The organism is Saccharicrinis carchari (assembly GCF_900182605.1).
GTDB classification, from domain to species: domain Bacteria; phylum Bacteroidota; class Bacteroidia; order Bacteroidales; family Marinilabiliaceae; genus Saccharicrinis; species Saccharicrinis carchari.
On sequence record NZ_FXTB01000015.1, the window covers coordinates 1 to 49,241 of the forward strand.

The 49,241-nt window shown below is 38.4% G+C and carries 35 protein-coding genes and 3 pseudogenes; 21 read left to right on the plus strand and 17 right to left on the minus strand.

Translation table 11 applies throughout. The features are described 5' to 3' along the window. The 13 genes and pseudogenes from FN809_RS16980 to FN809_RS17040 all read right to left on the minus strand — a co-directional run. Positions 1-338, minus strand: a pseudogene (locus FN809_RS16980) (SGNH/GDSL hydrolase family protein); the annotation flags it as partial. 373 nt (positions 339-711) lie between these two features. Next, positions 712-2,634, minus strand: coding sequence for an FAD-dependent oxidoreductase (locus FN809_RS16985; RefSeq protein WP_142534733.1), 1,923 nt, complete (start codon positions 2,632-2,634; stop codon positions 712-714). 147 nt (positions 2,635-2,781) lie between these two features. Beyond that, entirely contained in the window at positions 2,782-3,978 is a 1,197-nt protein-coding gene (locus FN809_RS16990) for an AGE family epimerase/isomerase (protein ID WP_142534734.1), read from the minus strand. Between the two features lie 93 nt (positions 3,979-4,071). Further along, positions 4,072-5,040 carry a DUF4434 domain-containing protein gene (locus FN809_RS16995; protein WP_142534735.1) on the minus strand — a complete coding sequence of 323 codons (969 nt, stop codon included), beginning with the start codon at positions 5,038-5,040 and terminating at the stop codon, positions 4,072-4,074. A gap of 20 nt (positions 5,041-5,060) precedes the next feature. Further along, complete coding sequence (locus tag FN809_RS17000) at positions 5,061-6,911, minus strand: sodium:solute symporter family protein (protein WP_142534736.1); 1,851 nt, start codon at positions 6,909-6,911, stop codon at positions 5,061-5,063. Between the two features lie 18 nt (positions 6,912-6,929). Beyond that, entirely contained in the window at positions 6,930-8,069 is a 1,140-nt protein-coding gene (locus tag FN809_RS17005; RefSeq protein ID WP_142534737.1) for a glycoside hydrolase family 10 protein, read from the minus strand. Then, on the minus strand, positions 8,066-9,544 hold the full coding sequence (locus FN809_RS17010) for a DUF5009 domain-containing protein (protein WP_142534738.1): 1,479 nt from the start codon (positions 9,542-9,544) through the stop codon (positions 8,066-8,068). The genes FN809_RS17005 and FN809_RS17010 overlap by 4 nt, the downstream gene beginning before the upstream one ends. Before the next feature lie 140 nt (positions 9,545-9,684). Continuing rightward, the gene (locus tag FN809_RS17015) at positions 9,685-11,241 is read right to left on the minus strand and encodes a phosphodiester glycosidase family protein (protein WP_142534740.1); all 1,557 of its coding nucleotides are present in this window, start codon (positions 11,239-11,241) and stop codon (positions 9,685-9,687) included. Between the two features lie 73 nt (positions 11,242-11,314). Continuing rightward, entirely contained in the window at positions 11,315-13,024 is a 1,710-nt protein-coding gene (locus tag FN809_RS17020; protein WP_142534741.1) for a family 10 glycosylhydrolase, read from the minus strand. 104 nt (positions 13,025-13,128) lie between these two features. Then, entirely contained in the window at positions 13,129-14,787 is a 1,659-nt protein-coding gene (locus FN809_RS17025) for a DUF4623 domain-containing protein (protein ID WP_142534742.1), read from the minus strand. A gap of 44 nt (positions 14,788-14,831) precedes the next feature. Continuing rightward, positions 14,832-16,298, minus strand: a complete 1,467-nt coding sequence (locus tag FN809_RS17030) for a SusD/RagB family nutrient-binding outer membrane lipoprotein (protein ID WP_142534743.1) — start codon at positions 16,296-16,298, stop codon at positions 14,832-14,834. A gap of 120 nt (positions 16,299-16,418) precedes the next feature. After that, positions 16,419-19,625, minus strand: a complete 3,207-nt coding sequence (locus tag FN809_RS17035; RefSeq protein WP_142534745.1) for a SusC/RagA family TonB-linked outer membrane protein — start codon at positions 19,623-19,625, stop codon at positions 16,419-16,421. Positions 19,626-19,874: 249 nt separating this feature from the next. Next, entirely contained in the window at positions 19,875-21,086 is a 1,212-nt protein-coding gene (locus tag FN809_RS17040) for an ROK family protein (protein WP_142534746.1), read from the minus strand. Between the two features lie 250 nt (positions 21,087-21,336). Here FN809_RS17040 and FN809_RS17045 point away from each other — a divergent pair, with 250 nt between their 5' ends. Continuing rightward, positions 21,337-22,641: an IS1380 family transposase gene (locus FN809_RS17045; RefSeq protein ID WP_142534748.1), complete on the plus strand. Its 1,305-nt coding sequence runs from the start codon at positions 21,337-21,339 to the stop codon at positions 22,639-22,641. Positions 22,642-23,262: 621 nt separating this feature from the next. Here the strand turns inward: FN809_RS17045 and FN809_RS17050 are convergent. Then, positions 23,263-23,496 carry a hypothetical protein gene (locus tag FN809_RS17050; RefSeq protein WP_142534749.1) on the minus strand — a complete coding sequence of 78 codons (234 nt, stop codon included), beginning with the start codon at positions 23,494-23,496 and terminating at the stop codon, positions 23,263-23,265. A 26-nt stretch (positions 23,497-23,522) separates the two neighbouring features. Here FN809_RS17050 and FN809_RS17810 point away from each other — a divergent pair, with 26 nt between their 5' ends. The 9 genes from FN809_RS17810 to FN809_RS17915 all read left to right on the plus strand — a co-directional run bounded on the left by FN809_RS17810 (position 23,523) and on the right by FN809_RS17915 (position 29,220). Next, positions 23,523-23,672, plus strand: a complete 150-nt coding sequence (locus FN809_RS17810) for a hypothetical protein (protein WP_185957610.1) — start codon at positions 23,523-23,525, stop codon at positions 23,670-23,672. Positions 23,673-24,049: 377 nt separating this feature from the next. Further along, positions 24,050-24,628: a recombinase family protein gene (locus FN809_RS17055; RefSeq protein ID WP_142534750.1), complete on the plus strand. Its 579-nt coding sequence runs from the start codon at positions 24,050-24,052 to the stop codon at positions 24,626-24,628. 241 nt (positions 24,629-24,869) lie between these two features. Further along, positions 24,870-25,616: a hypothetical protein gene (locus tag FN809_RS17060; protein ID WP_142534751.1), complete on the plus strand. Its 747-nt coding sequence runs from the start codon at positions 24,870-24,872 to the stop codon at positions 25,614-25,616. Positions 25,617-25,666: 50 nt separating this feature from the next. Continuing rightward, positions 25,667-26,152: a hypothetical protein gene (locus FN809_RS17065; RefSeq protein ID WP_142534752.1), complete on the plus strand. Its 486-nt coding sequence runs from the start codon at positions 25,667-25,669 to the stop codon at positions 26,150-26,152. A gap of 308 nt (positions 26,153-26,460) precedes the next feature. Beyond that, positions 26,461-26,961 (plus strand): recombinase family protein, encoded by a 501-nt coding sequence (locus FN809_RS17070; RefSeq protein WP_262709436.1) that lies wholly within the window; start codon positions 26,461-26,463, stop codon positions 26,959-26,961. Between the two features lie 466 nt (positions 26,962-27,427). Beyond that, positions 27,428-28,237 (plus strand): helix-turn-helix domain-containing protein, encoded by an 810-nt coding sequence (locus FN809_RS17075; protein WP_185957611.1) that lies wholly within the window; start codon positions 27,428-27,430, stop codon positions 28,235-28,237. A gap of 173 nt (positions 28,238-28,410) precedes the next feature. Then, the gene (locus FN809_RS18245) at positions 28,411-28,629 is read left to right on the plus strand and encodes a LuxR C-terminal-related transcriptional regulator (protein ID WP_185957612.1); all 219 of its coding nucleotides are present in this window, start codon (positions 28,411-28,413) and stop codon (positions 28,627-28,629) included. Further along, entirely contained in the window at positions 28,568-28,921 is a 354-nt protein-coding gene (locus FN809_RS17085; RefSeq protein WP_142534757.1) for a transposase, read from the plus strand. Before FN809_RS18245 ends, FN809_RS17085 begins: the two co-directional genes overlap by 62 nt. 41 nt (positions 28,922-28,962) lie before the next feature. After that, positions 28,963-29,220, plus strand: coding sequence for a hypothetical protein (locus FN809_RS17915; protein WP_221929464.1), 258 nt, complete (start codon positions 28,963-28,965; stop codon positions 29,218-29,220). Positions 29,221-29,279: 59 nt separating this feature from the next. Here the strand turns inward: FN809_RS17915 and FN809_RS17095 are convergent, their stop codons facing one another. Next, on the minus strand, positions 29,280-30,635 hold the full coding sequence (locus FN809_RS17095; RefSeq protein ID WP_185957614.1) for a serine aminopeptidase domain-containing protein: 1,356 nt from the start codon (positions 30,633-30,635) through the stop codon (positions 29,280-29,282). Between the two features lie 1,500 nt (positions 30,636-32,135). Between FN809_RS17095 and FN809_RS17100 the strand changes: the two genes are divergently transcribed. The 11 genes and pseudogenes from FN809_RS17100 to FN809_RS17145 form a co-directional block, all read left to right on the plus strand. Beyond that, positions 32,136-35,363: a carboxypeptidase-like regulatory domain-containing protein gene (locus FN809_RS17100; protein ID WP_142534759.1), complete on the plus strand. Its 3,228-nt coding sequence runs from the start codon at positions 32,136-32,138 to the stop codon at positions 35,361-35,363. Between the two features lie 99 nt (positions 35,364-35,462). Further along, a complete protein-coding gene (locus FN809_RS17105; RefSeq protein WP_142534760.1) occupies positions 35,463-36,143 on the plus strand; it encodes a hypothetical protein in 681 nt (226 codons plus the stop codon). Between the two features lie 77 nt (positions 36,144-36,220). After that, the gene (locus tag FN809_RS17110; RefSeq protein WP_185957615.1) at positions 36,221-37,312 is read left to right on the plus strand and encodes a DUF6920 family protein; all 1,092 of its coding nucleotides are present in this window, start codon (positions 36,221-36,223) and stop codon (positions 37,310-37,312) included. A gap of 20 nt (positions 37,313-37,332) precedes the next feature. Continuing rightward, positions 37,333-37,461: a hypothetical protein gene (locus FN809_RS18115; protein WP_262709435.1), complete on the plus strand. Its 129-nt coding sequence runs from the start codon at positions 37,333-37,335 to the stop codon at positions 37,459-37,461. After that, positions 37,424-38,599 carry a hypothetical protein gene (locus tag FN809_RS17115; RefSeq protein ID WP_142534763.1) on the plus strand — a complete coding sequence of 392 codons (1,176 nt, stop codon included), beginning with the start codon at positions 37,424-37,426 and terminating at the stop codon, positions 38,597-38,599. The genes FN809_RS18115 and FN809_RS17115 overlap by 38 nt, the downstream gene beginning before the upstream one ends. A 47-nt stretch (positions 38,600-38,646) precedes the next feature. Then, complete coding sequence (locus tag FN809_RS17120) at positions 38,647-41,007, plus strand: TonB-dependent receptor (RefSeq protein WP_142534765.1); 2,361 nt, start codon at positions 38,647-38,649, stop codon at positions 41,005-41,007. 12 nt (positions 41,008-41,019) lie between these two features. Beyond that, positions 41,020-41,487 (plus strand): hypothetical protein, encoded by a 468-nt coding sequence (locus FN809_RS17125; protein WP_142534767.1) that lies wholly within the window; start codon positions 41,020-41,022, stop codon positions 41,485-41,487. A 191-nt stretch (positions 41,488-41,678) separates the two neighbouring features. Then, the gene (locus FN809_RS17130) at positions 41,679-44,063 is read left to right on the plus strand and encodes a TonB-dependent receptor (protein WP_142534769.1); all 2,385 of its coding nucleotides are present in this window, start codon (positions 41,679-41,681) and stop codon (positions 44,061-44,063) included. Positions 44,064-44,264: 201 nt separating this feature from the next. Continuing rightward, the gene (locus tag FN809_RS17135) at positions 44,265-45,350 is read left to right on the plus strand and encodes a DUF5700 domain-containing putative Zn-dependent protease (RefSeq protein WP_142534771.1); all 1,086 of its coding nucleotides are present in this window, start codon (positions 44,265-44,267) and stop codon (positions 45,348-45,350) included. Positions 45,351-45,714: 364 nt separating this feature from the next. Then, positions 45,715-47,127, plus strand: coding sequence for a S41 family peptidase (locus FN809_RS17140; protein ID WP_142534773.1), 1,413 nt, complete (start codon positions 45,715-45,717; stop codon positions 47,125-47,127). 56 nt (positions 47,128-47,183) lie between these two features. Further along, positions 47,184-47,526 (plus strand): annotated as a pseudogene (locus tag FN809_RS17145) (IS66 family transposase); the annotation flags it as partial. 523 nt (positions 47,527-48,049) lie between these two features. Here FN809_RS17145 and istB read toward each other — a convergent pair. Both istB and FN809_RS17815 read right to left on the minus strand, forming a co-directional pair. Next, positions 48,050-48,769 carry an IS21-like element helper ATPase IstB gene (gene istB / locus FN809_RS17150; protein ID WP_142534775.1) on the minus strand — a complete coding sequence of 240 codons (720 nt, stop codon included), beginning with the start codon at positions 48,767-48,769 and terminating at the stop codon, positions 48,050-48,052. 4 nt (positions 48,770-48,773) lie between these two features. Further along, positions 48,774-49,241 (minus strand): annotated as a pseudogene (locus FN809_RS17815) (hypothetical protein); the annotation flags it as partial.

Here is a 49,241-nt window from a genome sequence, read left to right on the forward strand (position 1 = left end):
TGCAGCCTTACCCAATGAGAGCCTCTCCCCTTAATATCGCTGACGTTATAGATGGTATCTGTAGGCAGATGCAATACTTCATGCAATGTGTTATCGATAAAAAGGTTGAAATAATTACGTTCTCCTCCGCTCAACAACAACTGTAATTCATTTCCGGTAAACTGAAATTGAACTGTTGTGCCCGGCCAATCGTAACGGATTTCTTTGGGCTTGGAGTCGTCGAACCGTCCGGTGAAATGGATGGCAGGATGATTGGCAGGTATGTACTGCCATTTTTTTTGGGATGACAGGGGTAAGGACATTATCGCTAACAAAACATAAATAATATAAAACCGCATACCTGTTTGGCTATTAATTAAAACTTTTACAAATCAATACAATCAAAAGTTAATTGCATTTTTGCGATAGAACAGTTGAGAAAAAAGTACTTTTCCTATTAAATTTAATAATTCGACTGGTCTTTGACTTCGTATTTAGTACTGCTAAAAGTGTTTCATCTCCAATTTGTAGAAAATCTAAATACTCATCAATAGGGTGCTCCTTATCAAAAAGACACTCGCCCGTTATTCTAAATATAGTAACATGCTCTATTGTTATCAGGTCTTTTAGCTTTATCCGTTCTCCTTCAAAAAAAATCATACTTTCTACTGCTTGCCCGTTACTATTTTAATTGCATTTTTTTATATGTAGACCAAGTTACTATTCCGGAATCTAAAACCTTGACTCGCACAAATCATCCATAAACTTACCCGTATGATCTACCTGTCTTAATTCAAAAGGGTTGAGCAGCTCATCCAAAAGCAGAGCAAAGGTAGCTCTCGAAACGCATTCTTTTTTTGTTGGAACTTGAAGATTATGTTTTTTAAGGATGGCTGTACTTTTTTTGTACCATACTTTTAAGCTTAGGTTTTGGTATTGTGGATTATAGGTTTTATCCAGCACATCTATCAATTTCAGTAGTTCTGAAAATGATACCTCTTCGGTATTAAAATTCAGGTTATTGACCGGCAACCAATCCGACAATCCTTCTTGTAAAGCCTTGCGCGTTACTATACTGTCCGGATAAATATGTGTATGGTTTTCCCATCCAATATTTTTTCCTTCACCACGTAATATTCCTGTTGCGCCAATACGCTGCAAAGCATTAAACACAGCATGCTCAGGTTTAATATCCGAATAGGGCATTAAATAGGCTTCATGCTTTAACAATTGGTTCTGCACGGAACGTACGGATACTTTTTCGGGCGTGGTTTCTAATTGTACCGAAAGTGCTGCCAGCACCCCGGAGGCTTGTCCAATTAGCAGACAAACCGGCTGCAGGCGAGTGGTTCCGTTTACGATGTTTGAAACGGAGATAGATTTCTCAGCCACCACCATATCCTTGGTTCCTTTAGGAATCATTACGCCCAAGGGCAGATTGTACGAAGGCACCGGATAAAAATGCAATTCGGGTAAAAGGTGTGCGTCCGGATAACGCTGACGATGATGATCTACAGGGTAATCACCTACGGCAATCCCGGTTCGGTACAGCGCATTGTTTTGTTCAAAGGGACGTGCCATATCATTCACCGTGTACCTGACCAGGCCTTTTATGCGGCGTGATTCTCTGTGATAGGGTATTAAAGGTAAGCCATCATCGGTGGGAAATACATCATTGGCGATACCCAAATTCTTATACCCAAGCTCATGCTGAAGGTAATAAATGTAATTCAATGTAAAGTCTTTTGCTTTCTGAAATACACTATCTCGTTCATGAGTGCTCATTTCCAATGCATTAACGTAGTAGTCATTTCCATAAATAGGCCAATTGATCATGTAATATCCGTTGGGCAGTTTCCCATATTCCATCATAAAATCACAATCCCACAACTTTGTACCCAAACTATCTTCATCACATTTGCCTGCGCAAGTACAATAAAAAGGCGATGGATCGTAGTTATAAGGCCGTGGAATAGTTACATCAACTGTATCTCCATAATCTTTTAAAATAGCCACGTAAGTTAAGTCCTGAATAATATCATTGGCTTTTTCGGGAGCTATATCTTCACCTGTATCCGAGCGCGCATCCATTCCAATATCATAAGGTATGCCTGCACGCTTGGCCACATCGCCCATTTCGGTAGCGTCAATAACTATCCGCGCGTTTACCACTATTTTTTCAATTCCTTGGTTAATCACGGCCTCCCAACCTTCATCTATTTTTTGAATATCAATTAAGCGTGTATTCCTAAAAACAGAAAGGTTGGTCTCGGCTTTGGTCATATTTGATAAAATAGCTTCTCCTACATGAGGCTCGAACAGTACATTACTTACCCAACCCGTTTTTACACTATCGGCATCACCATAATGAGTAAATAATTTTTCCATAAACTCGTACCAAAGACCGGAGCGCAAACGATAATTACCATCCGCTGCGCTTACCCCCGCCGAAGTTAACATACCACCCAGCCAAGGTGTTTCTTCCACAATCAGAACAGAAACACCCATACGAGCCGCCTGGATACCGGCCATCGTTCCACTTGCTCCGCCCCCAACAATCATCACATCCGTTGAAAGTATTTCAGCCTTTTGTTGTGAGAATATGTTTAGAGAGACTAAAATTAGGAAAAGCGACAAAATCAATTTATTCTTCATGCTTATTAATGATTTATGTTTTGGTAAAAACCGATTTGCTTAAAAAAATGTTACAAGGCATTCCGCGTACCGCCATAGTTTTAGCGGAGGAGCAAATGCCCAGCCTAGTTATAAAAAAGGTATCTTAAAAAAATTGCATGCTTTTATCTACCTACCTCTATAATTATTATTTTCAGCTATTTTTTCCAGTGTTTTCCAACACTGATACAATCCTCTTGGTACATGAAAACATCCTTTCCATTTTCCGCCTTTTAAGGGTAACAGAATTTCTCCTTGACGATTCAGATAACCAAACCACTCGCCATGTTCGGTATCTTTAAAGTGAGACCAAGTATAGTCATGCACCTTATGGAACCATTCCAGACACTTTTTGTCACCCGTTAATTGATATCCTTTTAAAAGGCTGATTAAAGTTTCGATATGCACCCACCAAAGTTTTTGATCCCATTCCAATTGTTGTGGTGGATGCCCTTTAATATCCATGAAATAAAAGATACCTCCGAATTTTTTATCCCAGCCATACTCCAAGGTTTGCAATATTATATTTTTTGCTTTTTTAATTAAATCTTTTCTATCCAGTCGTACCCCCAAATCCATAATAAACCACATGGCTTCGATGGCATGACCCGGATTTAATAGGCGACCATCAAAAGTATCCGAAAATCTACCGTCTATTTGCACATTCTCTAAAATAAGTTGATAGTCCTTATTGTAAAATACATCCAATACCTCGGTAATAACATTATCCACAGTTTCGTTTACCAACCGGGCATCGAGTAAGTGCTCAATTTCCAACGACAGATTACAAAGTATCATTGGTAAAGCAAAGTTTTTTAAGGGTCGTGTACCTGGAAAAGCTTTATTATAAACACCCTTTGGATTATCTTTTCGCTCCAAAATTCGGTCGAATGTTAATTTTGAAATTTTTGCAAAATGCTGATTATCTGTTGCCAGACTCAACTGCCCAAAGGCCATTGTGGCAAAGGTATTGGAAAAAATATTGTACGGCTGTACCAGAGGTTTCCCTTCACGTGTAAGGCTAAAATACCAGTTATAGCTTTTGTCGTGACCGTATTTTTCCAGAAAACGTGCTCCATTTAAAGCTACATCCAACCACTCTTGCTTTTGCTCTACTTTGTTATACAGCATAGCAAACAGCCACACCTGGCGAGCTTGTAACCATACAAATTTATCGGTATCAAAAACCTTCCCAGATTGATCAAGACATGTGAAATATCCACCATGAGACGTATCCAATGAATTATTCATCCAAAAGGGCACCACATTTTCAAAGAGTTCTGTTTTATATTGATTAGCCAATGCCACAAAATCAAGCTTATCCATTTTTTAATATTTATTTGTTCAAAACAGTATCGCCGTTTAAAACGCCCACATTCTTCGTTATTTATCTCTTTTTAGTGTCAACTTATAACAGAATCATGGCTTATCTGCTTCACAAATAACCGTTTGTTTTTCAGATTGCTCCCGCACATACTCTTGGTACCTGTTATACAGGTGGCCTGCCTGCAAATAGGCTGACTGAGGACTCATAAAGTGTGAAAATTCAAAAGTAATTGCATTTTCAATCCCGGCTTGTTTTGCCAATTCAAGTTTTAAGCGTAGCTTTTCCCACTTAATGGGTAAAAACTTAATAGGCATATCCCTGTCAAACGTTTCGGTATTAGTCCAACATTCCAAACCATTTGCTTCAGCTATTTCCTTATTTATCCTCAAAAAATCTATCAATTCATCATATTCTACATGACCATCCTGAAAGGCCACTATATCCACTGCACCTTTGATGCCTTTAAAGATATCGTCCCAATCTTTTTTATGCTGGTCAAGACTTACACAATTGGGACGGGATGTTTTGGAGGTATATTGACTGATATTTTTAACACCGTCTATGTAAGGCGAAATCATAGTGGTCAATCCTCCTGAAACCGATTTGCAATAATGTCCTAACGAAGCATACAGGCTTACAATCTCATTCGTCTTGCGGCTTATCTCCTGTGATATGTACCAGCCTTTAAAAGCTTTATATTGTCCATACCGAGCCCATACTTCATCAATCACTGCTTTGTTAATCTCCACTTCTTTTTCATATTGGCCTGTCGTCCAGTACTTACCCGAATCATATAGGCCAAAATAGAATAGCATCCCATACTTTTCACTCAGTTCAAGAAACAGTTTAACCAAATCTATAGAAGGTTGATACGCCCCCATCTCTTTAATCAACACATCGGAGGAATAGGTAATCCACTTCCGATAGCCTGATCGTATCAAGATCACCATCTCAATCCCAATCTGTTTCATGTGACGAAAATCTTCGTCCCATTCCTTTCTTCCCCAGTTTTGATGGGGTATATCGTGACTTATTTCGTCTAAAAATGTTCCTTTTATCATATTGCTTATCTTAAATTCTTTTACACCTTTTTCCTATCAATATTTTTTAGATTATCGTACCATGTTCTTTTCAGAATTACAGAAGTAACAACAAATACAGCAATGGCCACTATTGTGGAATTCGTTTGCCCGGTTAGCAGATATAGTGGAATTACAACCATTGACATTTGCCAAATGATTCCAATAATTACGTTTAAAGCATCACGTTTAAAGTCCTTATTTGGTTCAAAGGATGCATCTTCAGCCATAACCGCTTTTTTGACCGGATTCCAAAAACCCCATGGATTTGTTTGCTTATAAAATTTCTTAAGTATTTCCATATCCTCGGGTTTGGTTAACAAGGTACCCAACCATGAGGCCAGGAAAGAAACTACCAAAATTACCGGGAAAATATAAATATCGATTATGCCTGGAAACCACAAACGGACTAGCGGTGGGATAATTAACGAAGCGACTAATCCTCCCAACATACCGAAGAAATACCCCATCCCATTAAATCGCCACCAAATCCATTTTAGCACGTTGGAAGCGGCATACCCTCCATAAAGGGAAGAAGTAATCCAGAGGGTTAAACTATTGAGGGAAGTAGCAAAGAGACCAAATCCCAATCCAATTAGCACGAGTAAAAAACTAGAAAGGTAACTGTAGCGTATCAGCTTTGCATTGGAAGCTTCAGGATTCACATATTTTTTATATAAATCATTTACAAGATAAGCAGGAGCCGCATTAATAAAAGCGGCAAAAGTACCCATAAAAGCAGCCAATAAACCGGCCAATAGCAGCCCCTTTAAACCCACTGGCACAAACTTTTGTATAGCCATGGGCAGCACCATTTCAAAATCCATATTCGTACCCATGGCCATCATTTCAGGTTTCAGATAAACCAAAGCCAATACTGCAAATCCGCCTATCATTAAGTATCGTGGAATGTATAGTACCAGAGAGGTTAATCCACTCATCTTGGCTGCTTCTGCGGGGGTGCGAGTTGATAAAATACGTTGCATGTCGTAACTGGGCACAGGCCCGGCCAGACTAGCAAATATGCCTTTAAATATCATCATCATGAGCAGCATCCCGAACATTTCAAACCCATCGCTGCTGATCTTATCGTTGAGTGCTGGAAAGATGCTTGACCAATCCAAGTCCAAATTCCAGTCCGGCATCATATTACCCCAGCCTTGGGGTGTTGCAGCAACTATCTGTTCGGCAGTTACAGAATTAAACGCAATTATGCCGATGGAAATACATGCTACGGTCATAATCAAGAATTGTAGTACTTCTGTGCTAACCACACTGTACATTCCGCCTTTTAAAGTATAGATAGTTGTAATGGCAATAATGATAAGGGCATATACCTGCGCGGAGGTCAGATGCAACCCCAGTATAACAGTTGATAGATCCCAAGCGAAAAACGTTTCGGCGAATTTTCCTATCCCTCCAACAAAATAGGCAATAAACCCAATCACACTAATTACTGCGAATATCACCACGATTAAATGTGACAAGCGTCCACCCCGACCTTCACCAAAGCGGAATGTAATCCATTGTGCTCCTGTCATGGCATTTGACCGACGCATCCATACAGCTAAAAACACCATCACAAAAATTTGATTCCATACCGGCCAAAGCCAAGGTATCCAAGCACTTTTCAATCCATACACAAAAACTAAGGTAACCGTCCACATTGTTCCGGAAATATCGAACATGCCGGAAGCATTGGACAAACCAAGGAGATACCATTTTATTTTATTGCCTCCCAAAAAATAAGATTCCAGATTTTTTGAGGCTCGCTTAGAAAGCCAAAACCCAATAAAAAGCGTTAGTGCCAGGTATAATAACACTATTGAAATATCAATCCACGATAATATCATCCTTCGTATTTTTCCTTATTAAAAATATAATTGTTTTAATTCTTTCCCGTATTTATCCAGTCCTTCGTAAAAGAAGAAAACCTCCCCCTCCGCACCTAATTCACGGTTACATTGGATCATATAATTAAAAAGATCGATAGATGGTTGTTCACCGTCTACGCGTATAAGCAGGCCGGGATAAAATAAATGACGTTTTTCAGGTATAATATATTCCTTTGTTGCTTCAAGGGTATTTTTATAACTAATAGAATCTTTACGATAGACCTGAGGACAGATCATATCGACATAACCAAAATTAACCCAGCTCGGCCAATCCTGAAGGTATTCTTCCTTGCTCCATGGGTACACACTGGGTGCCATAGATACATTGCATTTTGGATTCACTTCTTTTACCTTGGCATAGAGTTCTTTAAGGTACATATTTAGTTTTTCTGCGCGCCAGTTTACCCATTCAAAATCTTTATAATTCTCGGAAGGTTCAGCGCCCAAATGCTCTTTTTTGTACCATTCTATGGTTTCGGGGTTATACCCACCTCTCGATGGCATGGCTGGCAGTCTGTCGTCACCCTGAATACCGTCCACATCGTATTTTTCAACTACTTCTAAAACCAAGGATGTCATAAAGTCTTGCACCTCGGGATTCAGCGCATTTAACCAGTCGAAGTTATTTTTATTGCACAATTCGCCTTCGTGTGTTAATGATACCCATTCGGGTTTTAGTTCGGCTATCTTGCCTCCGTTTAAATTATAAGACGACGAAAATCCAAATTCAAACCAAGCAAACACTTTTATGTTTCGCTTATGCGCTTCTTCAATCATTTCCTGCAAAGGGTCTCTGCCAGTATTCTCAGGATCAAGTACAGGATCTATTTCAAAACCGGTGAAATTCTTCATAATCTGACTCCGGTACATGGTCATGGCTTTGTTCCATGTTACCATAAAAATGGTATTAATACCGAGTTCTTCGCACTTCTCAACGGCTTCGATAATGTTTTCACGTGTATAAAGCGCTTCACTTGCCACATTGGTCAACCAAACACCTCTAACCGGTTCGTCGTAACCAAGCGGATATACTTTTGCTTCGTCATCCGTTTTTACGCTGCAACCGGAATTAAATACCATTACTGCAGCAAGCAATACAAAAATTTTACTAATCATGTTTTCCAAAAATATTTGATTTTTACACTATAATACGTTACAATAATCATAAGAGATGTGAGTGCTACACCCTTCATAAGACCGGGCAAAACTCCAGTTAACGACCACTGGTTGAGATAAGCCAAAAGACCCGTTAATCCCAATATGGGCACAATTAAATAAGTAACAGCTACATAACCCAACATTGGATTTTGACCTACTTTGGGCAGGAACGCCATGATGCGTGAAAATGGATAACTTTCAAACCAGATTTTTAATGAAAGTAACAACAGGCCTGCCAATCCGGAGGTAACAAAGAAATAGCTCATGGTAGCCACATCTTTTTTTATTCCACCTTCGTAAGGTTCAAAAATCAACCCGAGGAATAACCAAAAATAACTCCAGTTGAGCGATTTCCGCATGAAAGAGGAAGTGTGGATACCGAACTGATGAATAAACCACTCACCCGTAATTAATAGAACTATATTACCAAGATATATGATGTAACTGTTGCGGGTAAAAAAACCTATTAAATTAACTACGGTGAACAGAAACAATATGCCTGCTAAAAAACTCAGGTAAAATCTATTATCGACTTTCGAGCTGTCCTTTTTAGGTTTTTTTTGAGATTGCCGGTAAAGCAAGTCGCCAATAATACTCCCGGGAATAACAATAAATAAATATTTCAGAAAATTCATGCTGAAATAAATAGTTCGATCCGTTAAAACACCCATCCCTTCCAGCATATTCTTTAATTGGGGTATCCAGTTCCCAATCGATTTTATCGGGGTAAAATGAAAAATTTCGTAGTTAATACTATAATTTAAATCTGCCGTTAACCTTAATCCAAAATAGAAAGTTAAAACAGCCAACCTCGGCCACCAGCTATGCCGGGTAATAAACCAAATAAGGGCGCCTACCAAAGCCATGTTGGCCAAAACCAAAATAATAATATCATTTTTGTGAATAGAAAATGGAAGACCAAATGCGAACCACCTAATTGCAAGCAATGTCATTAACACGAGATATCCTAGGGTATTTAATTTCAGCTCGTGATTTTCCCATTTCGGGAAACGTGAAAACGTAAGAAAAAAACCAACGAATCCCGCTAATGTAAATAAGTATCTCCATGGTCCTGCGGAATCGGGCAACCCATATGGAGAAAGATGGGGGAGCATTATTGCAAATAGAAACAAATTAAATGCCCTAAAGCTAACTTTACGCACTAAACTTGCGGTTTTCCCGCCATTCTCTAAAAAGCGATTCATAGAAAAAGGAAATGAAAGACCCATGGCAAAAAGAAAAAAAGGAAACACAAGGTCTACCCAGCTTATGCCAGGTGTTTCAGGATTAAATTTAAAATCTACCGGCCCTACTTGAGCATGGTACATCCAAGCGGGCATTTCAGGCAACTGTGCAATAGTTCCTGACAATATCATACCAATGATTGCCAATCCACGTAATGCATCTATACTTATTTCTCTGTTGCCATTCATTGCACTTCACTCCTTTAATAAAGAATCTTTTAAATGATTTATTCACGTAAGTTTTAAACTATTGGCGTTTTTTTTGCCCGATAAACAGAAATAATTCACAAGCTTTGTTTGAACCGGAGATAATAATTCTGTGGCTACCTCTAATCCTTCACAATGAGCAAACCTGTTAATACACTTCGTTGCCCACTATCTATACTGTTTTGATTATATACATTTCCGTTAACGATAAGGGTAGATGATCCACCGCCGTCGAGGTTAAGGGCATCTTTACAATCCATGTCCTCTTTCAGCAGCCTCGCCATGTCCTTTAATGAAATACCGGAGCTATAGGCTGCACGTCCGTCAACTACCAGAATTACTAATTCCTTATCTGCCGTTATTCCTATCGCCGTGCGGTTGGCTAATGATCTAATAATGTCGTCGTAAAACAGCTCGTAGCCATAATTCTGTACCACACTGCCATCTCTAATCAACACAGGTCCACCACCTATGGCATTAACTTTATTGTAGGGACTTCCATTTTCGGGGAAAGAGGGAGACGGTTTGGGCTGAGGCGTTTCTCCGTCTACATTTAACGCGGGTTGTGGATAGCCATATACTGTTTCTTCGGCAACGGTATATACCCAGTCGACACTATAATTTGATGTTTGGTCGTGGCCAAAGGCACCTCTGGTAACGTAAAAACTTCCCTTACGCGTCAGTTGACTTATGTTGCTCGATAGGAGCTTTCCGTTATTTATCACCAAACTATAAGAAGAGGTGGAGGCAAAATATCCCGTGTTAATGCCTACCAACGGCAACTTACCTTTTGTAGATTTATAATCGGCTACCATTTCCGAGACTTTCATGTTTCCCTTATCTTTATTGTAATAAGGCACAAACTCAAAATTCTTTGTTATGTCTATTTTGATCGCGTAGGCAGAGAAAGGCATTGCCGTACCATCCTGATTAAATCGGAAGGGCGTAGTGGAGGTGTACATACTAATTCCATCCACGTTGTCATAGGTACTCGTTTTTGTCCACGTGCGTTTCTGTTGATCGGTTTGATTTACCTTTACCGTATAAATGCGTTGATTGCCGTTACCATCGGAAACCGAATACTCAACCGGACTGCTATAGTCTTTTACTGTGGTGGGATCCGGGCTTACGACAGCACCGTTAACTGCGTCTACTATTGTATTAAGATTCGTAATATCGTCGTCGTGATGAACATATACTTCGACTTCATATTTTCTAGGCGAAACCTCCGTAATGGTTCCTTCGCGCAGATTAAACTCCCAGGCTTGTTGACCAGTTTGGAGGGCAAAGGTATTTATCTCGTTATTGATTGGCACCACGGTTAAAACGTAGTTTGTATAGGATTGATCCGGAGCCGACACCTGAAAAGTAACCGGCGTGGCAAAACTGTATTTTACGCCATCTTTTGGTGACACCTTGGCATCAGCCGACAGACTAAACCTGGGTATCAGGCTACCAACGTCTACGCTGCCTAATACATAAGCCGTAATGCTTTGTGCCTCATGGTCTATCCTTACCGGCAATTCCATTTCAACGTTTTCAAATGAAAGACCCAGTATCTGGGTTTCATATGCAATAGCATCCTCTATTTCCTTTTTTTCTTCATCAGAACACGATAAAACAAATACGCTTAAAAGTATTAATAAACTTGATAGCGTTGTATAAAATGGATACTTCATGAGTCCCTGTTTTGATTATTAAATTATTTCCGATTTCAATATTTCTGAGTCGATTTTCAATTCCTCTATTGCATTATAACTCCGGAAACCTTGCCTTGTGTTTATAAAACGATTTAATAACCTGTTTAAAATTGTCGTTTTTGAGGGGTACGTCATAAAAGAAAGATTCACCCATGATACCCCGATCTCTGTTGGCTTGCATCTGCCCTCTCAACACTTCGGGATCGGCCAATCCTGAACTGCCCTTTAGAATAATGCCGGGAGACAAACGTACCAGCTTGCCGTCGCCGTGGCCATTGAAATAGGTAAGCACCTCGTCTATTGTCCAACCATAGGAAGCTACATTACTACGGTAGCATTGCACAGACAGAATTTGCACTAAGCCCTCATCCAGCCATACGGGCCATTCCTGCATTAAATTTTGAAAGGCCCAAGGATAGGGGTTGGGCGAAAAGCCAACGATACAATCTGGTTTGGCAGCTTTTACGGCGGTATACATTTTTTTTGCAAAGGAATTTAATATATCGGCTCTAAAACGCACCCACTCCCCATTGTTGTAATCCGATGGAGCATCCTTACCTGTTTCGGTTTTATATTTTCCCACAGTATAGGAGTCATAGCCTGAGTTGCGTGGCATAGCCGGTAGTCGATCATCACCCTGTACGCCATCAATATCATATTTGTTTACGGCTTCCATCATTAAGTCGAGCATAAACTGCTGCACATCGGGATGATAGGCATTATAGTAAAAGTCGGTGCCGTTATAATTAGTTTCTTTACCATTATTATTGATACCAACCCAATCGGGATGTACGGCTAATATTTTGTCGTTGGATGGTGTTGGAGCCGAACCCCAACGCGACATAAAACCATATTCGTACCACAATATCACTTTTATATCTTTGGCGTGGGCCACGGTTATTAAATCGGCTAAAGCATCACCGGTTCCACCTGTGTAATTGTGAAATAAAGCTTCCTGCGGAGTGTCGTACGAAGAGTTATCTGCAAGCACCTGGCTGGGATAGAGCGTTCTTGTTTTTGCCCATACACAAACATAAATCACGTTAAAATTCAGTTCGTCGGCTAAGTCCACGCCACTTTGTATATCGGCATAGCTTCTTAAAAAATTGCTATGGCTGGGATCTGGCACCCAGAAGGCTCTCACAGCGGTTTCAGGATCTTCTACGATTGCCGTGACAACATATTCTTTTTTCTCACCGTTTTCGGCGGTTACAGTATAAGTAACTGGATTTGATAGGTCAACTACTACTCCAGATGCAGGGCTAACGATTGATTTAGGGGAGATAGCAATGATGGGTTTAACTTCAGTAATGTCCACGCCATACGCTACGGTAAGTTCAATGTTAAGGCCGTCTATCTTGGTGTTTTTATTGTATTCGGGTATTTCAAAACTAAGAATTTGATTTTGTGGGCTTGTTCCCAGCTCAACGGATGCCGAATATGTTTTAACTTCCTGACCTAAGGTGATTTTAAAATCAAGTCCATTACTAAAATCGTAGATAAACCCCGAGGGTGGCGTTATAGTTGCGCCTTGGGTGGCAACAATAGTGGGGGATAAGCGTTTCAGGTCGGCATCAAAGGGGACAACCACATTTATCATCCGGGTTTCCTGATTTATTTTTGCCTTAACAACCGGATTAAACTGATCGAAAGAAAAAGATGATATCTCAAGTTTTACAGGTTGCTCCACAGGACCTTCATCGCTCGAACAAGCCGCCAAAAAACAATATACTATCAATAGAAGTAATCCGGAAAGCCTCATATTTAAAACATTAATCAATTAAAACAAAAACCACCTTGTTACTGCATCCCCTCCACTATAATCGGAGGAGATGCAGTAAGCTCCTAAGGCGGTTTATCAAAAATTTATCTATTCAATTCTTCGATTATGAATCCGCTAAGTACTGTAAAGGCAAATACTTCGGGATTGTTGTCGGCATTCATTACCACCGTATTGTTGGCATTTACCCAAGGATCTATTGGTCCGCTGAGCATTTTTTTGTACACTACTTTACTTGCAATGCTTTCAGGTGTTAATGCTTTGATTCCTGCGACAGCATCCGCACCTTCGGTAATATTAACTACCTCAAGGAATGCACCCTCTGCTTGCCATTCGCGATTTACGGTGTACGACAAGTAACGTCCTCCATTATATTCGAATACATTTGCGTCCATAGCCCGGCCTTGTATTACGTCGCCTGAGATTTCGTAATCTACGGTACCGTCAGTATTAATGATGTACATTGCTTCGGCTCCGGATACCAAAAATTTATTGGGTACACCCGGTAGAGCATTCACACGCCCGTATTGTCCTAATTTGTTGGCTTCCTCCAGTGTAGGGTTCGATACTACGGCATCGCCGAATGTTCCGCCAGTAGCTTTCCACATGTAAACCTCACTACCATCAGCCAATCCACCGTAACCCGGGAAATTGGAGGCCATGATGTAGCCATCGCCTGTAGGATCACCAATTATCGAAAGGGCATCACCTAAACGCTGCTTGTCATTGGTAGTGGTATACGATAACACCACGGAAGGGGCAGCGTTTACATTGTCCCATTTGTATACTTTAAATACCTTGTCAGCAGCAGCCATCACCATGTTGCAAGCATAAATAGCATCACCAACACACTGAACGTCAGATATAGCCCACGAACCGCCATCAACACCGGTCATATCCAATTCTTTGGCTTCGAACACGGCAGCTTCAATATCGTAATAGTACACATGGTTTCCATTAGTACGTGAAGTAACAAAAACATACTTGCCGTTGTAATCGGCACCACGCGAGTTATTGTCGTTCATCTCTGTTGGAACTAATCCAGCCAGTGATGTTTTGTCCATAATGGTTTCGGCTTTTGTAGCATCAAATCCTGCAGTGGTGATGTTGGGAACGAATGTGTATACTTTGTCTTCACCGGCAAATGAGATGGTAATTTTTTGGTCGGGCAAGCTCAAGTCTACTCCTTTACCGGCCTCGGTTGAAGCCACAGCACCATTGGGGCCAAACTCCATACTTGTTATCACTACCGTATCAGCCTGTAAGTTGTTAAAAGTAACGGTAATTGTTTGGTTCATCAAGTTTAAATCTGTTTGGTATGCCTCGTTGGTAAAGGCACTGGCCACTTCAATAGCTTTTAGAACGGCTGCGTCCGGATCGGCTTTAGTTACACTCACCGAATAGGTTTCGCTCAAATCCCCATTAATAACCACCATATTGCGGGCCTCCGTGAAATCCAGTGCGGTGCCGGATGTAGGCGTGATTGAGGCTCCATTGGTAAGTACTGCCTCGAATGTGAGGGAGGTTAAGTCGGTTTCATAGGGAACTGCAACGGTAACATTATTACCGGCGATAACACCTTGAATGACGAGATCCTGTGACTGCCCCGCATTAGTGATCGAAAATTCGGTGATTCTGGCCTCCGGCTTTGGATCATCGTCACTTGAACAAGAGGTAAACGACACACCCATTGCCATTAAGAGCAATAAGGTGGTTGATAATAGAGAAACATTTTTGAAATTCATAATTGCTGATTTTTAATTATTAAATAATACTAAAAGGGTTTATACTAATTGCCACCATCCCACCACACGCGGGTATATTGTGAATCGCCACCCATACGGCTGACAGCTGCGCTATATTCATCGGCATTGTATCTTCTCTCATTAACAGGGTATGGTATGCGGCGGGGCATGTCCGGATTGTCGGGCCAGGTATAAACAGGTTGATCCAGTTCAGGGTATCCGGTTCGGCGAACCAGATTCCATGCTTCGTTCCCATTGGGGAAAAGTGCTATCCATCGCTGTTCGTATATCTGTTGAAGTGCTTCGGAAGCGTTAAACTTGGCATTCCCGTTGATAAAGATGTTTTGCACCTCGGTGTCGACAATACCAAACTGTTCAAGTGAGGCGCGAAGTCCTTGCTCATAAAATTCCTGTGCACTACCTGATATATATCCTCTTTGCGCGGCTTCTGATTTTAAAAAACACGCTTCAGCATAGGTGAACACATAATGCGGAGTTTCGTCTTGTAAAAAGAAATCGCCCAAATTGCAGTATTTAGGTTGATAAACGCTGTTGTAGTTTAGGCTCAATTCATCCTGAGATTGCCCGTTGCGCAAACCTAGGTATTCACCGTCCACGTTAGGCTGTGCATATACTTGTAGGCGTGGGTCGGCGTTATTGTCCAGTAAGTCGTACATAGTTTTACTAATACGAACCTCTTGCCAACCGTATACATATTTCAAAGGATTTTTAACATGATAGGTCGGCCCATCGGCATCAGGTATCACTTTGACCATATCCGCATTACTTTGCATGGTTTTGGTAATATCGAGCTGCGAAAGGTACATTTTGGTCATTTCATCCTCAGCCACTTTGGAGGCGCGTAATGCGATACGCATCATCAGGGAACCTGCAAAGCGCTCCCACTGTGCAGCGTCACCCGTAAAAACGACATCGGCCTCTCCGTATCCCACGTATCCTTTGCCTGCATTCTGAGCAATCAATTCCATCGATTCCTTAAGCTCTTTTAGCATATCAGCATAGATATCTTTTTGTTTGCTGAAGGAAGGTTTTATACTCACAAATGCTTGATCGTACGGTATGTCGCCGTACATATCGGTAAGTAATTGATACATATAAACCTGCCATATCCTACTACAAGCCTCTTTGATGGGATTCTCTAATTTCTTTGACAATTGGATTGCATTATAATTCAAATTGAGCGGTGCAAAATAGGCTCTTGCATAATACCAGTCCCATACGGTATTTCCGGGTCCGGGTTCGTAATTGTCGGATGTAAAGCCGGGTTTTATATTGGATAAATGTTGAGCATATACCGAGCCTGCCGTTTGATGTAAAAATTGCCACACGCCCACGCTCAGCCCCGACCCGGTTACCAGAGCACGGGTAAACAAGTAATCCGGCTCTATCTGCTCCGACCCGGTTTTAGGCCTATCCATTTCCTCAAACTCATCGGTACAGCTCCATAGAATAGAAGCGATAATTATTGTGTATAAAATTATTTTCTTCATCTGTTTAAAGTTTAGTAAAACCCTGATAGCCTTTACAAATATTAAGTGTTTCTGATCTAAATATTTACCACAGCTATGCCGGTTTCATGTTTTACTGATTGATTTTTTGAAAACTGGCTTTTAGAAATCTATTTTTAGGTTAAACGTAAAACTGCGCGACTCCGGCAGTGAGAACATTTCGTAACCGGTTCCGTTGCCTACGCTAAAAGAGGACTCGGGAGAAATATTGTCAGTTTTTTTATACAGGTACGCCAGGTTATTTGCCGACACTCCTAGCGTAATGCTCTTTAATGGGGTTGAAGCCAGCATACTGCTACCCAAGGTATAATTCAACGATACATTGCGCAAGCGCACAAAAGACGCATCATCCACAAAGGCTTCGTCCACACGACTAACTCGATCCCAATATTTTTGGGGATCAACAGGATAACTGCCTGCCACACCATCTTTCACACCTATCACCTGGAAGCCATCATTGGGTACTGTACCGGTAACGGCGGCAATTTCCTTCGCTTTTGTCCACTCGTCACGGCCTTGGGTTGTAAAGGCCAGCGTTCCATATTCGGCTCCTACCTTGTTCGAGAAGGAATAGATATCGTGCCCCAGCTTTGAATCGATGGAGAATTGCAAACCCAGATTTTTATATCTGGCTCTTCCGTTAAAGCCCAACATCCAGTCGGGGTAGGCATTTCCCAACATCTGCTCCGTATCGATGGCTCCGTCTTCTGTGGTTGCTATCTTAGGTAAATTTTCTTCATCTACAATCAATCTGCCTTGCTCGTCTCTGGCAAATGCCGACCCCGAAAAAACACCTGCGGGCTGATACCTAATGGCATTTACACTAAAAGAACCTACGCCACTTAGATACAGGCGGTCGATTTCCTCATGCAATTCTTCCACTTCAGCTTTCTGATAAGTTACGTTGAGTCCTAAATTAAGGTTAAAGTCTTGGGTCTTTACCACATCTCCACTCATCGCCATCTCTATTCCTTTGTTTCGAATAAATCCCGCATTCATGTATCCACTGCTGTTACCCGTCGATTGAGGTAGTGGTACCAGCAATATTTGATCCCTGGTTCCCATTTGGTATAGGGTTAAATCAAGTGCCATCCTATTGTTCAACAGAGAAGATTCAAGCCCGAATTCGACCGATTCAGTGTATTCGCTTTTTATATCAGGATTGGCTCTTTTGGCACTAATGCCCGCATAGGGCAAGCCGTTGTATTGGTTGGGATTGGTTGAATATTGAAAATACCGGAAGCTGGATAGGTCAGCATCAGACCCCACCGCACCGTAGGAACTACGTACTTTTAGGTAATTAAGCCAACCGGGTAACGACAGCGATTCGCTAAGTATCCAACTTAATCCTACTGAGGGGTATTGGTATGACCAATTAGCACTGGAAAGCGATGAAGACCAATCATTACGAAATGACAGATCCAAGAATATCTTACTTTTGTAATCGGCAGAAAACAGCGCATATACAGATTGTATTTCCTTATTGGAGTACCCCTCAGCTGAAAGGGGGTTTAAAAAGTTTTGGATCACATAAGGCCCTACTTCGTTTATCAATCCCGACTCAGAAGAGGTACTGACGCTGGTTTGGGTTCTCTTCATGATGTTGCCACCAAACGAAGATTGAACCCTGAAACCGTTCCACTCGTCGCCAATAGTGATTAAAGCATCGTAGTTTTCTTCTCTAAATTCACTTTTATTCTTGTTTAATGCTGCCAACCCGTTGGCCTTGTAGTATGTTTTATCAGCTACTATACGTTTTCTGTCGTCTACAATATAATCGAGGCCGGCTTTTCCTTTAATACTGAGGGCAAAGGGAAGGTGGAGTAGCTTTTGCACGTCCATCGTCAGTTCGCCAAACCCCAAAATTCTGGACCGATCGTCCATATTGTTGTTCAAATCTACTGCCCAATAGGGGTTCTGCAATAACGGTGCTTGGGCATACACGGGTGCCTTGTCTCTCCAACTAACTGTTCCGTCGTCGTTTACTTGGTAGGTGGAATTCCACACCACAGGTGCTCCGTCAACAGTTTGATAGGTTTTTAATTGATTCATCCGAACCGACCGGGGCATCACGTTCATCAAAAAAAATGGATTGTCGGGCGAGGCTGCCAGATTTGGCCGATTTTCGGCAGCTTGATATATATAGTTCGCCTTAGCATCCAAGGTCAAAAAGTCGCTTAACTCACTGTCGAACCGAATGGCAAAGGAATTCTTTTTAAAGGTACTGTTGGGTATTTTACCTTTGTTGTCCATATTAGAGGCAGAAAAATATATTCCATTCTTGTCGCCCCGTTTATTTATAGTAACCGTATTGTTCCAAGTGGTTTCAGTTTTCAAGAACTCATCATACGGATGTTTCGCTCCACCATTGAGTACCTGTTCCTGATTTAGAAAGTTCGTTACTGTTTGTCCGGTCATTTTAGCACCCCAGCTACGGTAGCTTATAGCATCATATTTGCCGTTAGACCCCTGTGCATATTCATTTTGCAAGTTGGGTTTTATCAATGGGTTCGAGATTTCAAAGCTGGAAGAGAGTGAAACGCCCACACTTTTGTCGCGGCTACCCTTTTTTGTGGTAATCATGATCACCCCGTTTTGTCCTCGCGAACCGTATAAGGCCGCAGCGGCACCTCCCTTAAGTACTGAAACAGATTCTACGTCGGCCGGATTGATATTATTGGCTCCGCTTCCATAATCAAAACCACCATATTGGCCACCTGAGGCTCCTCCGCCGTTTGATAGAGGAACCCCATCAACAACAAACAACGCTCCGTTGCCGCCGGTCAAACTACTCACTCCACGTATTAATACTTGTGTGGAGCCGGCAGGGCCGCTACCTGAACTAATTACATTTAAGCCACTTGCTTTGCCACTTAATCCTTCCAAGGGGCTCATGCTCGAAGTGGCCTGCATACTGTTACCATCTACATTTTGTACGGCATAACCCAGGGCTTTCTTGTCGCGCTTTATACCCAGAGCAGTAACCACCACTTCATCCAGACTTTTGAAATCCGACATAAGTGTAACAGTAATAAAGGATAGACCCGAAATATCTACTTCCTGATTATTAAAACCAATAAAGGAAATGACCAATACATTTTTGCCTTGCGGAACACTTAAGCTAAATGACCCATCTATACTGGAGATAGTACCTACGGGATTTGATTCGGTTCCTTTAACAATTATACTTGCTCCGGGCAGAGTCTCGCCATCCTCATCAATAATAACACCTGAAATAGTTTTTGATTGTGCGGACAAGGTTGCTACCTGTAAGCAAAAAACTACAACTATCAATAAATACTTATACATATCCTCGGATTTTTATTTAATACCACTAAAGTCTTTAAAACTTGAAGTCAACTTCAAATATTTTATTATATCGGCCGCAATTTATAAATTTTTTTATTAACTATTTGGTATTTTTTTGTTTATTTTTTCACTTATCATAAGAAAATGAATGAAATAAGTCATAACAGCCTATTGCCCTGCACGATATACGTATTGCTGTACTGCTTTAAATTATTTAGGTGTTGCTATTGCATGGGGGATAAAACGTAGCTATATCAAATCGTACTTTCTGTATAGGAGCGAGGCTGCTCCCAGAACAACTGCTTTATCACTTTCTACATGTGAATTAACGATTTTACAATTTTTTAGTGGGTTTACCAATGCCGTTTTGGACATCCCTATCTTCATGGAATCAATAAAAATATTTCCCAGTCGCGAATAACTACCGGCAATTACAATAAGCTGTGGGTTTAGCAAATTAATAATGTTACCTAAACTGGCACCCAGTTTATTACCCTGCTCTAATATTAATTCCATGGCAAGGCCATCCCCTTTCAATGCGATATCCAATATTTGACGATAAGAAATAGAATTATCAGGGATGTTTAACAAAGAGCTTCGCCCTTTAGCTTTTGATTCTTCAAAATCCAATTCAAGACCATACCCTGAAACCTCTGTTCCTAAACAATTCTGTTTGCCACATAAGCACAATCTGTTTTTCAATCCAAATTGCATGTGTCCGAACTCTCCGGCATATCCATCTTTCCCCCGGATTATATTACCATTGGCAAGGATTGACAAGCCCAGGCCACGGCTCAAATTTACAATAAGAGCATCCTGGGAACTACCTACTACACCGCACACTTCTTCCGCCAAACCGGTAGCCCTTGTATCATTTTCGAGTAAAATGGGCAGTTGTAACTTTTTTGACAGTAAAGTGGCTAGCGGTTGATTAGTAAAGTTAAAATAGCTTAACGACTCCCCCATTTTTGTGTTAATACGTCCAGTTAATCCTATTCCAACACCTAATACACTCTTTACATCAATCTGATATGATGCGAAAAAAGCTTTAATCTTCAGAATTATATCATCCAAACATTCCTTAGTATTTTCAAGCCTAAAATCCTCATAGATTTTGAATTCTATGATGCTCATTTCTAAATCAACAAGCGCTATTCTTAAACTTTTCAATTGAATATTAACACCAATTGAATAAAACACCTTTTTATTAATTGAAAACAACGATGGTTTACGTCCACTTTCCGTTTCCTTTTTACCCAACTCAAGTATTATTCCCTCGTCAATTAGTTCTAAAATGAGTTTATTTACGGTAGGTATGCTTATTTTTAAATGTTTTGATATCTCAGGAATAATGCAAGCAGTATCCGATTTTGAGATGAAGCGTATGATGTTTATTTTTTGCTTCTTCTTCCTGCTTTGGCTGTTAAACTGCTCTTTCTTAAATAAATAGTCTATAATCATTCTAATATTATAATTTCCTAACCAATATTAACTTACAAAAATAAAAAATTTTATTAAAGGTGCGACCATTAGAAACAATCTCACACTTTATCAATAAATATTCCGTGAAACATCAGAAACATAACATTCTTTTAAATAATTGTTTATGGCAAAAAATTCAGCCTTAATCCTGCTCTATGCAATAGAAGATGAATAATCCACTAAAATCTTTAAATTAGAGGGGTTCTGTAAACTTTTAGATTTCACCCATATGGTTAACCTTCCCATAGAGTATTCCGATAAAAAAGTAACCCCTTTTGGGGGCATGAGTTTGATGAAGCGTTTTCTTGATTCAATTGGCATCAGAGAATATATGTCAACATTGGAACTGCCAGATAAGGGTTCAAACCGAAGTTATGATCCAGTTCATATAATCGAATCCTTTTGGTTAAGTATCTGGACAGGCGCTTCGAGGTATATCCATGCAGATTGGTTACGTTATGACACCACGCTTCATGATATCTTTGGATGGGACAAAATGCCTTCACAAAGTACTTATAGCCGCTTCTTTGGTAAGTTTTCACAGTGCCGCAACACAGCCGTCTTCCCCTCATTGCAGCATTGGTTCTTCTCACAGCTACAAGTCAATGATATAACCTTGGATATTGATAGTACAGTCATTACACGGTCAGGAAACCAAGAAGGAAGTGCCAAAGGGTACAATCCATTAAAACGAGGACGCAACTCCCATCATCCGCTCATGGCTTTTGTGAGCCAAACCCGTATGGTTGCCAATGCATGGCTTCGCCCTGGCAACACGGCAGACAGCAGTAGTTGTAAAGCGTTCTTGCAAGAAACCATCGAAGATGTTTTGGCCGATACAAGAATCGGTTTGGTTCGTGCAGACAGTGGTTTTTACACCGAAGATATCTTGAGCTATATCCAACAGCAGGGGCTTAATTATATTATCGCCACACGCATGTACCCTAATGTAAAAAGTGAGGTGTATGGAATTGAGGATTGGATTCCTATCTGCAGTGGTATAGATGTTTCCCAGATGTATTTCGAGCATAAGGGTGGAAAAAGGCGAAGATATATTGTTGTTCGAAAAGAAATTGAAAAACGGCCAAAAGCCGGAGGAAAGCTGCTTTTTGATGACCTACCCGGGTACAGATACAGTTGCTATGTCACCAACCTAGATCTTCCCCTTGATGCAATTTGGAACCTTTACAATACACGGGCCGATTGCGAAAATAGGATCAAAGAACTAAAACAAGATTTTGGGCTGGAGAACTTTTGCCTAAAAGATTTTTGGGCTACCGAAGCTTCCTTTAGGTTTATCATGGTGGCGTACAATATCATGAGCCTGTTCCGGCATTTTGCTCTTCAATCTTACAATAAAGCAACTTTGGCAACACTAAAAGTCTATTGCTTTGCATTAGGAGCATGGAGTGTAAAACACGCTAACAAAAAGGTATTGAAGATAGCCTTAAACGCAAAAAGAAGGCCATGGCTCGATGGTATATTTGCCAAAGTTGAAAGCCTTAGACCCCCTTTTCAATATTCTAATGCATAATTCGGGTTAATTATGAATGACAAAAGTTTAATTAATTATTTTATAACTGCAGCTATTTTGAGCGTTACATTGAATGAGCAAGGCGAAAAACATAGAAGTAAATTAAATTCACTATTGAGTCGAGTAAATCAACTTGAAGTATAAAATGCTGCGCTAAAAAGTCGGTTAGCTTACTACGAAACCCTAAAAGCAGTAAGCCGCCTTCTTCCGCCCCCCTCTTTCCCGTTCCATTTGGTGATCAATAACTTGCAGCAGGCCAAGGATGGCACGGTGCGTCACTCAACGGTGTGTTGTACCATTTGGGGGCGCAAGCAAAAAACACGCTTGTAAATAAAAGGTTTCCTTGTCGGAGTTTACGTAGCAAGGAAGCGTTATTTGCAAGGGTGTTGGCGGGGCGTTAAAAGCTCTTGGCATGGAATAGCGGAATGGAGTGACCGTTTTTCAGGTCACCTTCCGCTAAGTAATGCCAAGAGCTGTAACGCGAGGGGTGCCGGTGGGGGAAAGAATAGATGATGGGGAAAGGTTAAAATTTAAGCTGAAAATATTTAAACAATTTATAATTGTATTATCATCTTCAGCTTAAAACCACCGTTAATAAATACGGTTTGAAGAAAAACAAGGCTAATCAGCCTTGTTTTTTATGTTCACGTAGCAAGTGTGTGTCTTGCCGAACTCGTCGGGCTGTTTCATTCTGGCAACCTCGAAGCTTAAGTACTTTTTGCCTTTGTACGCATGTGAATACTCTAGTGCGCTGTCCAATTCTACGGTTACTTTTACAATGTCAAGATCTTGCACCTGTGTCCCCTTACCAATGTAGTTTCTGGTAAACCCGTTTTTTTCGTTTTTCTTAGTCATAACTTATTTTTTTAATTAATAATTACATGCAAGATGTAAGGGAAAGCAGATATGGCATCGCAACAAGCAACTGGAATACCGGAACAAAGCGAGGATATGCCGGGAAAATTGTTGGATGTGCGGAGCATCCCGGAGACCATTGCCGCAACCCTATCTTAGCCTGGAGTTTTAATTGAAAAGTTGTGACGCTAAAGAAAATGAGCAAAAGGCTGGAAAATAATACCTAAAGGGGGACGGGTAGATTCTTGTTCCTTGAAAAATTTTACCGCAGATAAACACCTGCACCAGGTTTTCGATTAGTTCGGCAAAAAACGGATGAATCACAGTGCCAGGAAACCTCCGTTTTATAAAACTATCTGAAATTAATCTCACCTTCTTTGTTTTCGCGTCTCAAAAACCAGTATCTTTAATCCGTTTCACGGTTTTACGCTTTTTGAAACAAAATTAGCCTACAATTTACAAAAAGTGTCGATGTGTATTTTAAGCAAATTTGAAAAGCGTAGTGAAATCAAATTTGCATTTAAAATAACTATCGGTATCATTTTAATCAATTATGAAGATAGGATACGCAAGAATTTCCACAAAAGACCAAAATTTAGAAATGCAAACCGAAGCTTTGCAAAAAGCCGGTTGCGAAAAAATATTCAAGGAAACCCAAAGTGCGGTTAAAGAGCGTCCGGAATTACAAAACATGCTCGCCCATCTCCGTAAAGGCGATGTGCTCGTTGTATGGAAACTCGATCGGCTTGGCCGCTCCCTCAAACATCTGATTGACCTGGTTACCGGTTTTCGGGAAAAGGGGATCGAGTTCGTCAGTCTCAACGACAGCATCGACACCACCACCGTCCAGGGCCGACTGACTTTTAACATCTTTGCCAGCTTTGCCGAATTTGAACGGGAGCTGATCCGGGAACGCACCATGGCTGGTCTGCAGGCTGCCCGCGAACGCGGTCGAATAGGTGGCCGCAAAAAGGGATTGTCGCCCGAAGCCAAAAGAACGGCTTATGCATGTTATCAATTATGGGAAGATAAATCCAGAACGATATCCGAAATACTGAAAATTGTTAATGTGAGCAGGGCGACGTTTTATAGGTATATTGCATGGGTGAAGGAGCAACACGAAAAGAAGTAGCATAAATATTTCTTGGATTATTTTGTATGCAATCTACTGTTAGATTTGTCCATACAAAAAACACTATTAGTTTAAGTTATGTGAACATATTTTTTATATTTGAAGTGATATGTTTATAACAAAAAACAAAGAAGATGTATGTTCACTCTGCAACATATAACAAACGTTGCGCCTAATTTTAGACACCTGACATCCAATATACTTTCAAGTATCAATAACATCGCTTAAATAGAGATAAATAATGGATTATAAATTAGAGGCCTATTCAATAGTCGGAATTATTATTCTAATTGCAGGTTTACTTAGACTATATCTATATTACAAGAAATTTAATATATCTATTTTATCCTTTATTGCACCCGGAGAAATAACAACTATTTTCTTTGATAATTTATTGTATTTTTTTTGCTTTACTGGCCTTAACGTTTTAATTATTACTTTTTTTTATGATGGTATACTAAATCAAATTAGTGCATATACAGATTTGAATTTTTGGAATCGTCTACATCAGATTGGTTTTTTCAATATCAGCAAGTTGATATCGGTTGTTATATTTATAATAATTCTTTTTCTTATCTATAAATGGTCTTCTAAAATCTACTTTTATGAATATGTGTTGTGGACTTTGCTTATATTAATTGCAATGTATTTGAATCCATTAATAATTATTGAAACTGAAATTTTACTTTTAATTAATAAGATTGAATTAAGTCAATTGTCACTATTTTTTCTAATTGCATCTTTCAATTTAATTGCGTTTGCTTCATTTTCCGGGTTAAATGAAGCCTATAAAGTAAAAAAGAAGAATTACTATTTAAATGTAGAATTAAATATTCAAGATATTGGAATAATTGTTTCAAGTAAGTCTAAATATTTCATTGGAAAGACTAATCGTTTTGTTTTTATTTACACTTCAGAGAAAGAAGAAACTGAAGTAATACCGATTGATAGTATTATAAGCATGAAATTTGTGAATAGAAAAAACTAAGCACAATCGAATTCTAAGTCCTAATTTTAGTCTCACCAAACGCACAATATATGCTCACAATAAATGAAGCACGTTATGATTATATCTCCTTTTTAAAAGAGAAACATTTATTAATTACTGAATATATACCTTGTGAAATACTTAGTAAAAAGCGATACAATAAATTTAATTTATCAAACGCCAATATTACGTTCTGCTATGGTAAAAAAAGACTATTGCTTGAATTAGAAGACTTAGATATATATTTTATTTTACTAAATGAGGAACTGAATCTTTCGTCAGGCTATCCTGATAATATAAATATGAATTTTAATAATAGTTGGGGGTTTTGGTACGATAAAAAAAAAGAATGCTACCGTCTTGCAAAGAAAGCTCATATTAATATAAATAATGAAGCCCCTTACTATACAGCGATTAGGGCTAGTCAATATGTTATATTTTTTGATTGTTTAAAAATCCATTTTAGTACACCTTATATGGAGCATAAAAATTACAATAAGATTGTATCCGAAAGACTAAAAATTGAAGGTAAGTGAGAAGTAATTATTTCAGAAACTGAAAAAATAATGACAAACTTAAGTCTCCCAAAACCCTCCTAAAATATTCATTTATAGTCCTTCTTCCCGGTCCAAAGCCGCCATTGGTGCACTTATAGCTTATTAACTGGCTTCGCCATCTTGCCAGTAAGTAACTTCCTGCCTGTGGCAGGCAGGTCATTTCGGTTCAAATTGTGCCAGTAGTTTAGACTTGGCCTTTATAAAAATGTTGTGGTTTAGGAATTAAATCATGTATTTGCTAATATTAAATTTGACCACCTACTCCCTTAAACTTCTGGTTACGTAAAATATACAAAGAAACCCAAAGTGCCGTAAAGGAACGTCCGGAATTACAAAACATGCTCGCCCATCTCCACCAGGGTGATATTGTAGTAGTTTGGAAACTGGACTGGCTTGGCCGCTCCCTCAAACATCTGATTGACTTGGTCACCGGTTTCCGGGAAAAAGGAATCGAGTTCGTCAGTCTCAACGACAGCATCGACACCACCACTGTCCAGGGCCGATTAACCTTTAACATCTTCGCCAACTTTGCCGAATTTGAACGCGAACTAATCCGGGAACGCACCATGGCTGGTCTGCAGGCCGCCCGAGAACGTGGCCGCATAGGTGGCCGTAAAAAGGGATTATCCCCGGAAGCCAAAAGAACGGCTTTTGCATGTTATCAGTTATGGGAGGATAAATCCAGAACGATATCGGAGATACTGAAAATTGTTAAAGTGAGCAGGGCTACTTTTTACAGGTATATTGCCTGGGTGAAGGAGCAGAATGGGAAGAAGAAAAGGGTATGAAAGAGTTACAGGGTTCCAAACTCAAGGGAATATAAACAAAACCTACAATAAATATATATATAAAATGATTTGCTTACCTTTAGCGTTCATGTTATGAAATAGGCATCTATTAATCCAGAATTAACACCTTATAATTCGGCAAATAATAATGGAAGTAATCTTTATCAGTGGAATATTTTTGTCATTCTTTATTGCCTTTTTGTTATTGACAAAAAAGCAAAAGGCATTAACAGATAAAATTTTGGCTATTTGGCTTACCGTTATCGGTATTCATCTGTTGGGTTATTATTATAATCAGATAGGATACTGGGAGATTTATCCACACCTTATTGGAACCACTGCTCCGTTTCCCTTACTTCACGGCCCCTTATTATTTTTATACACGCTCTATTCCTTGCGTAACGACCGGAAAGTGCGGACGATAGATTATCTGCATTTTACTCCGGTGCTGGTAGCATATTTATACATGTCTAACTTTTTTTTCTTTTATACCGCAAAAGAAAAAAAGATGTTGGATAGAGGAGAAATAGCAGATTTCAGCGTTTTTGCATTGATTTTGCTGGTCGTAATTCTAATTTCAGGCATAAGCTACTCTGTTCTTACATATCGACTTACTATCCGGCACCAACATAAAATAAACAAATATTTTTCTTATAATGAAGGAATTAGCATTAAATGGTTGCATAATTGTATTCTGAGTATCGGACTAGTCTTTTTGTCTGCAACAGTAATTATTGTATCACGCGATGCGTTTGGAGTTCAGTTTTCATTTAATGCCGATTATATTATTTATCTGATCATCATCGGATTTGTATTTTATATCGGATATTTTGGCATTAAGCAAGAAAATATTTTCACAAACAATCCAATACCCAAAAATTTAAGTGAAGAAAAACCTGAACTGATCGAAAAATATAAGAATTCTGGTATCGGAAAGGATAATGCAACTAAGTTGTATAAAAAATTGCTAAACATTTTGGTTGAAGAAAAGCCTTATCTTGACCCCAAACTCAGTTTGTCTGGATTAGCTCAACTACTGGAAATTTCGCCAAATCAGCTTTCGCAGATAATCAATCAGGAAGCACAGGTTAATTTTCATGATTTTATAAATAACTATCGCGTTGAAGAATTTATACATAAAGCCAACAAAAACAAAAAATTTAGCTTACTCGCTTTAGCACTTGATTCAGGATTTAATTCCAAATCATCTTTCAACAATATTTTCAAAAAGCTAAAAGGATTAACGCCTTCCCAATACTTGTCAAAACAGTTGTAGGAAAATATCGAAGTTGATTTATTTGCTTGATTCGTTATTCTTGGTCTGACCAGTAAGGTAGACCTCATTTTTTGATCCAAATCTTATTCAAAACGAATACTTAAGTATTGAGTATTTTATTTAATCTTGACATTAATTAGAGTTTGCTGATTATGGCAGGAAAACCTAAAAGAATGAGCCAAGAGCAAATACTACAACAGCACAACCAAGGGCACGGAAACAAGACCATAGGCCGTAATTTGAACATCAGCAAGAACACGGTCAAGAGTTACCTTAAGAAATACAGAAGTTCGAAAATAAGTCTTTCCACGTTGCTTAAGATGGAAGACCATGTGCTTGAAAAAGTCACGTTCACTCAGATCGGGCAACCGATGGGTTATTTTGGCTCATAAAATCCCATGCGATCCTTTGGTGAGCATATATCAAAAGCAAATGGGCAACGGCAAAACCGGTACGGGCGGCATCAACCCGCGTGTTATGGTGGGTGCCTTTATCATAGAACACATGTGCGATCTGAACGATCGGGAAGCTGTACTTCAGATACAGGAGAACATGCATATGCAGTACCTGCTGGGCTCGGTAGCAAATACAAACAAAGGTTTGGGTTTTATCCCCGGGAAGTATTGGCCGATAAAATATACTGTACACGAGCGAACCGTAAAAAGCTCAAGGAACTCGGCATAGGGCTCCAGGCTAAACCGCTGGGAAGGGCAAAGGCGGTGGGTGTGGAACACGTAAGACTGGGCGAAAGGAATCCCATCGAAGACAAGTGGACAAGCCAAAACAGCTTACGGAGTGAACAGGATAAGAGCAAGGCTCCCAAATACCAGCGAATCCTGGATAGCCACAATAATACTGATACTGAACCTGGTCAAACTGGCTGGGGAGGTATCACTTGCCCCAACTTTTTCAGCACAGTGGATGGCGGGAATGATGAAAGAAACTTTGAGAATCATATTAAAATGTTCGCCAGAGAATTGTAAAATGCAATTAACTTAAACAGCATGCCCTAATTAGACTCCAGTCAGGTAAATTTAACAGTCTAATTCTTTCTTGTAGCATCCATCCAATTGATTGCATTTTCTGCAACAACAGTACTATAATTTTTCATGGAATAATTATGATATTCATTCGAATCCAAAATCTTAGTATTTTTATCCATATTTTCAAAGTAAACAAAGTCATGATCTGTATTCGATACAATATATATATCGGCTTTGTTTGGGGAATTAGTAGAAACAATATCTCTTATCATATGCGCCCATTCTGTATTAAGGGCTTGGATATCAAACTCACCATGCAAACATAGTACGTGAGTTGTAATATAAGCCCATTTCTCACAAACATTTATTTCGTTTAGTTCCTGCCAGTAAACTAAAGACCGATTCAGATAGCGTTCATTTTTAAAATCCTCCAAAAGACCATGTTCTGTAAGAAAACTTTTATGCTTCATGTTTTTCAATATTTCCTGACTATTTTCCTTCTGAATTAATAAATCATACCAAAATGGAATAAAACCTCTCAGATTTTTAGATATTTGAACTGCTGATTTTTTCCAAATATAACCTTGTTCCCATTTTACATCAATTAGGTATTCAAACCAAGATTTAACAACTGTACCATACGCTATTATCCCTCTTGGAGAATATTCTTCTGCAAGTATTGGGGCAATAATGCCTCCCACAGAATGACCAAAAAGAAAAATATTAGTACTATCTATTTTTGGGTTTTTAATCAAGGATTGATATGCCTGTTTAAATGTTGAGCATTCTGAATGAAATCCCATTTGCATGCAATCAAAAGAACTTTCACTGTCTCCAACGCCTGCTTTTTCCAATCTGTACACAGCGTAACCCGAATTCACCAAATCCTCATAAAATTTTAAGTATGGACTATTCTTATAAAATGGTTGTTCTACACTCAAACAAGAGTACCCTTGAATAAAGAATACAACAGGGCAATTTACTTTTCCTTTTGGTTTATGCAAAATAGTTCTCAATTTACAGCCCTGAAAATCAACAAAGTCATAGTAAACATCAGCAGATTCAGATATTTCAAATGGCTTGCCAACCGCTATTATTGTTTCAGCCTTTTCTAAACCATTAAAAGTATAGTTAATTATTAAGAAATCACCTTCCCTAATATTATTCATGGTTTTGATGGCATCCGCCTTTGTTCTTATAGGCACATCGTTAATCTTATTTAAAATCGCCCCTTTACACAATTTGGTATGATTAGCAGTAGAATTAGGGAAAATATAGTTAACATATACTCCATTAATAATCGGATTTTTTGCTTTGATAGAATCAGGAATTTCCTTCATCACAACCCCTAAAAATGCTCTTCTTTCTAAAGTCTGTGAAAAATTTCTTAAACAAGGAAATAATAAAATAAACATAAGAAGCCACCTTAAAATCATACCGAGTATTATTCTTACTAATGAGTCGTTATTTATTTTGTTTCGAAACAAAAGTAATTATAAAAAATAAAATAACCACTTATTCATATCCTTGGGTTGAATCTACAAATTGTCAATCAGGGCAATTTGAAAGATAAAATTGCGCCTCTTCTCTTTAGAATAAAGATCAATTTTATAATAAAAAAAATAGGAGTACAGACTTATAGGTAGCCCTCCTATGAGTTTAAACCTATATTAAGCGATTAATTTTGCTATTTGACTTTTATTCGTATAAAAAAAATCAAACTTAAATAATAGATAAAATGCTAAACAAATTAATTTACGTATTAATTGCATTCAGTATTTTAAGCTGTAGCGATACTGAAAAGACAAAAAAGACGTCATTACGAAATAATTGTGGAATCTAATTATTATGCATCACAACGTTAATAGAGTTAAAACAATTAGGTTTTCTTGGAGATAATCCCAACCCGGAATACTTATCATGGCGCAATAAACTATCAGAAGTTGACGATGATAAAAAATTTAAAGCGCCAGTTTCCGGAAAACTTTTATTTACTTTTATATATCAACTTCTCGGTTATATAAAGCCGAAAAATACATAATATTTTCAGAGAGCTATGGAAGGCTGTATAGGTTTTGTAAAGACTGGATCCATTAAAAAGTTAAAATCAATCTGGCCGGATCAAACTAAATATTTAGAATTATGGTATAACCCTGTTTACATTAAGATTGTATTTGAAGACATTGGTGATAACATGAAAGATGTTCTTGAAACACTAAGAGTATGGTCGGAATATATATTATCCATATGGGATCCTTATCAGCCCATATATAATTTGAAAATGAAAGATTACCCGTCACTCATTATAAAGTTTCATCAATACTTCAGCAATGGGATAGTATCAAGGATTTTGTGAGTAACCATTCGATAAGTTTATTACATATATATGCCCTGAAAGTAGTACAACTGCAAGCAGTATTGGATCTTAAAAAAATGTTTTTAGCTCAATGTATTCAAGAAATATTCTTAAGTGTTCTATCGTTCATGAGTTTGGTGTTCGATATTTTTCATTTGATGAATTTGCCGCAAGATAAAAGTCAGCTGAAATTATGAGAGCCTATAATGATAATTTCTTGTGTATTATTGAAACAGAGGTCTGTTTCATGAAGAGTAAGATACTAACATTTGAAAGGGATTATTTCATTACGGAAATGCAACTCGAAAATATTTTTGAATTTAGAAGAAAAAACATCAAAATGAACTGAATATCTATGAATTTACAACTAAACTTTATGTTGAAGCTAAAAAAGATTCAATAATCATACAGTCCTAAGGAAAGAACTAAAGTACTGTTATGCTGACGCATATGCGTACAAACTTATATGTTTGGACACCTTTTTAGTCTATACTTATAAGTTTGGGCGATTGCCTTTAGCATTTGGTTTTACTTTGCTCTAAACAATCCATTAAAAACTATGAGTACGGTAGAGCAAGAAAATCAAATTATCAAGAAATACAAAAGCCCGTTTTCTTTTTATCTTTTATCCTTGGTAATCCCATGGTTCTTGTGGTTTATTGGTGCTTATTTAAGTCATAAAACGCCCTATTCTTCAACCTTAGAATGGGTAACAGGAATAATCATTTTTGCAGGTTTACTTGCCCCGGTAATCATTGCACTTTATTTTATGCTACCCGACAAAGAACTCAGAAAAGATTTCTTAGGTCGTTTTTTCAATTTCAGAAGTATAAAACGTGAATATATTCTGTTGACTTTTTTTCTGATGCTGCTTAGCATTCTGGCAGCTCAGGCTATATCCTTGTTTTTTGGATACCCTGTCTGTCAGTTTGAACTTAGAGGTTCATTTACCTTTACCTCTGCCCTGTTTCCTGTTTGGTTTTTGTTGATTATATCCCCCATGCTTGAGGAGTTGGCATGGCACTCTTACGGGACCGACAGTCTGGTTTCGCGTTTTAACTTGTTTAATGCCTCGCTGATATTTGCCATTTATTGGGCATTCTGGCATTTCCCCTTATCGTTTATTAAAGACTACTACCATAGTAACCTAGTAGAATCGGGCACACTCTATTCCATCAATTTTGTAGTAAGTTTGATTCCCTTTGTTTTAATTATGAACTGGTTGTATTACAAAACGAACAGAAATATTTTACTGGTCATCGTCTTTCATATTTCCGCCGGAATTTTTAATGAGATTTTTGCTACGCATCCGATGAGTAAAGTCATCCAAACGGGTTTGTTATCGCTATTTGCATACTATATTATTACCAATGACAAACCATTCTTTTTCTCAAAAGAGTCAAAATCAACAAACAGAAAAGTCAACACTATTTCAGCTCTTAAGAGTATCAAATCCGGCTTTAGGGTTTTCATTCTTGGTGTTTTTCTGTTAGGAACTTCAATAGGTATACCGGCTCAGGAAATCACACAAACCATTAGCGGGAAAGTATTTGACGATATGACTAATGAGTCGTTACCCTTTGCCACCATTGTTGCAAAAAGTAGTGATCCACTCATTGGAACGGTTACCGATACAGAAGGAAATTTTGTTCTAGAAAATATAACAGTGGGGCGCCAAGCCATATCTATTTCAATGATTGGGTACGACACCTATGAAATTAAAGAGATAATGGTTGGTTCGGGTCAAATTATTAATTTGAATATTGGAATGAACCAAAGCAGTACCGGACTTGATGAAGTAGTAGTTCGCGTGAATAAATCAACAGCCTTAAACAGCATGGCCACCGTAAGCAGCCGTCAGTTTACTGTAGAAGAAACCCAGCGTTATGCCGGAGGAATGGACGATCCTGCACGCTTGGCATCATCGTTTGCCGGGGTATCCAATCCGTCCATCAGCGACAATGGAATTTCTATACGCGGCAATAATCCCGACGGGCTCTTGTGGCGTATCGAAGGTGTTGAAGTACCTAATCCAAACCACTTTGCCAACCTTACCATAGCCGGTGGTGGCTTAATGTCGGCCATCAGTAATCAAGTGATGGGTAATAGCGACTTTTTCACGGGAGCTTTTCCTGCTGAATATGGAAATGCTTCTTCGGGTGTGTTCGATATAAAATTACGTGAAGGGAATCGCAACAAAAAACAATATGCATTCGAAGCCGGAATTTTAGGTGTTGGGGCAATGGCACAAGGGCCTATGGCAAAAAACTCCGATGCTTCCTATATTGTGAATTACCGTAATTCAACGATGGCGCTGCTTGCCCCACTTCTTCCCAGTGATGCCGGTGTGTTGAAATATCAGGATCTTTCGTTCAAAACCAATTTCCCCACAAAAAAGCATGGAACATTTACCCTTTGGGGAATTGGCATCCTTGACGGCATAATCAATGAAGCTATTGATAGCACAAGCTGGGAGTCTGATTTCGACCGCGATAACTCAAAGACTGCCATGTATATGTATGCAACAGCCCTGTCGCATAAGATAAGTTTACCCGGTAATACATTTTTGAAAACTTCGGCCGCCTTTACAGGAGGTGGATTAGATTTTTCAGAAGAACGATTGAATTACGACCAGGAAGCACATCCGCAATCGAAAGCGGAAAACAATACCAGCTGTATCACCCTGCAAAGTGAAATCACCAAACGTTTTAATGAAAATCACAGTAATAAATCCGGGCTTCGTTATGCGCATCACTTTTATGGTCTTGATGTGGAGGAATCTCCGGCTGAAGGAGAAATGCCTGTCCAAATTGCAAATCAAACGGGCCATACCGGATTTATTCAAGTGTTTTCGCAGTCGAAAATTAATGTAATGCCCGACCTAGTGCTAAATGCCGGTATCAATTCGCAATATTTGTTATTGAATAAGGGATTTTCCGTCGAGCCTCGTGTTGGGGTAAAATACCGCATTAATCCGAAACACAACCTTGGCTTTGCTTATGGCATTCACAGTAGAATGGAACAGTTATCAGTTTATTTTGCTTCGGTTAACGGAAGCTCGCCCAATAAGAACCTCGATTTTACAAAATCATCGCATTATGTACTTTCATATCATACAAAAATTACCGATGATCTGCATTTAAACATCGAGCCCTATTATCAGCAACTAAAACATGTTCCGCTGGCTCAAACAGGGTATGTCTCAACGTTGAACAATAGCAACAATCTATTCTTTAACGATGCGCTTGTAAGCGAAGGGAAAGGGCGAAATCTTGGTATTGATCTTACACTTGAAAAGTTCTTGAGCCATGGATATTACTACATGCTAACAGCTTCAGTCTTCGATTCAAAATATACAGGAGCTGATGATATTGAAAGAAATACCCGTTTTAATCGAAATTATGTTTTCAACCTCTTGTTCGGTAAAGAGTGGCAAATTCGACAAAACAATATTCTCAGTGCTAATATAAGGGCGAATTACCTGGGTGGCAACCGTATAGAACCTATTGATATGGAAGCATCGATGCAACAACGGGACGTGGTGTATGGTGAAACCGGCCGAAATGTGGCATTTAGTAAAAAACATGACGATTTACCAGTGGTTTCGTTAACCCTTTCGTATCGGAAAAACAGGACCAAATATTCATCGGTATGGTCTCTTCAAGTATTAAATCTCAACGGTGCCAAAGAATACGCTCGGGATTTTTATAATATAAAAACCAATACGCTCGATACGCAGTATGATGATCTTGTAATTCCTAACATCAGCTATAAAATTGAATTTTAACAATAAACAATACAACATAGGACCATCTATTGGTATAAATGATAAAAAGATGTTTATCAGGCGATTTTTAATCTTTTCAAAATCTAAGCATCATACAAAATGAGAAAAGTTGTTCTAATAATTATGGTAGGAGTCGTATTAAGTTCCTGCGCAGTCACCGAAAAAAGTCAGCGTACTCTAAAATATTCCTTTCAGGCAGGAATAAACAAAGGGGGCATAACTGAAAATACCAATTTAACTGTTTTATCAAATCCTCCAGATGAAAACCTTGTAGATGCTTATTCGGGAGCTACACAGTTGGGGGTAAATGCAGGTGTGCATGTGAATAAACCGCTCAAATACGGCGAAATTGAAAGCGGCTTGGATTATATGTTTAACGTCCAAACATTCAGTTTTGCCCATCAGGAAAATATGTATGTGGGTGTTCGGGAGTTAAACGTAAGTCAATTGATGATACCTTTTACGTACAATTTTAGCGTATTAAGAAAAGTATGTCCAACTGCTGAATTACAATTAAAACTTGGACTAACAGGACAATTAAATTTTGTGTCAATCAGCAGTACAGGAACATTGCCCGACTATTCAATCAATAGCTTGTCGGGTGGAGGATTGTTCGGAATTTCTGCTTATCCAGTGAAATTTGAAAATGGCCAAAAATTGGGGTTCTATATCGATGTTTACCGTGGCTCACAGGTTTATGAAGATTATTACAATCAGAAAACATTTGAGACACCGGGCTCAAGTTTTGTAAAAGGTGGTATTCGATACCGATTTAAATAAAAATGCTGTTACCATTCAGTCTGATTTGTCAAAGAAATATTCATAAAATGTTTATCAATCCATAAAACTCGAAAAAGATGCAATACCTATTTTCAACACTTCTATTCTTACATGGGGTAATACATTTACTAGGTTTTATAAAAGCGTTTAACTTGGTAAATATTCAACAACTTTCAGCTCCTATTTCAAAAGGTGCCGGTTTAATATGGCTATTGGTCTTTGTGTTGTTTGTTGTTTCTGGTATTACCTTTCTCACGAAACACCAATGGTGGAGCATCCTGGCTTTTCTTGCTATTATTCTTTCCACATTTCTGACCATCTTGGCTTGGAAAGACGCAAAGTTTGCAAGCATTCCCAACCTAATCATTCTGCTTGTAGCTGCATTTTCCTTATCTCAGGTGGTTTTCAATCAAAAAATATCGAATGAAATATCGCAGCTTATTGGACAATCAGGTGGTTTTGAAACTCCAAAAGTTACAACAGAACAACTTGCTGGACTGCCATCACCTGTTGCAAAATGGTTAAAGGTTTCGGGCGTTGTGGGCAAAGAAAAAATCCATTCTGTTTGGTTGAGTCAAAAAGCCAAAATGAAAATGAAACCCGGACAGGAAAACTGGAACAGTGCAACAGCAGAACAATACATTACTGTACAAAAACCTGCATTTGTTTGGAAAGTGAAATTGAACATGTCGCCATTTATCAAAATAACAGGTCGCGATAAGTTTGTTGACGGAAAAGGGGAAATGCAAATAAAAATATTTTCGCTCGTAAATATTGTAAACGAAAAAGGAGTGAAAATGGACGAAGGCACATTGCAACGCTATCTGGGCGAAATTGTGTGGTTTCCGTCTGCTGCATTAAGCCCGTTTATTACATGGGAAGAAATAGATTCCCGCTGGGCAAAAGCAACAATGGACTACAAAGGAACAAAGGGTTCGGGGACTTTCCACTTCAACGAAAAAGGTGACTTTATTCAATACAGTACGCTACGTTACAAAGGCAACGAACCGGATGCTTTACGTTGCGAATGGGTTATTGATGTAAAGGAACATGCAGTTATAAATGGCGTGGGAATTCCCGTTAAAATGACCGCTACCTGGAAGCTGGATGAAGGCGACTGGACATGGTTGAAGCTTCAGATTGAAGACATTAAATACAATTTAAATTAAATCATTTAAAAAAGTCACTTATGAAACGAACATGTTTGCGAAGAAACACCAACACCAATGAAAATAGTAAACATGGAATTCTATACGACCATAAGAAACAAATTATTAAGGATGAAAACTATAAAAAAAATATTTCGCTTAATTCTTAAAGTGATAAAATGGGGATTTTTCTCAATTACTGCGCTGGCAGTTATTTCAGCCTTGTATAATCTGAGTCTTCCCGACAAATCAAAGGTTGTTGAGCATCTGTCTTGCGAGGAAAAGGGTTTCATAGCGGAAACATTGAATTTGCATAGGAATTTGGGAAACGAAGTATGGCCGGGATGGGGCAATTTACCCATTCCTGTAATCGTTTACAATGAAAAATATGCTTTTTTAATCGGAATTTCCGATCCAACACCTGGATGGTACAAAATGCCGACTGGAGAACACCGAGGTAGTGATTGGGAGATGGTTAAAACAGACAAATTGAATGGTAAACCCTACCATCGTCAGGCTTTGCCAAATCCAGACATTACACCTGAAAATTTTACGGTAAAAGTGGGGGACAACTGGGTGGCAACCATGCAGACGAAAGAATATGCAGCACTTCAATTTTATAGTGGGTTTAAAAATGAACTTCCACCCTTGTTGAATGTAATTTTTCCCTATAAAATCTTTTGGCACATTCTTATGGGAAAGCCAGAAACTAACATTGGTGGAATGGCGCATGAGGCATTCCATGCTTTTCAGGGAAATGAAGTTTATGAGAAGTTTGCTGCGTGTGAAAATACAAACCGTCTTTCTGCAGATTATCCATGGGATGATGCTGTAAATGCTACCGGGTGGATGAAAGAAACCAATCTGTTACTTGAAGCTTATACTGCCACCAGCAAGGAAACTGCCAAACAATTGCTTGCTCAGTTCATTGACAAACGCAAGGAACGCAGAATAAATGCAAACCTTCCGGTTGAGATGATTCAATATGAACAAAAAAGGGAATGGATAGAAGGACTTGCTAAATATGCCGAATTGGAAATTGGCTTACTTGCACAGGAAAAGCAGGATTATTTTCCAATTGATGAATTTAAAAAAAAATCAGGATTTAAAAACTATAAAACCCAATCGAAATATGTTAGTCGGCAAATAGCAGAAGTAAAAAGGGCAGCGAACCGCCCTGGCGAAAGCCGTTTTTATTATGGAGGAATGTTGCAGGCTGTAATTCTCGACCGATTAATGCCGGGGTGGAAAAAAAAGGCTTTCGACAATCAGGTTTACCTGGATGGCTTACTCCAAAAAGCAATTTAATATCAAATCGAAAGTATAATACCACAAATTATTAGGCAATACGAACAATGGAAAAAACATTGCAAATATTAATATGGATGAGTTGTGTAAGCTATTGTTGCGAGGCACAAAACCCAACGCAAACCATTCGAGGACAGGTTTTGGATGCAGAAACACGTGAAAAGCTTCCGGGTGCGCATATTGTTTTAGTTGAAAACCAAAAGAGTACAATCACCGACGTAGAGGGGAAGTTTTCTATCGAGAACATCCCTACTGGTCGTTATTCAATACAATTAAGCTTTATCGGATATCAGCCTGTAGTTATCCCGGAAATATTGGTTTCATCGGCAAAAGAAGTGGTATTGGAAATTAAAATGGAGATTGTGCCTTCCAAATTGGATGAAGTTGTTGTAAAACCTACTGTGCGCAAAGACCGCCCCGTTAATAGTATGGCAAGTGTTAGCGCCCGCACTTTTTCGGTGGAGGAAGCCAGTCGTTATGCAGGTGCGCTTGACGACCCCGGACGAATGGCAGGTAATTTTGCAGGCGTTACAACAGCAGGTGTAAATGTGAATGCAATTGTTGTGCGCGGAAATTCTCCCAAAGGATTGTTGTGGAGACTCGAAGGTGTTGATATTCCTGTGCCCAGTCATTTTTCGGGTTCCAATGTTACCGGAGGGGGTGGACTTACCATATTTAGCAGTCAGCTTTTGGCAAACTCTGATTTTTATACCGGAGCATTTCCTGCGGAGTTTGGAAATGCAAGCGCAGGTGTTTTCGACATGAAACTGCGAAACGGAAATAACAGCAAAAAGGAATATGCCGCTCAAGTTGGTGTGCAAGGAGTTGAATTTGCCGCAGAGGGTCCTGTTAAAACCGGATACGATGGTTCTTATCTTTTTAATTACCGCTATTCGACCATGGCCTTAATTTTCCCCCTATTACCCGAAACAAAAAATACTAACGAATTACCCATTTACCAGGATTTATCTTTTAAATTAAATCTGCCGACAAAGAATGCTGGAACATTCGCATTGTGGGGAATTGGCGGTCTTAGTAAAAGTACCATGAAGGGGTTTGACGATAGAAAGAAATGGATTTATCCCGAAAACCGTGTTAAAATGAATTTCCATTATAACATGGGAGCGGCAGGAATTACACACTCCGTAAGGACTTCGCCAAAAGCGTTTGTTAAATCAAGCCTGGCATTTAATGCCAACCAACATACTTACCATAAAATGTCGCGTTTACAAGAATCAAATCCTCCTCAACTATTCCCATTATACAATGTGGACATAACAAACAGGGCTGCCATTTTATCTTCAATAATTTCACATGCAGCCACTCCAAGGATTTCTTTTAAAACAGGTTTTAACGTCAAGCGGCTTAATTATGAGATGGTGGGTGATGCGCTGGATTATCAAACTAATATTTTAAATAGCTTAATGGATGGGAAAGGAAATAGTTGGCTAATCAATGCTCATTTTCAGGGGAAATATAATGTGAGTCCAAAAACATCAATTATAGCTGGAGCAAATATCTCATGGTTAGAAATGAATAAGGAAATGAGGATTGAACCACGATTATCCACAACTTGGCTGGCAGCTCCCAAGCACAGCTTTTCGGTGGGCCACGGGTTTCACAGCCAAACAGAACCGCTTTTTGTCTATTTTGTTACGAAAACTGATGAGCAAACTGGCCAGGTTTCTTACCCAAACCAAAACTTGAACAGAATGAGGGCACATCACTTTATATTGGCTTATGATTGGTCGATAACTGATAATACACACCTTAAAATAGAACCTTATTTTCAATTCCTTAATAAGATTCCGGTAGTTGACGGTACATCCTACTCAATGATAAATTTCTTAAGCGACTGGACATTCAATAAAGCGCTGGTAAATCAAGGTAAAGGAATAAATAAAGGAGTTGACTTCACCTTTGAGCGTTTTCTGAAAGACGGATATTATTTAATGACAACGGCATCAATTTACAAATCAGAATATATCGGTGGCGACTATGTTAAACAGCATACCCGCTACGATGGTGCTTATGTGCTGAATGTGTTAGGTGGAAAGGAATGGGAAATTAGGAAAAAAAATTTATTAGGCATGAATATGAAATTTACTTTTATGGGACCCTATTGGTACCTTCCTGTGGATGAAATGAAAACCCAATTGGCAGAAGATATTATTTATGATGAAACAGAGGGATTTACAGACCGCTTTTCAAATCTGGAAAGTATTACCGATTTAACATTAAATTATCGAATTAACAGGCAAAATGTTTCATCGGTATTTAAACTACAAGTGCGAAATTTAATAGGACAGCAATATCAAGGTAAAAGATACAACCTTAAAAACAATACCGTTGAAAACCACTTTTTTACAAGCTTAGTGCCTTTTGTTAGCTATAAAATTGAGTTTTAATAAAATCATATCATGGACAATGTAGTGTATCTTGATTCAAAGGCCAAGGAGCTGGAGAATATAATAAATGGAAAGAAAAAGATGATTATTCGTGGAGCCATGGGGCGGAAATTGCCTTATGGTCGCGTGAATAAAGACGATGTTTTGTTTTTCATTGAAAACAAAGGAGATGGACTTGTGAAAGAGAAGGCCATTGTTGATAATGTGTTCAATTCGGAAAAGTTAACAGAGGAGCAATCCATTGAACTTGTTGAGCAAAATCAGGATGAATTACTATTAAACCCAGAGCTAAAAAGAAGATTTTCGGGTAAAAGATATTTGGTTTTAATAACAATGAAGGATTTTGAAAAAATTGAAGAATTCAAAATTGACAGGTCTCAATATGGAAATTTGGACGATTGGTTACCTGTTGGGAATATCGAAAAAGTAAAATGTCAGGAAGAAAATTTTTGGATTTGTCATCATCATAACCTTATATAAATGTAGACGTGAACTCAATTATTAGGTCCCACGAAACCATTGGACATGGACAGACTGAAAGCGTAAAAAAAGATGTAATTCCTATATTCAAAAATATACAAATGCTGGATACTGTATAATAACCAATAGAGACTATGGCATCTCTACAAAAATAATGATCAAGGTTTTATGAATGCAAAAAAGCGAGAAAAATGGCAGAAACAGGTAAAGTTAGTATAAAGACGATAATCGTTATGGGTTTATTGCTAATTTCAGGAATTAACATGATGTCAGAACAGCATCAGTTTGTCATACATGGAAAATTAAAAGATAAATCTACCAAATTGCCAATAGAGTTTGCTACTATAGCTATTGGGTGCTCTAAAAATGATTCAATAGTTACATCAATGATAAGTGATTCAAAAGGAGACTTTGTTTGTAATGTAGCTCCGGGCCAATATGAAATTAGCATTAGATGTCTGGGATATAAACCAATTGGAAAAACTATTCATGTTTATAAACAAGACATCCACCTGAAACCTTTTAATATGGTAATTGATAATAATGCTCTTGAAGAAGTTAATGTTATTGCTTCAAGTTACAATGAACAATTCGATAAAAGCATTCAAAACATCACCAAACAGTTCAAGGAAGGCACTAGCAACGTAAGCGATTTATTGGCTAAAATAAGAGGTGTCGATATAGACCCTTTAGATAATTCAATACGAGTTGACAATCAGAAAAATGCACTTCTATTGGTAAATGGTGCAAAAAAGGAACAAAAGTATATTAAGAATTTGTCCCCCGATAGGATAAGTAGAATTGAGATATCCAGAAACCCTACAGGCAGATATATCAGTGAAGGCTATACGTCTGTCATCAATATTATACTGAAAAAAAACTATACGGGTTATGATTTGCACCTTGAAGAAAAAGGAATCTATTCACTCGATAAGTCAAACGGCGATGATTTTTTATTCAGCAACCTTGCTTCGGTTGATTTAACTTATACCTTTAAAAAGGTTAACATATACGGTTCGTATACCAACATGAAAGCAAATACAAATTTGTTTGTAAAGAATATAAAGATTCTAGAGGAGAGTAAGCTCGTTAAAGAGCCAGTTACAAGCAGCCCAAATTCAAAGCGTGACGGTTTCTTGCATACTTATCTTTTAGGGGCAGATATTTTCATATCGCCTAAGCAAACAATAAGCCTTGAAACCAATATTATACAATCACCAATTGAAAAAAATAATACAGCCAGAACGTATAATAATGCTTTGAGCTCTTTAGAGAGTACTGAGGTGTTTACTTCAATATTAACAACAAACCAATCTGATAAAGAATATTATTCCCAATTAACTTATAGAAATAGATTTTCAGAAAAAAACAAATTGGAATTAGATTATAGCTACAATTTTACCGAATCTGAACTATTGAATAATTATATAGAAGACACCGGGACTGAAACGAAACAAAAACTAATTTCTAATCGAACATCTTCTATAGTAGATTTGAATTTTAAGCACCTGTTTAATGATACATATACTATGGAGGGGGGCTATAAAAATACATATCGCAGCTATGATTATGAATATTTATCATTAATGCAAGAGCCTAATATAGAAGTAAATAAAGACATCAGGAATCTTATCTATACTTACTTTAGTTTTACCCCCGAAGGGAAGATTAAAACTAAAATAGGAATTGCTGTTGAGCAAAATATATTGAAGGCAAACAATAAGTCAAATTATAACTATTCGCCACAACCGTTCTTTAGTCTATGTTATAAGCGTAATAGAAACCTGAATGTTACATTAAAGATTAATTCGGATAGCCGGTATCCTTATACAAAACAAGTAAGTCCCAATGAGCTTACTATCGATAGACTTAGCAGCGAGATTGGAATTCCAAACCTCAACTATTCTACTAGATATGTTAGTTCATTGGATTTTAAGCTTTTAAAAAACAGCCTAAGCATCGAACCATTTTATATCTATACGAATAACTATATCTCCAAAACAGGAGACATAAAGGATGACCATTTTAAATATAGCTATTCAAATTTAGATAAATATGAATCGTATGGACTAAAGATGAGTGCCAAGCTATTCATTGTACCTAAAAAAATATCTTTTAATCTAACAGCTTCTCTTTATAAAGATAAGACGGAATTTGGCAATCATACTAATGATCTAACAGACTATACCATGAACGTTAATATTATGTACTTATCGTCAAAGCACAAAACCATATATGCCATGACATTGAAAAGAATGAATGCAAAGCAAATTCAAGCTTATGGATATTATAACAATGACAATGACCATATAGGTTGCATTGTTAGACAGCCATTCTTTCAACAGAAAATGGCTGTAACTTTCCTTTATCTTCTACCTGTTTCTTCAGGGTTGGATTATTCGATGAATAGCTATTTTGAACACAGCTCGTTTAGAGAACAATCAACAACAAATGTTGGAATGCTAAAAAATCTATTTATGGTTAATCTTTCATTCAACCTTAACAAAGGCAATGAAATTAAGTCTGTCGAGAAGAGAAATTACAAGGAAAAGCGAATGACAAAAGGCTTTTTTTAATTCAGATCATTGGCCGACTAAATAAAAGATCTTCCTGATTTCGAGCAGGTAGAAAGAGAAGTGATGCGCTAACATAACAATTTTGACTTAAATGAAAAGTAAATAAAAATGCTAATTTTGGTTAAATTGAAGGTTGTCTGTTGCTTTTTCGGCAGCTTTCCTTACACAAAACCATTACCTGCAAACTAAAAAAAGTTAATTATGAAAAAAATTATATCAACACTTATGATTTCTGTATTCTTTTTGAGTTGTTCTAATTCAGAAAAGGAAGAAAACACACAAAAAATTAAACTTGTTCAGAACTTTGAAAGTTCAATCAAAATCTTAGAATGGTTTGATAACGAAATGCCAAAAGATGAAATTGAATATATAAATTCATTATCAGGAATAGAAATAATGGAAAGTAATGTCTTATTGAGTAATCCAGATACTAATGCAATTTTATTTTTTAAAGAAGACTTGATTTTGTTTAGAGAAAACGTAAAAGAATATGAAAGTGAATATGGATTGAATATAGCATTTAAAGAAAGGAAAAGAACAGCAAATTTATTATCGAAAATTCAGACAACAAATTTCGACACATTGGCAATTAAACGGGCCCTTCAATTTTTTCCAAAAGGAACTCAGCTCAAAACCGATGCAAATGTTTATTATGTTCTTACAGGTTGGGAATGGGGTGACGCATACGTAAGAAATGTGAAAAAAGTTAATGGTAAGTATAAAGTCGCTGAAACAGGGAACCCGGCCTTGGTATTTAACCTGAGTTTATTTACCAAACTATATGGTGAAACAACTGAAGAGCAATTCCAAACCTTAACAAATATAATGTCACACGAAATTTTTCATTTTGCCTTCAATGAATTTAAAAACGAATCTACCAATTACCCCTTAATTTCCGATAACGACTATAAACACCAATTATTCAGGACGGTACAAAATGAAGGAATTGCCCATTATATTGACATAAAGAAAGTTTTAATTACCAACTTTTCTGATTTTGAAAAATACCAGAAAGAAAATTTTGAAAAATTAAACAAAGCCATTATCAGCTTTTCTTCTCAACAGATAGGAAATGAGGATAAAAAGAAAATTTTACAATGTGCAAATGTTGGGAAATATTGGGAGAAATATGGAGCAATTTGTGGAATGTTTATGAGTTACCATATTGAAAGATTATTAGGGAAAGAAGCAATTACAAAAACCATAAAAAATGGTGCTGAGAGTTTTATAGAAACTTATATAGAATTGCAGCTTCAGCACAGAGAATTACCAAAATTGGAAATTTAGGAAAACTAAATTATTATTTAAATCCTCAACCTCCATAATTGGGATGATATGTTCATAAAATCTAAAGGAGACAATAATGGAAGTATATTCAATTGCTATCATATAACAACGTTAAGCGTCATTAAGGGAAACGAGAAATGAACTCAAGTAAATCAAAAAAGATACCCAAATACTTTATTCTTTGAAAATGCTAATAATGATTGTGGCTACATTTGGTGGGGCATGGTTAATACATGAGCTAATACCCTTAAAAGTACCGATGATTCAACCGTTATTTGAAATAAAAAGAACAAAAACAATTGCTGATAAAATGTAAAAATCAAAGTCTATTAGGCATTAACCTTTTAAAATTAAATAAACTGATATGAGTAAGAGAACTGTTTTTACTGCACTGACTATAATAATTACATGCCAGATTTGTAATAATCAAGTTTTCGGGCAATCACCAAATCCTCAAATCAAATCTCAAATGGTAAAGTCAGAAAATTTATTGAATGAGTCTTTTAACAAGGAAAGATACCTGCAAATTTACAAAAAGTTATACGACAACTTTTACTTCAGTAACGAATTCAATTATACAAACCGTATTGCCGGATTAAGCAAGGCTTGGTCTGAGGCAAAATGGAACTTTGCCAATTTCGATGTTGTGCCAAACTTAAACTGGGATAGCCTCTATTATGAATTCATTCCAAAAGTAATGGAGGCAAAGTCTGAAGTTGAATATTACAAATTGTTGATGAATTTCTATTCACATTTGAAAGATGGTCACAGCATGGTTTTTGTTCCTCATGTTCTCAGAGATTCACTGACTGCAAGGTTGCCAATACGTTGTCGTCTTGTAGAGGATCAGGTAGTTATTATCCAGCTTCAGAGTGCAAATGAAAACTATTGTTTATTAAAACCAGGAACTGTAATTACTGAAATTAATAATCACCCTGTCAATGAATATATAAAAAAGAATATCTCACCATATATTAGTTTTAGTACCCCCCAGGATAGCGTTGCTAAGATTTACTCTAACTATTTCACCTATGGGTCAATTAACAAACCTATTAAGCTAAAATTAAAGTATTCAGACGGGCGAATGACAGAACAGATATTTTTTCGCAAGCCTAACGACCCCTACTATCCCCATGCGAAAGGGTTTTTCTATAAAAAAATAAATGAAAAGACTAATCTACTAACCATCAACACCTTTTATGACGAAAAACTAATTCCATTTATCGATTCTATTTTCCAGGAAACTCCGCATCCAGAAAATTTGATTATTGATCTGCGTATAAACGGAGGAGGAAACAGCAGTAATGGATTTGAGCTGTTGGGCTATCTCACTGGTGACACATTTAAAGCAGCTTTAACTGCAGGAAGATGTTATATCCCATCTAAGAGAGGCTTAGGAATAACTCCTAATAAAATCACTTTCATGCCACGAGAATGGAAGCCCTATAAGTTTCCTACCTATACAGGGCAGGTAATAGTATTAACTGGGCCAGACACATATTCGGCAGCGGAAGATTTCGTGCTAATTTTCAAACACTTAAAGCGAGGTGTTGTGATTGGACAAGCTACCGGGGGAAGCACTGGTCAACCAATTTCATTTTCTTTACCACATGGTGGCATAGGGTGCGTATGTTCGCAAAAAGAGCTGCTAATTGACGGGAAAGATTTTATTGGAAAAGGTATTAACCCTGATATTCCAATTGATTACAATCTGAAAAAAATTTTAGTCGGCACAGATGAAGTTTTGGAAAGAGCTATAGAGTATTTTACGAAATAATATTGAAATAGATTAAGACACAAATGCATTAAAAACTAAGATGTAGTTTTTGGAAACCAGTAATCAACAACGAAAAACATAAAACAGTAAAAGCTTATTTGTGGATGATTCGTTCAAGTAATGAAAAACATGGTTTTCTTTCATTACGACAAAGGCTCATAGGCACAAAAAGTAATGGTTAAACTGTTGCAAGGTTTTCAAGGAGCTATCCAAACCGATGGTTACGAAGCATATTCTATTTATGAACAAAAGAAAGGCGTCCTGCTATTGGGATGCTGGGCGTACGCACGCCGTAAATTTGAAGAAAGCCTTACCGAAGACGAGTCCGGGGCTGAATATGCTTTAGCGCAAATAGGTAAACTCTACCAAGTGGAAACTATGGCCAACGAACAAGGCTTGGACGATGGCTAACCGATGTGCTGACTAAAATTCCAGCTTACAACAATGACTACTCATTGGATTTAGCCCACCTTTTGCCCCATAACTGGAAGAATTCTTAGAACAACAAGAATTGTCCATGAATTCTTTGCAATGCTGGAATGTCTAATACTTACCAAAGCACTGAGCCGACGTACGAGAGCGAATGCTTACGTTTGGATACTTGTGAACAATTGCTTAGATAGAAGCAAAAACGAGCGGAGCAAAACTATCGCGCTGATTCTGCGATGCTTCTTTTATGTTTTTCTTCCAGTAGTAATAAAGCTCTAATTGGCACAAAAGTCATATACATTCAAACCGAATTCTTGATACTCATTGATGAGTATCAAGAATGTTGATCGCGTCATTCTCATTTTTTTCCATCAAATAAACGCCTAGCTCCTCAAGCTGGCAATATGTGGAAATTCCGGTGATGTTGACCCCCCACAACGGCCATATTGACCCCCCTGGATTTGGGTAACCGAAAATGGTTAGTATGACAAAATTACATTTTTTTTCTAAGACTCTCTCCTTTGAGTTCAATCCTGTGCGATGTGTGCACCAAACGATCTAAAATCGCATCGGCAATAGTGGCCTCGCCGATGATGTCAAACCAACTGGCAACAGGCAGTTGGCTCGCGATAATAGTAGCCGCCCTGGCATGTCTGTCCTCGATAATTTCCATCAGGTCCATCTGGTGTTGTTTTTCAAGGTGTGTCAATCCAAAATCGTCGAGGATAAGCAAGTTAGCTTTCGATATTTTATTCAAGAGCTGGTATATGGTGCCCTCCAAACGTGCCATTTTTGTTTGTTGCAGCAGCTTTTGAACATTGAAGTAAGCTACTTTGTGCCCCTGGGCACATGCGTGGTGCCCCAAGGCGGACGCTATAAAACTCTTGCCGCATCCGGTAGCCCCGGTAACCAGTACAGACTCGCCATTGGCGATGTAATTGCCGGTGGCTAGATTGGACACGAGCCCTTTGTCCAGCCCCCTTGAAGCATCATATTTCAACTCTTCCAACGAGGATTGGTACCTAAACTTTGCCGATTTCCTTAATCGGTCAAAGCGGCGGTTGTCCCCGTCCTGAAGCTCGGCCTGGAGCAATATCTCAAGGCCTTCGCCAAGCGACAGCTCATTCCATCTTTTTGTCTCCAGAAGTGCGTTCCAGCTTGTTTTAAAACCGTACAGGCGTAATTGCGATAGTTGGTTTTCGATATTTTCCATCGTATTAAAATTTAAGTGATAATTGATTGTCGTAATATTCTTTTCCCCGGATGTTGTTGTGCCGGGGCAAGTCTTTATCAGGTTGCTCCTTCTGGATATATTCGGTCATCTTGTTTTTGATAACGTTAAGGGCAAAACCGTAAGTAAGATTCTGATGGTCGATAGCCATTTGGCACGCTTTGTCAAAGGTTTCCCGGGGCGTGGATTTAAATAGTTTGAGCAGGCCGTCGCAGCTTTTGTACAGTTGTTCAGGATACCTGTCCCGGGCAAACAGCAGCCTGACCAGCTCACCCAGCGTTTTCGATAGGTTTGCGGCTTTATCTTTATAGTATTCAGGGTTACGCTTTTGGTAGTGCCGGTGGGTTGAGCACAGGTGCTCTTCTGCAGTGGTGTATTTGCCTATCCCGTATTCGCGCTTGTGTACCGCTACCAAGTTGTGCCGATGAAAAATGCGCACCATCGAACGGGTGTA

What these genes read in the sequence shown, in the direction of transcription:
- FN809_RS16985 (WP_142534733.1), bottom strand. Translation starts at nt 2,634, where the DNA reads ATGAAGAATAAATTGATTTTGTCGCTTTTCCTAATTTTAGTCTCTCTA.
- FN809_RS16990 (WP_142534734.1), bottom strand. Translation starts at nt 3,978, where the DNA reads ATGGATAAGCTTGATTTTGTGGCATTGGCTAATCAATATAAAACAGAA.
- FN809_RS16995 (WP_142534735.1), bottom strand. Translation starts at nt 5,040, where the DNA reads ATGATAAAAGGAACATTTTTAGACGAAATAAGTCACGATATACCCCAT.
- FN809_RS17000 (WP_142534736.1), bottom strand. Translation starts at nt 6,911, where the DNA reads ATGATATTATCGTGGATTGATATTTCAATAGTGTTATTATACCTGGCA.
- FN809_RS17005 (WP_142534737.1), bottom strand. Translation starts at nt 8,069, where the DNA reads ATGATTAGTAAAATTTTTGTATTGCTTGCTGCAGTAATGGTATTTAAT.
- FN809_RS17010 (WP_142534738.1), bottom strand. Translation starts at nt 9,544, where the DNA reads ATGAATGGCAACAGAGAAATAAGTATAGATGCATTACGTGGATTGGCA.
- FN809_RS17015 (WP_142534740.1), bottom strand. Translation starts at nt 11,241, where the DNA reads ATGAAGTATCCATTTTATACAACGCTATCAAGTTTATTAATACTTTTA.
- FN809_RS17020 (WP_142534741.1), bottom strand. Translation starts at nt 13,024, where the DNA reads ATGAGGCTTTCCGGATTACTTCTATTGATAGTATATTGTTTTTTGGCG.
- FN809_RS17025 (WP_142534742.1), bottom strand. Translation starts at nt 14,787, where the DNA reads ATGAATTTCAAAAATGTTTCTCTATTATCAACCACCTTATTGCTCTTA.
- FN809_RS17030 (WP_142534743.1), bottom strand. Translation starts at nt 16,298, where the DNA reads ATGAAGAAAATAATTTTATACACAATAATTATCGCTTCTATTCTATGG.
- FN809_RS17035 (WP_142534745.1), bottom strand. Translation starts at nt 19,625, where the DNA reads ATGTATAAGTATTTATTGATAGTTGTAGTTTTTTGCTTACAGGTAGCA.
- FN809_RS17040 (WP_142534746.1), bottom strand. Translation starts at nt 21,086, where the DNA reads ATGATTATAGACTATTTATTTAAGAAAGAGCAGTTTAACAGCCAAAGC.
- FN809_RS17045 (WP_142534748.1), top strand. Translation starts at nt 21,337, where the DNA reads ATGGTTAACCTTCCCATAGAGTATTCCGATAAAAAAGTAACCCCTTTT.
- FN809_RS17050 (WP_142534749.1), bottom strand. Translation starts at nt 23,496, where the DNA reads ATGACTAAGAAAAACGAAAAAAACGGGTTTACCAGAAACTACATTGGT.
- FN809_RS17810 (WP_185957610.1), top strand. Translation starts at nt 23,523, where the DNA reads ATGCAAGATGTAAGGGAAAGCAGATATGGCATCGCAACAAGCAACTGG.
- FN809_RS17055 (WP_142534750.1), top strand. Translation starts at nt 24,050, where the DNA reads ATGAAGATAGGATACGCAAGAATTTCCACAAAAGACCAAAATTTAGAA.
- FN809_RS17060 (WP_142534751.1), top strand. Translation starts at nt 24,870, where the DNA reads ATGGATTATAAATTAGAGGCCTATTCAATAGTCGGAATTATTATTCTA.
- FN809_RS17065 (WP_142534752.1), top strand. Translation starts at nt 25,667, where the DNA reads ATGCTCACAATAAATGAAGCACGTTATGATTATATCTCCTTTTTAAAA.
- FN809_RS17075 (WP_185957611.1), top strand. Translation starts at nt 27,428, where the DNA reads ATGTCTAACTTTTTTTTCTTTTATACCGCAAAAGAAAAAAAGATGTTG.
- FN809_RS18245 (WP_185957612.1), top strand. Translation starts at nt 28,411, where the DNA reads ATGAGCCAAGAGCAAATACTACAACAGCACAACCAAGGGCACGGAAAC.
- FN809_RS17085 (WP_142534757.1), top strand. Translation starts at nt 28,568, where the DNA reads ATGTGCTTGAAAAAGTCACGTTCACTCAGATCGGGCAACCGATGGGTT.
- FN809_RS17095 (WP_185957614.1), bottom strand. Translation starts at nt 30,635, where the DNA reads ATGTTTATTTTATTATTTCCTTGTTTAAGAAATTTTTCACAGACTTTA.
- FN809_RS17100 (WP_142534759.1), top strand. Translation starts at nt 32,136, where the DNA reads ATGAGTACGGTAGAGCAAGAAAATCAAATTATCAAGAAATACAAAAGC.
- FN809_RS17105 (WP_142534760.1), top strand. Translation starts at nt 35,463, where the DNA reads ATGAGAAAAGTTGTTCTAATAATTATGGTAGGAGTCGTATTAAGTTCC.
- FN809_RS17110 (WP_185957615.1), top strand. Translation starts at nt 36,221, where the DNA reads ATGCAATACCTATTTTCAACACTTCTATTCTTACATGGGGTAATACAT.
- FN809_RS18115 (WP_262709435.1), top strand. Translation starts at nt 37,333, where the DNA reads ATGAAACGAACATGTTTGCGAAGAAACACCAACACCAATGAAAATAGT.
- FN809_RS17115 (WP_142534763.1), top strand. Translation starts at nt 37,424, where the DNA reads ATGAAAACTATAAAAAAAATATTTCGCTTAATTCTTAAAGTGATAAAA.
- FN809_RS17120 (WP_142534765.1), top strand. Translation starts at nt 38,647, where the DNA reads ATGGAAAAAACATTGCAAATATTAATATGGATGAGTTGTGTAAGCTAT.
- FN809_RS17125 (WP_142534767.1), top strand. Translation starts at nt 41,020, where the DNA reads ATGGACAATGTAGTGTATCTTGATTCAAAGGCCAAGGAGCTGGAGAAT.
- FN809_RS17130 (WP_142534769.1), top strand. Translation starts at nt 41,679, where the DNA reads ATGGCAGAAACAGGTAAAGTTAGTATAAAGACGATAATCGTTATGGGT.
- FN809_RS17135 (WP_142534771.1), top strand. Translation starts at nt 44,265, where the DNA reads ATGAAAAAAATTATATCAACACTTATGATTTCTGTATTCTTTTTGAGT.
- FN809_RS17140 (WP_142534773.1), top strand. Translation starts at nt 45,715, where the DNA reads ATGAGTAAGAGAACTGTTTTTACTGCACTGACTATAATAATTACATGC.
- istB (WP_142534775.1), bottom strand. Translation starts at nt 48,769, where the DNA reads ATGGAAAATATCGAAAACCAACTATCGCAATTACGCCTGTACGGTTTT.